This is a genomic window from Arthrobacter sp. RIT-PI-e (assembly GCF_001187915.1).
In the GTDB taxonomy this organism is placed as follows: Bacteria; Actinomycetota; Actinomycetes; order Actinomycetales; family Micrococcaceae; genus Arthrobacter_D.
Map to the genome: position 1 here is coordinate 1 of NZ_LGIU01000058.1, position 55,945 is coordinate 55,945.

Here is a 55,945-nt window from a genome sequence, read left to right on the forward strand (position 1 = left end):
ACACGGCGCCCACCCCCCCGCCGATACTCCGGAGTGAATTTACGTCGTGTCGTGCTCACAGGAACACCTTCCCGCAGAATCCCAAAATCCCGCTACTTCAGGTGTCCACCAACAGAGGTTAACCCCACTAGTGAATCGCTAGTGCGTGGTTCTGTCGCTGTGTGTGCAATGTCGGGTGATCTTCGCGCGCACGATGCGTTGGATCATGACCGGATACCCGTGCAGTAACAGTCCGAGAACCAGTACCTGTACGGCTCCCAGCGGATGATGTGTGACCGCAGCGGTGATCGCCAGGGTCACGGTCGCGGCGGCACCGAGCAGATGCGCGGTCTCGGATTGTTCGGTTCCCCGCAGGAAACGGGCCAACCCCGACCCGCCATCCTCAGATCGACGCATCTGCTTGATCACCCGGTTCCAACCCACGATATCCAGGACGCGGCGGACGACCTCGGCGCCCAGCAGCATGTAGATCCGTGGTTCGAGGTTGTTCACCTGGTAACGAGATCGACCGATATCGACCATGACGGGCCCCGCCAGAAGCGCCATGAGCAGGAAACCACACTTCACGACGACGGCGTAGATGATGTGGTCAGGACCGATGGCGAACCAGCCGGTGATCGCAAGAATGCCCCCGACACCCAAACCCGCCACGACCGATCCGAAGTATCGACCGGAATCTGTCCTCATGAGGAAGAGTCTTTCAACCAACCCTCCGTCCGCCAACCACGCCGACCGTCCCGCAAAGGGATCCTCCGTAGAACACCCGGGAACGGCTTGTACTTTCGTTTCCTTCCGCCTGTGAGTAGCGCGGTGACGTTCAGTCCGACAAGATGCAGTGGGTCCCGTCAACGATCAGCTTCATAGTCGGGTGCTCTGATGTCAGGGTGGACTGGACCACACACAGCGGGTCCGCGTTGATCGATATCGACCCGAGAGGAACACCTTCATAGAACATAGACCGGCCGGTAATCATCCTGTCCGAGGCTATGAGCTCGCCCTCGGGCCCAAGAACACGGACATCAAACAAGGTTCCCTGCGTATCGGGGGTCATAGACCTGACCTCGATCGCAACACTGCCCGTGTCGGCTGAGCAACCGCTCATGAACCCCACAGCCAGCAACACACCCGTGCCACGAACCAAGCGCAGAGTACTCATCCCCCAACTGTTCAGCACCCATCACCCTTTGACTAGAGCTCGTGAACGGATCCTTATACGAGGTGGTGCATCGGGGCCGAGAGTTAGGGTGATGCATGACAACCATTGTTCGCGCACCAGGGAACCTGATCGTTGCGACCATCGGGGAGGTTGATGTCCGCCTCGCAGGAATCGACGTCACGAAAGCTCCCCAGCACGTAGATGTTCCATCCGCTACCCCCTGCGTAGTGGTCTACCTCAGCGCAGCGCGAGGGTACGAGACAGTAAGCCACGACGCGCAGATTGCTCAGACCCGGACCCTCGAGGACCTTGCCACAGAAGCACTGGAAGCCCAGAAAGACGGGCCCCCCAAGCTGAGCAACCTCAGCAGGGTAGGCATCACCATCACGGACGACCAGGGCACCCAGTACGAGCCGTCAGGGTTCCGGATGATCGGCGATGGTATCGGTTGGGATGACATGCGCGTGTACACGCCAGCACCACCATCACATGCCGCCATGCTGCACCTGGACTTCACAGTCGATGGCGACTCCACCAGCAGAAGTTGCGACGTAGACCTAACAACCCGCTGAGGGATCCTCTCTGGACAAGCAGTTGCTGCTCGATCAGTTCGATTGGGAACTACTGGCTTGCCACCCCAGACCTCCAGGTATATCGTTCATCGTTAATAACGCTAAACGATAAGGGTGTGGGCATGAGTGCTTCTTCCGGTAAGTCCTTCCAGCCCAGAGGCGAAGGGATCCCCGTCTCCCGTTCCACCCGCGCGGACCTCGTGGCGACCCTCGGAGTCGCCGTCGTCGCCGCCGCGTACGTCCTTATCGTGCTGGTCTTTCGCCTGATCGAGATCTTCGGCGTCAACGGCGTCACGGTGCCGGTGCAGTTCGCGCCAGTAGAGACCCTGGTGCCCGGTCCGGACTCCGGAGCGCCGGTGATGATCGATGAAGGGCTTGTCGTGGTCACTGATCTCCCGATCGCCACTTTCATCAGCGTGCTCCTGGCCGAGGTGCTCCCTGCCGTCGCGGCGCTGATCGTCATCGGCTGCGCGGTCGTCATCTTCCGACGGCTCTGGCACGGCAACGCATTCGCCCCAGGAACGACCCGCCTGGTGACCATCAGCTCATTCGCGATCCTCGGAGGCTGGGCCGCGTCCATCGTCTTCGGAACCATGGCCTCCAACGGCGCTTTGGCTGTCGCGCTAGGCACTGATGCACCCGATGATGGCAGTTGGCAATTCGCCGTGCACATCGACTGGCTGCCCTTCCTCGCCGCAATGGCGCTCGGCGGGCTCGCGATCCTCACCCGTACCGGGGAGAGACTGCGCACAGATTCCGAGGGCTTGATCTGAGCATGCCGGATACCGAACTAACCGGCGTGCACTGTCGCCTCGACAAGCTCCTCACCGAACGGAACATGACCCTCACCCGATTAAGCGAACTGGTCGGCGTCAGCCTCGTCAACCTCTCCGTCCTCAAGAACGACCGAGCACGAGCGATCCGCTTCTCCACCCTGACCGCCATCTGCCATGCCCTTCACTGCGACATCGGAGAACTCCTCGTCCTAACCCCACCACCTCGAGCACAACCGTAAACAGCACGATCACCGCCACACACTCCCGCAGGGGGCCATTCCGATAGCCGGTCCTCCACTGCGCGAAGAGTGTTCCCTAGGGTTGTCGGATGACTGGTTTGACGCAGAACGTCGTCTCCGACGGTGGCGTAAGCATTTCCTACACCGTCCTCGACGGCGCCGCTCCGGCGGTGGTGATCCTTCACGGCCTCGCCGGGAGCAGCCGGGAGTTCCTTCCGACCGCCCACGCTCTGGCAGGACGGAAAGTCGTCCTCGTGGACCAACGCGGCCACGGATCGAGCACACGAATCCCGGCGGATACCTCACGGAAAGCGTTCGTCGCCGACGTCGTTCGGGTCCTCGAGACCGAGAAGCTCGTGTCCGTGGACCTCGTAGGTCAGTCGATGGGAGCTCACACCGCGATGCTGGTTGCGGCATCACGCCCTGATCTGGTGCGCCGGCTTGTTCTGCTCGAGTGCGACGCCGGGAGCGGGACCGTGGAGGAGGCAGAAGCCATGGGTGAGTACTTCCGGTCATGGAAGGTCCCGTATGCGACGCGGGAGATTGCCCGGGCCGCCCTCGGGGATAGCCCTCTGGCGCAGACATGGGTCGCGGACCTGGAAGGACGCGACGATGGTTTCTGGCCGCGGTTCGATGCTGGCGTGATGGTCCAGACAATCACCCATGTTGGAGAACCTCGGTGGGAGGAATGGGAGAGCATCACCACCCCGACCCTGGTGGTCTACGCCGAGCACGGCATGTTCACCCAGGAGCAGAAGGACCAGTTCACAGAACGCGGCGCGAACGTGACCCGGGTCGATCTCGCCGACGCCTCACACGATGCTCACCTCGACGCCTTCAACCCCTGGATCAGTGCTCTGACCACCTTCATCGACGCATGCTGAGGATCGCTCAGCGTGCAGCAGCGAAGAGGATGAGGTTTGACTGCCCGCCGTCGGCCGTGACGCCATGGATTGTGCTGAAGGTTCCGAAAACACGAAAGCCAAATGCCTCGTGCAGGCGCATCGAAGGAGTGTTGTGCTCATTAGCGAAGTAGTAGGCACGGTCAGTCCGTGACCATATCCACTCCAGGCGCGCTCGGGTCAGTGCTGAGGCAATGCCCTGCCGCCGGCACGAGGGCAGAACCATCACTCCGCCAAGGTAATGACCGGAAGGAGCATCGTTGTCAGGATGTGCGTGGAAATGGGTCTTTGCAGCACCAACGAGCTGACCTTCTAGATCCGCAACCACGACAAGTCGCTCTGACGTCGTCCTGAGCGTATCTAGGTCCCAGACGTCACGGCCGCTGGCCCGGCTGATGTCACCCACGCCGTCAACGTCATCGGGCATTGCCTGACGAATGAGCATTTGTTGATCCTACTGACTAGTGACAACAGTCCCGCTGCCGTCCGCTCAACGATTGGTGTACGGGACGCTGGTGGCGAGGGTACCGATAGCTCCGGCGTCGTTACGATGAGCGCATGAGGGAACTATTGCAGATTCGGGAGGTGAAGCAACTTCTTGAGCCAATGTTCGAGTCGATGCTGACCAGCGAAGAACTACGTTCACTCACATTTCGCATGGTGAAGGTCGTTGACGGTATGCATGGCAGGGGACTTCCCGATAGCGATGTCATCGAACTGAGCCGGGTATGGGTGAGGTGGCAAATCGCCGGCGAAGATGGGGGGTCCGGCAACCTCATCCTCGAAGGCGGCGCCGATTCCCTGGTGCGTTTCGTACAGAGTGATCTTCAAGATTTCATCGCAGAAAGCAGCTTCGGATGGGGAGAGCTTCGGGGACCCCTCAATCCTCCTACTCGTGGCATTCGCCCCTAAACGGGATCGAGAACCGCCCATCACAGTGTGCGGTGATGGCAGAGAGTTATCTGGTGCAATGGACAGATGATTCGACTCGCCCAGGTAGATGACATCGACTCGTTGCCCGGTATCGAACGTGCCGCTGATGCGGTGTTCCGCAGCATGAGCATGGACGCTGTCGTCGAGGGCGAGACCATGTCAATCCCTGACCTGTTCCGGTACCAGGACGCAGGACGAGCATGGGTGGACGTCGATGAGCTCGACAGGCCTGTCGCTTACCTCCTCCTGGACGTCGCCGGTGGTGCCGCGCACATCGAGCAAGTCTCCGTACACCCATCCCATGCAGGTCAAGGAAAGGGCCGGCGACTCATCGAGAAGGCCGCGGAATGGGCGGCACTTCAGGGGTACCTGGTGCTTACGCTGACCACGTTCGCTGATGTTCCCTGGAACGCGCCCTACTACGCCCACCTGGGCTTCGAGATCATCCCACCGGACCAGCTCACCCCTGGCCTGGAAGAGATCCGACACCCTGAAGCCTCGATCGGCTTGGATGCCTGGCCTCGTGTGGCCATGAAGCGCATTCTCAGCGAGTAGCTCGACCACCCGCAAAGTACTAACGACTCATTAGCGGATCCTGCATCGTGCGACAGATTTAGCGGATGACGACTAAGACCAGCCAGGGTTATGCGGCTTCAACGTGCTTGAAGCAACTTCCATAAGGTGAACCAGCTTGGATTTGAGGGTCACGTCGGCACCCATGAAAAGGTGGTCTGTCATGCGGAATCCAAAGGTATCGAACGCCCGAACATCCACAGTGGATCCCTCGGGTGTGTCCCGGGCCTCTAGTGCAAGAGCAACGGGGAGGTTCTTGTACCCGTTCCAAGACTCCCCCCACATCCGATACTTGAAGTTGGATCCACTTCGCACTTCTACGATGCCGGATGACGCATCAGTAGTTACCTTCTCTCCTTCGAAGGCTCCACTCACCGCCGTCAGCACTTCCTCGGACGAAAGCGGCGTATCCCAGTGTGCGCTGATCTGTTGGATCGGTTCGCGCTTCATGTAGCTGTCACCTTTGCACGAATGAGAATGAAGAAAACTTCTGTGATTGCAGATTATCTTTGATCCACCGATAAGGTCGTCAACAGTCTCGGTGTCGGATTTTTCTAAGCGGTACGAGCCCCAACGATCACTCCCGTAAGCCGATCCGCTTTCAAACACCCAGCTAGCCGACGCTATAGGCGACTCCTCGCCCTGAGGCGCCGACCAACGTGGAGTCGTCGGCATCAACACTGACAACCAGAACCCACGGTACTAGGCTCCGGATATGTCAATGCGATCGTTTTTCGGAAAAGACTTCCCCCGCCTCTGGTACGTGGTGTTCGGAGCCCTCCTAGGAACGAATGCGCTGTTCAACCGCTTCTCAGAACCGATGTGGGTGGCACTCAATGTGCTGCTCATCGTCTTCAGTTTCGGTGTCGCCATCGCCAACGCAGTGGGACTCGTCCTACGTCGACGCCGCCGAAAGCACGCGGTCTCTGAAACTCCTGACCAGTAGATATGTCTACACCTAGTGTGCGGGTACCAGCAGCACTATGAGGAACTCAGGACGATAGACGTGTCGGAAAAAGGTTCCCGCAAAAGGATGGACTATCGTGCGTACTCGAAGTGATCCAAAGGAGCTTTTCGACCGGTACTGCCTTTAATCATTCCGATTGAAGATGACGCCTTTTGCGCTTCATTAGGTACTCGGTGAGTATCAAACTGGAAAGCACGATGAAGACCACACCGGGTATGAGTACCGCGGGAGGCGTGAAGTTGTCGGAGGGGTCTCGAGCGACGTTGGCTATGATAACGATGATGACGAGGCCTGGAAGTAAGAACGCGGACCGCAGGACATAGTTGGTCCTTCTCGGTTCTGCCATAAGGTACTCACTCTCTATTAGAGTCTGCATTTTTCGGCTTCGTCCTACCGGGAGCTCACGGGGAAGCCTGCTCAGAGTTGCCGTCGGTAAGGGTGCAGTGCCGACCGTCAACGATGAGGCCCATCGTCGGGTGGTCCGCAGTCAGTTCCGCTTCGACTATGCATCTGGGTTCCGCACTGACAGATACCCACCCCAACGGGACATCTCCGTAAGACAGGGAGTGGCCCGCCCCCATGTCCTGCGACAAGATCACTGCGCCGTCCGGGCCGACAACTCGAATCTCATACTCTCCACCCGAGGTATCGGGCAGAACCGAACGGATCTCAACAGCGACGCTTCCCGGCTCCAGTGCTGGTGCGCAGCCGCTCAGGCTGAGTCCGAGAGCACTCGTCAAGCAGAGAGTGCGTAGCCGAGCGGAGCTATTCACAACCGCGATATTAATCAGCTCCTGATCGGGTCAGCGTGGTTGCCTTTGGTGTTCCACCCTTGCACTCACGTGAAGGACCACGGAAGCCAGAACGCCGTACCCCTCCAGGCGTTACCTAATTGATACGCCGTCACGAGGTCCAGAAGCACCATTTGTTGATCAGCATGTCCAGTCCGGAAGACGATCCCCTTACGTGGCGGCGTACCGATGCATTAACGCTTATGCTTTCTGGCCGTCTTGGCTTTCATAGGTTCATGGTCGAGTGAAAGGGTGGATGACTGGGAGTCGTTCAAGCACCGAGGTGACCTAGAAACTTCTGGTGAGCGGGTACGTGGGGAGGAGCAGCATGCCGGAAATTAATGCGCTAGAGATGGTGACACTGAGTGCATGGGCTCTAGGTGTCGTTGCAGCGCTGTGGTACTTCAGGTTGTTGAGGTCGTTGAAGTCGGCGGTAGTACTCGCTGTGGCCGTGCTTCTTCCGGTTATGGGAACCTTGGGACTGCTGAAGGTTTGGGTCTGCTGCACGAATAGGTGACAGTTTGTAGTCACGCTGCCAGGGCGGCTGGCGTGTTCATGATGGTCTCGAACTCAATAGGCGTCAAACGTCCGAGTCGTACTTGTCGGCGTCGCTGGTGGTAGGTCCGTTCGATCCACGTCACGATCGCGATGCGCAGTTGTTCGCGGGTAGTCCAGGACCGGCGGTCGAGGACATTCTTCTGGAGCAGCGCGAAGAATGATTCCATCGCGGCGTTGTCGCCGCAAGACGCGACTCTACCCATCGATCCGACCATCTGGTGGCGGGTCAGGGCACGCAGGAATTTCTTACTCCGAAATTGCGATCCCCGGTCGCTGTGAATCACGCAGCCGGCGACATCACCGCGACGAGCAACCGCCATCTCCAGCGCGTAGACGGCAAGCGTCGACTTCATCCTCAAGTCGATGCCAGTACCCGACGATCCGATTCGAGAACACGTCCTTGACCGCGCAGACATAGAGCTTCCCTTCTCCTGCTGGAATCCAAGCTGTTTTGTGCTCCGTGATATCCGTCAGCCATAACCGGTTGGGCTTTTCCGCGACGAACTCGTGCCGAACCTTCCCGTCCTCGCCGGTGACCGCGCACAAATCGTCGTGCACCGGCGGGCCTGGTTTCTTCCCGTTCTTCCCGCGTTTCTTCCCGAACGAACTCCCCCAGCCATTGGCCGCGCAAATCCGCCACGCAGTTCGGTCAACCATCACCTCCCCGGCGTCGCGGGCCTCATCGACCAGGAGCCGGTGACCGAACTCAGGGTCGTCGGTGTGAGCGTGGAAAAGTGCGTTCGCACGATAGGCCTCCACCAGCTCGCTGGTCGTGACGGGTGCTGCCAGCCACCGATAGTAGGGCTGGCGTGAGAGCTTCAACACCTAAGCACGTCACCGTCACAGGGATTCCCGAGTCGGCGAGCTCAGTCACGAGCGGGTAGAACCTTTTCCCGGCAGGTTCGCCTCACGACAAATACGCTGCCGCCCGCCGTAGAACCTCGTTCTCCTGCTCCAGCAGCCGGATCCGCTTCCGTGCCTCTCGCAGCTCAGCCGAGTCGATACGGGGTTGGCCGGGCTTGGCGCCTTCATCGATGTCGGCACGGTGAAGCCATTTCTGAAGCGTCATCGGGTGAACACCGAAGTCCTTCGCAATCTGCTCGATGGTCACTCCGGACTCACGATTCCTCGCAACGCGCACCACATCATCACGGAACTCATCTGGGTAGGGCTTGGGCACAGCAACATCCTTCCAGGCCCGCCCCCAGGCAAGCCAGATCAGATGTCACCTATTCGTGCAGCAGACCCGGTGCGCCCGGCACGCTGGATGATGCCGGCGGTGATCGGGTCGCCGTCGTGTCCGGGAATGGTGGCGGTGCGACGTTCGAGTCCGCGTGCGCGGAGATCCTCGTCGAGTTCCTCCTCCGCCAGTTCCAGCTCGCGCATGCGGGGAAGCATCGAGGTGGTGAGGGTGAAGGGCCCGTGTTCCTGCATGCGGGTGAGGAAGGTGGCCAGCTCAGGGTCGAAGGAGGGGCGGGCGAGTGCGTCAGGCATGGGTGGGCTCCTGGGTCGAGATGATGGCGCGCGAGCAGATGGCGCCGAAGCTGACCAGTGCCGTTGCGGCGAGGGTGAGGGTGAGACCGGCGACGGTGATCGCGCCTTCGAACTGCGCGAGGTCGGCCGAGGTCCAGTGGGTGCCGGTGATGCTCCCGGCGGTGAGAGCGGAGAGGATCGTCCCGGCGGCGGCGACGCCGGTCGCAGTTGCGAGCTCGCTGGAGGTGTCCACCAGTGCCGCGCCGATGCTGGTGCGATCGGCCGGGAGTCCGCGAAGCACGTTCGTGCCAGCGACGACTCCGACGACACGCATCCCGGCCGCGACGAGCACGAGCGCGAGGAGTACCCAGACATAGCCGAACCGGCCGAGGAACCCGAACACGGCGAGTCCGGTCACGACGGCCGCCGCGCTGAACCCCGCGGCGCGGTCGAGGCCGACACGGTGGACGAACGGACCGACGAGACGGCCGCTACCCAGAAGCACCACGACCTGGGGAAGCAGGGCGACCGCGGCCAGGGCCGGAGTCCAGCCCCATGCAAGCTGCAGCTGCAGCGTCACCAGATAGGACAGCCCCGCACCCGCCAGCCCGGCGGCGGCCTTGTAGGTCAGGCCACTGGAGACCAGCGGCAGGGTGATGAGGCGCACGTCCACAAGCGGGTGCCGCGCCGAACGCTGACGGAGCACGAAGCCGATTCCCGCAGCGACGGTCATCGCCGTGGCGACCCACGGTGCCGACGGTCGGGGACCGTCACCGACGAAGAGCGTCGGCGTGATCAGCGCGCCTGCGATCGTGGTCGTGCCGAGAAGAGCTCCGACGACGTCGATCGGGTCTCCGTGCAACTCGTCTCGGATGTCGGTCGCGATCCCGGTGCGGATGCCGATGAAAGCGAGCCCCGCGATCGGTACGTTCACGAGCACAAGCACCTGCCAGGGCGCGATCGTGAGCACGAGACCCCCTGCGGTGGGTCCGGCGGTGAGCCCCACGAGTCCCGCGGTGGAGATGACGGTGATCGCGCGTACTCGGAGGTCGTCGGTGTCGAACAGCCTGAAAGCGAGTGCGATGGAACCGGGTGTGGTCATCGCCGCAGCGATCCCCATGACCACCCGGACGGTGATCAGCTGGCCCGCGGTCGTCACGAACAAGGTGGCGAGGCTGGCGGCAGCGAGCAGGATCAATCCGGCGAGCATGATCCGTCGGCGTCCGAACCGGTCGGCGATCGCGCCGAAGAGCAGCATCAGCCCGCCGAACGCGACCGAGTACGCACCCGTCACCCACTGCAGTGCCGCTGTGGTCGTGTCGAGGTCACGGCCGATGGTGGGCAGGGCGATGGTGAGGAGCGAGTTGTCGAGCATCTCGAACAGGAACACCGCGGAGAGGCCGGACAGGGCGACCCATTCATCGCGCAGGCGTCGTGGAGACCCTGCATCCATCGTCGCGTCCGGTGTGACGGATCGGGGGGTGTCGAGCACCATGGGCGCACTCCTTCTCGAGGGAGAAGTGGCGGATCGTTCGATGCCGCGTGTGCGCGCAACCCGGGGACGAGCCCGAATGCTTTTTACCTCAGATACGAGAACAGTACACCCACCACGGCCAGCGACGGCTGAACCGTCGGGTGACCACCGGCTCACCGGTGGAAGCCTCAGGTGCTCGGAGGAGCCCTCTCGCGACAATGCCGTCCATGAAGGCCGGTCAAGGGCAACGTGGGACGTGTGCCGTGAACCATCGGCTCGAGGACGGCATGACCGAAGTCGACCTCGCTGCCGTCGTCACCTCCACCTCGGGAGGGCGCCCGGCTCTCGAGCGCGAGCAGTGATCAGCCACCCCCGACCAGGAGCGTAGGGCAGGTCTCGAACCTCGACATCGGTGAAACCGGCTTCGGTCAATGAGTACTCGAGTGCATCGCGGCTCCGGAAGCGCAGTGTGGACGTGGAGTCGATACGCTCTCTATCGGCCCGAAAGATGGTCGGGGATTCGAACGTGATCAGCTCTCCATCGATTCGCGTGACCTGCACCTAGTCCTCCACCGGCCCCTCACCCTCGACCTCGACGACCTGATGAGTGAGTTCTTTCGTCCACCGCTCCCAGGCCCGATCAGAAGGCGCCCGGCTCTCGAATGCCACATGACCACCGGGGCGCAGACAGGCGCGGACTGCCCGCAGATTGACGAGCCATGCCTCGTCATCGAGAAAGACCTGGGCGACGTTCGCGGTCATCGTGGCCAGGTCGTACTGCTGCCGGTGGACGGCATCGGCGGCCATGTCCGAAGCGGTACCCACGACCCACGTCACGCGGTCCGAGTCGGTCTTGGTTCGGGCGACATCCACGGACGCTCCGGCAGGGTCGACGCCGAGCACGCGTATGCCGCGCTCCGCCGCGAGGCGGGAGCAGAAGGTTCCCGTGCCGCAACCGACGTCCAGAACTGCTGTTGCCCCGAACTTGTCGACGAGGTCCATGTACGTCTCCAGATCGGTACGATCAGGATCAAGGGGGTCATACACGCGGGCAACCCGCGGATGATCGAAAATGGCGTCGGGCATGACCAGACGTTACTCCACCTCGCGAGGCCGGCGAATGCCATGAGGCTCTCGACAGCATCAGCCAGTTCTGGAAGCGGTCGGCGTCCGTCGAGCTCGAGGGCCGCACCCCGTCGAAGCAGCGGTTCGAGGCCGAGGACCTGCTGACGGATCACGGCCTGCTCCGCCTCTGCCGTGCCATGGGGATCGTCGGTACGAATGGATACGCGCTCGACGAGCACTTCCACCGGTGCGCCGAGGAGTACGACGGCCCCGAAACGGTCATGGAAGCGTCCCTGGTTCTCCACAGTTCCGGAGACGACCACGGACGAGTTCGAGGCGAGGTACGCGGCCATGCGCATGTCGTCCCAGGTGCCGTCGGGAAGCACCAGCCGTCATGGTCGGTGTCGAGCGTCCGGTGGCCCCGCCGGGACAGCTCGCCCAGCACCGTCGTCTGCCCCTGCCCGACTTGCCGGTGATCGGGGCTCGAGACATGAGCTCAGCCCGACGACACAACTGCCCGTATGCCGATCCTCCGAGGGCAGCTGGACCGCTGGAGCTTGACCGCACCTCCGGAGGATTGAAAGCGTTGGCGACATGAGATCCCTTCCATCCATCGCCGGTCTGCTCACTGCTCTCATCGTGTACGTCGTCCTCGACGCGTTCACCGATCCATCGACGGGGCTTCACTGGCTTGTCGGCATCGGGGCGGGTCTGCTTGTCTGTGTCGGTCTGGCACTCTGGCTTCGAGACCGCCGAGGACCGGCTCATTCCGACCATGCGAACCGGGGCGCGTAGGCATATCCGCTCGTGCTCGACCCCATGCTGAGCGCAATGGTTGGATAACGTGGGGTATGAACGGATACCGACGACCCGCCCTTCCAGTTCAGACGTATCGTGATGATGCAGGGCAGCCCGTCGACTACGGTCAGCGCTGGGCAGGATCACCACCCGACGACGCCTACTCCAGAACAAGCAACCTCCAACGCTTCGCTTCCCTGCACACGGTCGCCGACTCTCTCATCGAATGGTTGCAGAACACCTTCGACGTCCGCGTCGAAGAGTCCCCAGCCGTCGTGGATGACTTCCTGCAGAGTCCCGGCGACATCATCCGGGCGGTCCGCATCTCACCTCGCGACCCGGCAGCAGCACCTCTGACCTTCGTCCTCACCGACTTCCCGGGAGTGTTCCTCCACGCCGGCGCACTGCGCGACTTCCACTTCCCCTCCTGCGGGTGCGATACCTGCGACGACGACGTCGTGCGGCTGGCGGACGACCTCGAGTGGACGGTGCATGCAGTGGTGAACGGCGGATACTCCGAGCGGTACATCGAAGGAGATACATGGATGGAGAGCAGGCTCGAAGGTCCGGAGGACACCATGCGCTCCGAACAGACTCAGGTAAGCGAACTCCCAGAGGACAAGGTGGCGCTGGCACGTACCGTACTACCCCCTACTGGAAGGTGGTCAGCTTGGCGGTGATCGATCAGGACCCAGTATCCATTCCCTTGCGGATCGGATGATCACCGCTTGGCTGATAGACCTGCTCCGCACGGCTCATCGCGCCACTACCGTATGACGCATGAGGCCGACGACGTCCCGTACAGGCGCATCCCGCACCACCGGGGTGCTCGCCCTCGCCTGTGGTGCGCTTGTGCTCACCTCGTGCACTGGATCCGTGCCGGGCTTCACGAACCGGGCACCCGACGGTGATCCGATCGACGCGGCACGGGCACTACCGGATACACCGGGAGTGGTTCGACAGGGCAATGCCGCTACCTCGTGCGGCGAATTCGTCCTCGGGCAGGGTGAGGAGCTCTTGGCAGAGGCTGTGGCCTGCCTGAGCGCGGCAACCGAGAAAGAGGAAGCCGAGCTCGCCTGGAGTCGCCCCACCACGGAAGGCGACCTGATCGTCTACTTCGCCTACGTCGCGAGCTGGAACCAAGGGGTCGTTCTGTCCATGACCAATGAATTCGACAGCTACGGCGGCGACCACGGATGGGCTTCCCTGTCCTGTCCGGACGCGACGACCGCGACCCGCCCCGAGAGCATCGGTGAATGCAATGAACTCGTCGAAGGATGACTCCCCCCTCGCCTCTCACCCGGACCACGTCACATCGTCCTTCGACCCCCGCACGATCCTGCTGCGAAGCACAAAAATACTCAGAGCAGCCGGTCGAGGATCGCCCTACGACGATCGCGTGACCTACTCCGTGGGAGAAGGTCCCTCGTTCTTGGCAGCATCGTGGGCCCTCAGTCCGTGCTTCACGCCCAGTCGGACGATCAGGTACAGAACGTAAGCAACGATTGCCGGCACCACGACCCACATGGTGAAGAGAACGACGAGAATACCTATTCCATCCACACGCACAATGACCCCCATGATTGATCGAACTCGTCGATCGAGCCTAGCGCCGGAGGCGCTGTCCGAGTAAGCGACCGACGCTGAGGGCAGATACCCGCCGCAGTGTCATCCATGGACCGATCCCTCCGATGCAGCCGTTCCACTCCGCCTGGTGAGAGGGAAGTACTCGCAGGAACGCTGACCGCTCCGCTTTCTCCCCGCTCGTTGCCAGGTGGTGCGTTCGGATCTGCCGAGATCCGGACAGGCGATCGGCCCGGGACTGCTCCACCCGTCGTGAAGGACACGGAAACCCCGTTCGTCCACGACTCCACCGTGGGCATGCTCGATCAGCGGTCTGCGGAGGACAGACGACCTCCCTGCCGGAATCGACCCGTACGCGGCGGTGCAGGCATCATCCGCATCGATGCGTTCACGGGTAGGCTCCTCACATCGCCGGCACGCACGCAGACGGGAAGCCCGACATGATACTGACAGCACTGATCCTGACGGCTCTGGCCATCCTGCTCCACGTGTACATCTTCTGGATGGAGTCCTTGGCCTGGGAAGGCCCTCAGGCGCGCCGCACGTTCGGGCCGGCCAGCGATGCGGACGTGGAGGTCACCAAGGATTTCGCGTTCAACCAGGGCTTCTACAACCTGTTCCTCGCCCTCATCGCCCTGATGGGCCTCGTCCTGTTCGCGACGTTCGACAACGGCATCGGTGCAGCACTGATCCTCGCCGGCGTCGGATCGATGGCCGCGGCGGCACTCGTCCTGTTCGTCTCCGATCCGACCAGACGAGGCGCGGCCGTCAAACAGGGAACCATCCCGCTCGCGGCGATCATCGCGACCCTCGCGGTGGTGCTGTGAACCGGTCTGAAGGACCTCCTCGACAGGACCGGGTTCCTTCTGGGGTGCGTCGATCGGCCGGGACCACGGTCACTTCCGTCCCGAACCGGCCGACACGGGCGTCACCTGGTGCTGCACCAGTGAGGAGGAGCACCGACATCATCCGGCAGGAGTGTGGACGCGTCGCCGTGGGCCGCATTCACCTGGGCCTGCGTCAGGTACAGGGCCCTGGAGAGATCCGCCCCGTGCACACGTGTGTTCCTGAGGTCCGCACCAAGGAGGTCGGTACCTGAGAGGTCAGAGTCCCGGAGATCCGCGGCGATGAGGTAGGCCCCCCGGAGATCCGCCCCGCACAACGACCGGGACCTCAGGTTCCTCCCCATCAGATCCGCTCCGGGAACGAGCGCACCGTCGAGATGATCATCGCCGGTCGCGAAATAGGAGGATCTGACCTCCTCACTGACGCCCAGGAGGACGGACCGGACGCGTGCCTGCAGGTCACCGACGTCGAGCGACAGGACGCTCGCCGTGTCAGCGAGTGCAGCCTCGATGACCGTCCGGAGGTGGTCCGCACGCTGCCCGGTCTCCGGATCGAAGGTCCGGGTACCGGCTTCCACGAGGTACCACAGCATCTCGTGGAGTTGCCGGGCGATCGTGAACACCGGGAACATCTCCCCCGCCGTTGCCGGCTCCTCCCTCCAACTGATCCCGCGGAACAGGTTCCGGGAGACGTGCTGCCCGGCACCGAAGCAGTCGAAGACGGTGCACCCCCGGAAGCCCCGCGGCCGGAGACTGTCGTGGATGGTACAGGAGAAGTCGGAGGCGAGATTCCGGCACGGCGTCCCGGCCGGCTTGTCGACGGCGAAGTCCGCGGTGCGGGAGAAGCCGAGTGCCGTGCAGCAGAGCGCGAAGCAGTTCCCGCAATCAGGTCGCAGGGATTCTCGATCGAGCACCGGTGACGAGGGTGCGTCGGAGTCGTTCGGGGTCGGGTTCAAGGGCTACTGATCCGAGGCTGCGGTCCCCACGAGGCGGAAGCGCTCCAGGACCACCATCGTGCCGTCGTCGACGGTGAAGGTGGTATCACCCAGCGACTGCCGCATGTCCTCGCCGTGCCAGAACCGTTCGTGATCGGCCCGCCACTGCGCCAGCGTCTCGTGTCCTTCGCCCTCGTCGACGGCGTGCTGCAGGGGAACCTGCCGGAGCGGTACCTGGTCCACCGCGACGGTCTCGATCACGGCCACCCGGTTCCCGCACGAATCGACGACCGCCTGGCGCTCCCCCACCACCGGCAGCGGCTCACCTGTGATCGTGTACTCGACGAGCAGGGACGTGGTGCTGGTCTTCCGGCCGGTGAGGACCGCCGCCACGAGCGCGTCGCGCAGCGGGCCGGGGAAGGCGAACTCGGCCTCCGGCAGGGTCCGGGCGGTCACACCATCGCCGTCGTCGTCGGTGTGTACCACCGGAGAACCGGAGGGGCTCATGTCAGCCGTTCCGTGATGTGGACCACGACGTCGTCCCCGACGTCCTTGCCGATCGTCCGACGCAGCTTCGCACTGATGGACAGCATGTGCCCTCCACGACCGGTCGGCAGCAGACCGGCGGTCAGCGGGGCGCCGTCCCCCCCCGCGGTGGCCTTGAGCGCCCCGCCTGTGCCGAAGAGGTCCGCGGAACCGGGGACCTCGACGCAGGACCACGTCTCGCCCTTGACGTCGACCCCGATCGGTGCGGTGAACCGCACGTCCATGGGCCGGGACTCGTGCTCATCATGATCACCTCTCGCCGCAGCTGCGCGTCCTGATCAGCGTGCATCACGATCACCATGCTGTCCATACGCCCTCTCCCCCGGGCGGGAAGCACGGAGGGTGCTGCACCGGTCACAGCACGTCCAGGGCATCCAGCCGGATGTGGATCAGGTCTCCCGTGCGCTTCGCCGAGAGCGCCGCGCGTCGCGCACGGAGCTGACGGGTCACGGATGCGGCGCCACGGTAGGAGAAGAACAGCAGCACCCGATGACTGCCCTGCCCGGCGAGCGCGGGTGGCTCGTCCGTCCGGGACGCCCCACCGGCCACGGCCGCACGCGCCGCGCGTTCGGCGTCGCGGCGCACGTCCGGCGGGACCGGCGCGGGGCCCACCACGCGGACCCCCGACCCGGTGTCGAAGCCGGTGAGGAAGTGGGCGAGCGACTCGCGCGTCCCCGTCAGTACGGCGTACCGGACGGCGGGCGGCAACCCGAGTTCCTGGCGTTCGGCCAGCTCACGCCCGGCCGCACCCGCGGGATCCCACCGCACCAGGTGCCCGACGGCGGCGTCGTCGTCGCCCGTGATGACCACCGCGCCACCGGCCGAGGACGGGCGGGCGAGGACCGCCGCGGAGAACCAGCGCCGCAGGGCGTCCTCCCCGGCGCGCAGGGACTCCCTGCTCAGCAGGGCGTTGCCGTCGAGGAGGATCACCGCCGCGTACCCGCCCGGCGCCACGGGTTCGGCCCCCGGGGTGGCGACGACGACGGCGGGGGTGTCCTTCACCGTATCCACGATGTGCTCGCCCGCCGAGGAGATCACCGGGACACCGGGGAATGCCCTCCCGAGTTCCTCCGCCGTGCGGGTGGCTCCTGCCACGGTGGCCCGCACGCGCGTGCCGCCGCACTCGACACAGGACCAGTGGTGGTCCGGGCGCCCGCACCAGCGGCACGTGGGCGGGGCGTTGCGTCCGGGCTGGGCGAGGGGCCCTGCGCAGACGGGGCACCGCGCCGGGTGGCGGCAGCGCTCACAGGCCAGCGCCGGGGAGAAACCCGTGCGCGCCACCTGCAGCAGGACGGGCCCGCGCCGGAGCCCTGCCTGTGCGGCCGACCACGCCACGTGCGGGATCCGGGCCTGCGCGGCGAGGGGATCGCGCTCCAGCTGGTAGGCGTCCATCGCGTGGACCACCCGGGGCGTGGACCTGCGCACCTCGGAGCGGTCGGCCTGGATGGCGTGGGCCCACCGGGAGTCGACGAGGCGCTGCGCCTCGGTGGAGCGGCTGAAGGAGGAGAGCAGCACCCCGGCACCCTCGTGCTCGGCGCGCAGCAGCAGGACGTCGCGCACGTGCTGGTACGGTGCACGCTGCTCGACGTGCTGGTCGTCGCCGTCGTCCCACAGGCACACGAGTCCCAGCCGGCGCACCGGCGCGTAGGCGGCCGAGCGCGTGCCGATGGCCACACCGGCGGAACCGTGCAGGATCCGCAGGAAGTTGCGGTACCGCGGGGTGGCGCCGTCCTCCCCCGTCAGCCGTGCGACGGCGTCGGCTCCGAGTCTCGCCACGAGCGCGGCCTCGAGGCGGGCGAGGTCGCGCTGGTCGGGGACGACGACGACGGCGCCACGTCCGGACGCGACGGTGGCCACCACGGCGTCGGTGATCTCCTGCGTCCACGCGGTGGGGCCGTAGCCGCCGAGGCTCGTGAGCACGGCCCGGGGCGACTCCCCCGCACGCAGGTGCTCGAGGTAGGCGGAACCGCTGCCGTAGCGCTCGAACGCACCGGAGGGGGTACCGGGATCCTCGCCCGTCCCGGCGGACGGCGAGCCGACGGATCCGCCGCCGGCTGCCGTGTCCGGTACCGGACCGCGCCCGGCTCCGGGGGACGCGTCCGCGAACTCGGCCTCCACCCGGGCCATGCGCGGGGGGATCGCCACGCGGAGCACATCGCTCACCGTCCCCACCGACCGCTCGGCCACCGCGGTCGCGAGGGCGAGGATCTCGGGGGTGAGCACACACTGGGGCGAGACGATCTTCCCCAGCGGCAGGAGCGTGGCCGTGGTGGACGCCTCCTGCACGCGCTCCACGAGGAACCCTGCGTGCTCGCGGCCCGCGAAACGCACCTTGACGCGCACGCCGGGCCGGGCGTCGAGGTCCATCTCCGCGGGGACCGCGTAGTCGAAGAACCGGTCGAGGTGCGGGAGCTGCGCCTCGAGGACCACGCGGGCCACCGGCAGGGATGCCGCCCGATCGGGGTTCCCCTTGGGCAGTTTCGCGGGACCGAAGCCGTGGAGCAGGGACAGCTGCCCCTCGGGAGCGCTCCGCCCGGTGTCACTCATGATGCGACGGTGCCGGCGTGCGGGGCCGGCTCAGGCGTCGAAGTAGCTGCGGAGCTCGTCCACACGATCGGTCCGCTCCCAGGTGAAGCCCTCCTCCTCGCGGCCGAAGTGGCCGTGGGCCGCCGTGCGCTGGTACACGGGGCGCTTGAGGTCCAGGGCGTTGATGATGCCGAGCGGCCGGAGGTCGAAGACCTCGCCGATGGCGGAGCCGATGGCCCGCGGATCCACGGTCTCCGTGCCGAAGGTCTCCACGTACACGCCCACGGGCTGCGCCATGCCGATCGCGTAGGCGATCTGGATCTCCGCCCGGCGGGCCAGCCCGGCGGCCACCACGTTCTTGGCCACCCAGCGCATGGCGTAGGCCGCGGAGCGGTCCACCTTCGAGGGGTCCTTGCCGCTGAACGCTCCCCCGCCGTGGCGGGCCATGCCGCCGTAGGTGTCCACGATGATCTTGCGCCCGGTCAGCCCGGCATCGCCCACGGGTCCGCCGATCACGAAGGCACCGCCCGGGTTGAGGATGTGCCGGACGGCGGACGAGTCGAGCTCCGACTCGGCGAGGACCGGGGTGATCACGTGCTCCACGAGATCCGCCCGGAGCTCCTCCAGTGCGACATCGGCGGCGTGCTGGGAGGAGACCACCACGGAGTCGATGGACACGGGCCGGTCGCCGTCGTAGCCCACGGTCACCTGGGTCTTGCCGTCGGGGCGGAGGTACGGCAGGGTGCCGTCCTTCCGCACCGTGGTGAGGCGCTCCGAGAGCCGGTGCGAGAGCCAGATGGGGGTGGGCATGAGCACGGCCGTCTCGTCGCTGGCGTACCCGAACATGATGCCCTGGTCCCCCGCGCCCTGGGCGTCGTAGGGGTCCACCCCGGTGCCCTCGCGGGTCTCCAGCGAGGTGAAGACGCCCGAGGCGATCTCCGCGGACTGCTGGCCGATGGACACCGAGACGCCGCAGCGGGCACCGTCGAACCCGTTGGCGGAGGAGTCGTAGCCGATCCCGAGGATGGTCTTCCGGACGATGTCCGGGATCTCCACGTATGCCTCGGTGGTCACCTCGCCGGCCACGTGGACCAGTCCGGTGGTGACGAGGGTCTCCACGGCGACCCGGGAATCGGGGTCCTGCTTCAGGAGACCGTCGAGGATGGCGTCGCTGATCTGGTCGCAGATCTTGTCCGGATGACCCTCGGTGACCGATTCCGAGGTGAACAGGCGCAGGGGGGAATCGGTGCTGGGAGAATTCACGTGTTCACTCTACTGGTTCCGGGAGACAGTCCTCCCTGACCCCCGGATGCGCAGCTGCGTCAGGCGGGGAGCAGCGTGGCGACGTGGGCGACGACGGCGTCGGCCACCGCTCGCTTGCTGCCACCGGCCGGGACCGGCTCGCCACCCGCTGGGTCGAGGATGAGCACCTCGTTGGTGTCCTGCCCGAACACGAGCCCGGTGCCCACCACGTTCAGCACCAGGAAGTCGCACCCCTTGCGCTCGAGCTTGGCCCGCGCATGCGTCAGGGGATCGGCCGTGGCGTCCCCGGTCTCGGCCGCGAAGCCGGCGATCACCAGCGGCTCGGAACGGCCCTCCTCCACCATGCCCTGCCGCGCGAGGACGGCCTCGCGGAGCACGTCGGGGTTGCGCACCAGCGTGATGACCGGGTCCGCGCCGTCGTCGGTCTTCTTGATCTTGGTGTCCATCAGCTCCGCCGGCCGGAAATCGGCCACGGCCGCCGCCATGATCAGCACGTCCGTGCCGGGCAGGGCCTCCAGCACCGCGTCACGCAGCTCGAGCGCCGTCTCCACGCGGACCACCTCGCACCCCCGCGGGGCGGGGACCTCGGCGTGGGCGAGCACCAGGGTGACCTCGGCACCCTCGGCGAGGGCGGCCTCGGCGAGGGCCATGCCCTGCTTGCCGGAGGAGCGGTTCCCGAGGAAACGCACGGGGTCCAGCGGTTCACGCGTGCCACCGGCGGAGATGGTGACGCGCTTGCCGCGCAGGGCACCGTCACCTCCATGGGTGGCACGGGCGACGGCGGCCAGTGCGGCGTCGAAGATGTCTGCGGGCTCGGGGAGCCGGCCCGGTCCGCTGTCCGCGCCGGTGAGCCGCCCGGACGCCGGGTCCATGACGGTCACACCGCGCGAGCGCAGGGTCTCCACGTTGGCCCTCGTGGCGGCATGTTGCCACATCTCGGTGTGCATGGCGGGGGCCATGAACACCGGGCCGCGGGCCATGAGCAGGGTGCCGGTGAGGAGGTCGTCCGCGAGGCCCGCGGCGGCGCGTGCCAGGACGTCGGCGGTGGCCGGCGCCACCATGATGAGATCGGCCTCGTGCCCCAGCCGGACGTGGTTCACGCGGTCGACGTCGTCCCATACGCTGTTGCTCACCGGGTTGCCGGAGAGGGCCTCCCAGGTCGCCGTGCCCACGAAGCGGGTGGCGGCGTCGGTGGGGATCACCGTGACGTCGTGACCGGCTTCCGTGAAAAGACGGAGGAGGGATGCCACCTTGTAGGCGGCGATCCCTCCTCCGACCCCGAGTACTACGCGCACCGGTGATCCGTCTCCACGGAGACTACTCGGACTCGTCCATCGGCGAGGAGACGAGCATGCCCTCGTCGATCTCGCGCAGGGCGATCGAGAGGGGCTTCTCGTTGAGCCTGGTGTCCACGAGCGGTCCCACGTACTCGAAGAGACCCTCGTGCAGCTGCGAGTAGTACGCGTTGATCTGGCGTGCGCGCTTGGCGCCGTAGATCACGAGGGCGTACTTCGAGTCCGAGGCCTCCAGCAGGGAGTCGATCGGCGGGTTGATGATGCCTTCGGGCTGAGTTGACACAGATTCTCCAAATATTAGGCGGGACCGCCAGGAAGCGCGGTTCTCAGCGCTGCAGGGGGCGCAGTCCCATCAGTGATACGAGCTCGTCTGCCGCATGCTCCACGGTGTCGTTGACGACGGTGTGGTTGAATTCCGGCTCGGCGGCGAGTTCCAGTTTAGCGGTTTCCAGGCGCTGCTGCTGTTCCTCGGGGGTTTCGGTGCCGCGCCCCACGAGCCGGCGCACCATCTCGTCCCAGGTGGGCGGGGCGAGGAACACGAAATTGGCCTCCGGCATCGTCTCCTTGACCTGGCGTGCGCCCTGCAGATCGATCTCGAGGAGCACGCTGCGGCCCTCGTCCATGGCCGCCTGCACGGTGCGGCGCAGGGTGCCGTACCGGTTGCGGCCGTGGACCACCGCCCACTCCAGCAGCTCGCCGTCCGCCACGAGCCGGTCGAACTCCTCGGGGGAGACGAAGTAGTAGTGCACCCCGTCGACCTCACCGGGACGGGGCGGGCGCGTGGTGGCCGAGACGGAGAGCCACACCATGGGGTAGTTGTCCCGGATGTAGGTGGAGACGGTTCCCTTGCCGACGGCGGGGGGGCCGGCGAGGACGGTCAGCCGTGGCTGGGACACTGATGCTTCCTTACTCGCTGGCCGGGCCAGCATGATGGTCTTCGAGGTGACGGATCAGCGCCTTGCGCTGGTGGATGCCGAGTCCGCGGACGCGGCGCGTGGCGGCGATGCCCACGGCGGTCATGATGCCGGCCGCACGGGCCTCCCCGACGCCGGGGAGGGCCTTGAGGAGGTCCAGGACCTTCAGGCGGCCCACGGCGTCGTCGCCGGCGGAGTTCTCGATCACCTCCGCCCCCGAGAGCTTACCGGTCTTCAGCCGCGCCTTCAGGTCCGCCCGGACCGCCCGCGCCGCCGTCGCCTTGGTGCGCGCCCGGGCGCGCTCGGCGTCGGTCAAGGGCTTCAGGCTCACGCGTACTCCCTGCGCTGGGCGGTGCCCCGGGGGTCACCGCCCGTCGTGTCGATGGGTGGGGGATCGGATCCGAACCTACCGGGGGTGTGCGGCGGAAATCAATGTGCCACCGCTGTCATGCGAGTTCGTCGCGCGCGTGCTCGGCCGCCGCCCGGAGCTCGGCGGACGCAGGACCGGCGGCGAGCACCGCCCTGCTCGACGTCGGGAGCACCAGGGGCAGCGCGCCGCCGAACGTGGAGTGGAGCTCCCGGGCACCCGCGCCCTGCGCACCGACGCCGGGGGCGAGGATCGGGCCGTTCAGCCCGGCGAGATCGAGCCCGAGCCGCTCGGGGGCGTCCCCGACGGTGGCCCCGACCACGAGCCCCACGGAGCCCGGCCCGGCACCGGTGTTCTCCGCGGCCGCCGCGTGCGCGATGGACCGCGCCACCGACTGCTCGCCCCCGACGTGCTGGACCGAGCGCCCCTCCGGGTTGGAGGTGAGCGCGAGGACGAAGACCCCGCGTCCCGTCGCGGCCGCGAGGTCGAGCGCGGGCCGGAGGGACTCGAACCCGAGGTACGGGCTGAGGGTCACGGCGTCGGCGGCGAGTGGCCTCCCCTCCCCCAGCCACGCCTCGGCGTAGGCCTGCAGGGTGGAGCCGATGTCCCCGCGCTTGGCGTCCGCGATGGTCAGCACCCCGGCCTCCGCCGCCCGGGCCAGCACGCTCTCGAGGACGGCGAGCCCCCGGGACCCGTGCCGCTCGTACAGGGCCACCTGAGGCTTGACCGCGGCGCACACCGGCCCGACGGCGTCGAGCACCGTCGAGGAGAACCGCTCCAGCCCCGCGGGGGTGTCCTCGAGCCCCCAGGCGGCGAGGAGACCCGGGTGCGGGTCGATCCCCACGCAGAGGCTCCCCTTCGCCTCCCGCGCAGCGGCGAGCCGCTCCCCGAAGGACGCGCGGGGAGGACCGTCAGGAGGCATCGCGGGCCTCGACGGACGCCCGGAGCGCGGCGGCGTGCTCCTGCAGACTGGTCACCGACCACTCGTAGGAGCGCATGGCCTCGATGGCCTGCACGGCCGCCCCCACCTCGGGGATGGTGGTGATGACGGGCAGCCCGTAGGACGTGGCGGCGGCGCGGATCTCGTAGCCGTCCCCGCGCGCCTGGCCGCCGGAGGGGGTGTTGATGATCATGTCGATCCCGCCGTCGGTGATGAGGTCGACGACGGTCCCCTGCCCCTCGCCGGCGCCCTCGGCCACCTTCCGGACGGTGGTGGCCTGGATGCCGTTGCGGCGCAGCACGTCCGCCGTGCCCCCCGTGGAGACGATCTCGAAGCCGAGGTCCACCAGGCGCTTGACCGGCATGATGATGGAGCGCTTGTCCCGGTTGGCCACGGAGACGAACACCTTGCCCTCGACGGGCAGGGCCGCGTTGGCGGCGGCCTGGCTCTTGGCGAAGGCGGTGTCGAAGTACTTGTCGATCCCCATGACCTCCCCCGTGGAGCGCATCTCCGGGCCCAGCAGCGAGTCCACGACGTCGCCCGCCGGGGTGCGGAAGCGGCTGAAGGGCAGCACGGCCTCCTTCACGGACACCGGGGCGTCCAGCGGGAGGGACCCGCCGTCGCCGGTCGCGGGCAGCATGCCCTGCTCCCGCAGCTGCGCCACGGTGACCCCGGTGCCGATCAGGGCGGCGCCCTTGGCGAGCTGCACGCCCGTGGCCTTCGAGACGAACGGCACGGTGCGCGAGGCCCGCGGGTTCGCCTCGAGCACGTAGAGCACGTCCGAGGCCAGGGCGAACTGGATGTTGATCAGCCCGCGCACGCCCACTCCCTCGGCGATCGCCAGGGTGGCCTCGCGGACGCGCTGCAGCACGTCCGCGCCGAGCGTGATGGGCGGCAGCACGCACGCGGAGTCGCCGGAGTGGATCCCGGCCTCCTCGATGTGCTCCATGATGCCGCCGAGGTACATCTCGGTGCCGTCGTAGAGGGCGTCCACGTCGATCTCGATGGCGTCCTCGAGGAACCTGTCGATCAGCACCGGGTGCGCCTCGGTGATCTCGGTGGCGTTGGTGATGTAGCGGGCGAGGTTCGGCTCGTCGTACACGATCTCCATGCCGCGCCCACCGAGCACGTAGGACGGGCGGACCAGCACCGGGTAGCCGATCTCGTCGGCGATCTTCCTCGCGTCCTCGAAGGACACCGCGGTGCCGTTCTTCGGGGCGATGAGCTCAGCCGTGTCGAGCACGCGGCTGAAGGCCCCGCGGTGCTCGGCGAGGTCGATGGCCTCCGGCGAGGTGCCGAGGATGGGGATGCCGGCGTCGGCGAGCTCCTGGGCGAGCTTCAGCGGGGTCTGCCCGCCGAGCTGCACGAACACGCCGAGCACGCCACCGGTGCGCTGCTCGGCCGCGATGACCTCGAGGACGTCCTCGAGGGTCAGCGGCTCGAAGTAGAGGCGCGTGGAGACGTCGTAGTCCGTGGACACGGTCTCGGGGTTGCAGTTGACCATGACGGTCTCGTGGCCCGCCTGCCGCAGCGCCATGGTGGCGTGCACGCAGGAGTAGTCGAACTCGATGCCCTGCCCGATCCGGTTGGGGCCGGAGCCGAGGATGATGACGGACGGCTTCTCGTGCTGCGCCACCTCGTCCTCCTCGTCGTAGGAGGAGTAGTGGTAGGGCGTGTACGCGGCGAACTCCGCGGCGCAGGTGTCCACGGTCTTGAACACCGGGCGGATCCCCAGGGCATGGCGCACCCCGCGCACCACGGCGTCGGGGGTGGACGTCAGCGCCCCGATCTGCTCGTCGGAGAAGCCGTGGCGCTTGGCGAGCCGCAGCACGTCCTCGGTCAGATCCGGGGCGGTCCGCACCTGACCGGCCACCTCGTTGAGGAGCACGAGCTGGTCCAGGAACCACGGATCGATGCCGGTGGCCTCGTACAGGCGCTCCACGGAGGCCCCACCGAGGAGGGCACGCTGCACCTGGGAGAGGCGCTCGGTGGTGGGCCGCTTCGCCGCCTCCACCAGGGCGTCCACCTCGTCGGCCGGCACGGGTGCGTAGGAGAGCTGGGAGCCCTTCTGCTCGAGCGAGCGCAGCGCCTTCTGGAGCGCCTCGGTGAAGTTGCGGCCCATGGCCATGGCCTCGCCCACGGACTTCATGGTGGTGGTCAGCGTGGGGTCCGCGGCCGGGAACTTCTCGAACGCGAACCGCGGCACCTTGACCACCACGTAGTCCAGCGTCGGCTCGAAGGACGCCGGGGTCTTCAGCGTGATGTCGTTCGGGATCTCGTCGAGCGTGTAGCCGAGGGAGAGCTTCGTGGCGATCTTCGCGATGGCGAAGCCGGTGGCCTTCGAGGCGAGCGCCGAGGAGCGGGAGACGCGGGGGTTCATCTCGATCACCACCACGCGGCCCGTGTCCGGCTCCACGGCGAACTGGATGTTGCACCCGCCGGTGTCCACGCCCACCTCGCGGATGACGGCGATGGAGATGTCCCGGAGGCGCTGGTACTCGCGGTCGGTGAGGGTGAGCGCGGGGGCCACGGTGATGGAGTCGCCGGTGTGCACGCCCACGGGGTCGACGTTCTCGATGGAGCAGACCACCACCACGTTGTCGTTCTTGTCCCGCATCATCTCGAGCTCGTACTCCTTCCACCCGAGGATGCTCTCCTCGAGGAGCACCTCGCTGGTGGGGCTGTACTGCAGGCCCTGGCCCACGATGCGGCGGAGATCGGACTCGGTGTACGCGAGGCCGGAGCCGAGCCCGCCCATGGTGAAGGACGGGCGGACCACCATGGGGTAGCCGAGGTCCTCGGCGGCGGCGAGCGCCTCGTCGAGGGTGTGGATGATGCTGGAGCGGGCGGACTCCGCGCCGCAGCGCTCCACCACGCCCTTGAACTTCTCGCGGTCCTCGCCGAGCTCGATCGCGGCGATGTTCGCGCCGATGAGTTCGACGCCGAACTTCTCGAGCACACCGTTCTTGTCCAGGGCGATCGCCGTGTTGAGCGCGGTCTGCCCGCCGAGGGTGGGGAGCAGGGCGTCGGGGCGCTCCTTCTCGATGATCTTCGCGACGACGTCGGGGGTGATCGGCTCCACGTAGGTGGCGTCCGCGAACTCCGGGTCGGTCATGATGGTGGCCGGGTTCGAGTTCACGAGGATGACCCGCAGGCCCTCCTCGCGGAGCACGCGCAGGGCCTGGGTGCCGGAGTAGTCGAATTCGGCGGCCTGCCCGATGACGATCGGGCCGGAGCCGATGACCAGGACGCTCGTGAGGTCGGTTCTGCGGGGCATCAGTTCTCTTCCTGCGTTTCGTTGCCGGTCTGTTCGGTGCTCTGGGATGTCGTGCCGTGGCGGGGCTGCGTACCGGTCACCTTCGAACCGTGCGTGCCGAGTTCCGCCGCGGCGGCCTCGGCGAGGGCGTCCGCCTCGGACGCGGCGTCCAGGGCCGAGGCGAGCGCCGCGTCCCCCGAGCCGGGGTGCTGCTGTTCCGCCTGCATCAGGGCGATGAAGCGGTCGAAGAGGTACGCGGAGTCGTGCGGGCCGGCGGCGGCCTCGGGGTGGTACTGGACCGAGAACGCGGGCAGGTCCAGGCACGCCAGGCCCTCGACGACGTCGTCATTCAGGCTGACGTGGCTCACCTCCACGCGGCCGTAGGAACCGGCGGGCGCCTGGACGGGACCATCCAGCGGGGCGTCGACGGCGAACCCGTGGTTCTGCGAGGTGATCTCCACCTTGCCGGTGCGGCGGTCCAGGACCGGCTGGTTGATGCCGCGGTGCCCGTAGCGCAGCTTGTAGGTGCCGAAGCCGAGCGCCCGGCCGAGGATCTGGTTGCCGAAGCAGATGCCGAAGAAGGGCATGCGCGCATCCAGCACCCGGCGGAGCAGCTCCACCTGGGCGTCCGCGGTGGAGGGGTCACCCGGGCCGTTGGACATGAACACACCGTCGGGCTGCACGGCCGCGACGTCCCCGAAGGTGGCGCCGGCGGGCAGCACCACGGTGCGGACGCCGCGCTGCGCGAAGTGCTTGGGCGTCATGGCCTTGATGCCGAGGTCCAGAGCCGCGATGGTGGCCACCGTCTCCCCGGTCCAGCCGTGGTCCGCGGGCTCGACGACGTACGCGGCGTCGACGCTGACCTCCTCGGCGAGCCTGGCACCGGCCATGGAGGGCTGGGCGAGGACCTTCTCCACCAGCTGGGCGTCGGTCAGGGCCGCGTCCGGTCCGGAGAAGATCCCGGCGCGCATGGCGCCGCGCTCGCGGAGGTGGCGGGTGACGGCGCGCGTGTCCACGCCCTCGATGCCCACCACACCCTGCTCGCGCAGCTGCTCATCCAGGCTCTGCTCGGAGCGCCAGTTGGAGGGGCGGCGGGCGGCGTCACGGATGATGTAGCCGGCCACCCAGATGCGGCGGGACTCGGCGTCGTCGGCGTTCACACCGGTGTTGCCGATGTGCGGGGCGGTCTGGACCACGAGCTGCCGGGCGTAGGAGGGATCCGTGATGGTCTCCTGGTACCCGGTCATCCCGGTGGCGAAGACCGCCTCGCCGAGCGTGGTGCCCTCGGCACCGTAGACGCTGCCGCGGAAGGTGCGGCCGTCCTCGAGGACGAGCACCGCGGGTGCTTTCGAGTGGACTGTGCTCACAGTTCTTCCCTGCCTTCGGGGTTCGGTGGAGTGCGCTGGTCTGGGATGTGTCGGTCCGGGGTACGCGGGTCCGGGATGTCGGGGACGAGGGCCGCGACGGCGGCGACGAGCTGGGTCTTGGCGGAGGCGTGGCGGGTGCGGAAACCGGTGTCGACACGCTCCGTGCCGAGGTTCCAGGTGAGGATCACCAGGCCCTCCTTCTCCACGAACTTGCCCGTCATCCCGCCGGCGAGCTGCACGGCGACGAGGTCATCGCGCGGCACGAACACCGTGCGTGCCCCGGTCCGGTCGATCAGCACGCCCTCCGGGTGGACGGCCGCCACCGCGTTGCCGCGGATCCCGAGGCCGTGGACGGCGATGCGGTCCAGCCAGTCCCCCGCCGTGGTGGTGGCGACGTACTGCCCGTCGGCCTCGTACTGGACCCGGCCGAGGTCCGCCGGTACCTCGGGCGGCGCGGGGACGCCGCCCTGCCGACGGAGCCTGTTGCGCCAGCCGAGACCCATCAGGGCCACGACCGCGATGCTGAGGAGGACGGCGAAGAGCACCCAGCCTAGATGCTCCACGAGCCGGCCTCCCTGTCCGGGGAGGACACCGGTGCACGGCGCGGTGTGGCGAGGACGCCGTCGAGCACCGTGGGGTGCCCTCCGAGGAAGGTGGCCCGCACGCTGCCCGGCAGCTCGAGTCCGCGGAACGGGGTGTTGCGCCCCTTGGTGGCCATGGTCCCCGGGTCCACGGTCCAGCGGGCGGCGGGGTCCACGAGCACCAGGTTCGCCGGTTCGCCGGCCGCCAGTGGCCTGCCCTGATGCGCCAGGCGCCCGATCCGCGCCGGGGTCACCGAGGTCACCCGGGCGAAGCCCTCCCAGTCGAGCAGGCCCGTCTCCACCATGGTGTGCTGCACCACGGACAGCGCAGTCTCGAGGCCGGTCATCCCCATGGCGGCCTGCGCCCACTCGCACTCCTTGTGCTCGCTGGGGTGCGGTGCGTGGTCGGTGCCGACGACGTCGATGGTGCCCTCCGCGAGGGCCTCACGGAGGGCGTGGACGTCGTCGGAGGTGCGCAGGGGCGGGTTCACCTTGTACACGGGGTCGTAGCTGCGGACCAGTTCGTCGGTGAGCAGCAGGTGGTGCGGGGTGACCTCGGCAGTGACGTCGATGCCGCGGGCCTTGGCCCAGCGGATGATCTCCACCGACCCCGCCGTGGACACGTGGCAGACGTGGAGCCGTGAGCCCACGTGCTGGGCGAGCAGCACGTCGCGGGCGATGATGCTCTCCTCCGCGACGGCGGGCCACCCGGTGAGCCCGAGGACCGCCGAGACCTCACCCTCGTTCATCTGCGCACCCTCGGTGAGCCGCGGTTCCTGCGCGTGCTGCGCCACCACGCCGTCGAAGGCCTTGACGTACTCCAGGGCGCGGCGCATCAGCACGGGGTCGTGCACGCAGATGCCGTCGTCGGAGAACACGCGCACGCGCGCCGGCGACTCCGCCATGGCACCCAGCTCGGCCAGGCGCTGCCCGCCGAGTCCCACCGTCACGGCGCCCACCGGGCGGACTTCCACCCAGCCCGCGGCCAGGCCCAGGCGGTACACCTGCTCCACCACGCCGGCGGTGTCCGCCACGGGGGAGCTGTTCGCCATGGCGTGCACCGCGGTGAAGCCCCCGAGCGCCGCGGCACGGGACCCGGTCTCCACGGTCTCGGCGTCCTCGCGGCCGGGCTCCCGGAGGTGGGTGTGCAGGTCCACGAGACCGGGCAGCAGGATCAGACCCGTCGCGTCCACGACGACGGCGGAGGACGACGCCTCCGCGGCGGCCGTGTCGCCGACGGCCGCGATGCTGCCGCTACGGATCAGGAGGTCGCGGACCGGACCGCCGAGGAGCGCGGCGCCGCGGATCAGGTACTGGGGGGTGTCACTGGTCACGGGTACGGCCTTCCGGCGAAAGATCGGTTGCTCGGGGGGTGGACGTTCGGGGGTCGGGGGCTGGCACGTCGTCCTCCGCGTCGTCGTCCTGCTGGTCCCCGGAGAGCAGCAGGTACAGGGCCGCCATGCGCACGGACACGCCGTTGCGGACCTGCGCGAGGACGGTGGAGCGGGAGGAGTCCGCGGCGGAGGAGGAGATCTCGAGGCCCCGGTTCATGGGGCCGGGGGGCATGATCACGGTGTCCTTCAGCCCCAGGGTGTCCAGCCGTGCCAGACGGGCGTCGTCGAACCCCCAGCGCCGGGCGTACTCGCGCGTGGAGGGGAAGAACGCCGCGTGCATGCGTTCCGCCTGGAGCCTGAGCATCATCACGGCGTCCGGCCGCCGGGCGAGGGCGTCGTCGAGGTCGTAGTAGACGGTGCAGGGCCAGGAGTGCACGCCGACGGGCAGGAGGGTGGGCGGCCCCGCGAGCAGCACCTCCGCCCCCAGCGTGGTCAGCAGCCAAACGTTGGACCGCGCCACCCTCGAGTGCAGCACGTCCCCCACGATGAGGATCCGCATCCCGGCCAGCGTGGAGCCCGTGGAGGGCTCACCCCCCAGCCGGGCACGGTGGCGCCGGAGCGTGAAGGCGTCCAGCAGGGCCTGGGTGGGATGCTCGTGCGTGCCGTCGCCGGCGTTGACCACGGCGGCGTCGATCCACCCGGAGGCCGCCAGCCGTGCCGGGGCCCCGGAGGAGGGGTGACGGATCACCACGGCGTCCGCGCTCATGGCCTCGAGCGTCTGCGCGGTGTCCTTCAGCGACTCGCCCTTGGACACGGAGGAACCCTTGGCGGAGAAGTTGATGACGTCGGCGGACAATCGTTTCGCCGCGGCCTCGAAGGAGATCCGGGTACGGGTGGAGTCCTCGAAGAACAGGTTCACCACGGTGCGCCCACGCAGCGCCGGGAGCTTCTTGATCTCCCGCTCCCCCACGGCGGCCATCTCCTCCGCCACGTCCAGCAGCCGCAGGGCACGGGGGACGGAGAGGTCCTGCGTGCTCAGCAGGTGCCTCACGTGCGGTCCTCGATGACGACCTCGTTCACCGCAGAACCACCGATCAGGTCGATCTCGGCGAGGTGCACGCGCACCCGCTCGCGGGACGACGTCGGCAGGTTCTTGCCCACGTGGTCGGCGCGGATGGGGAGTTCGCGGTGGCCGCGGTCCACGAGGACCGCCAGGCGGACCGAGCGGGGGCGGCCGAGGTCGGCGAGGGCGTCGAGCGCCGCACGGATGGTGCGTCCGGAGTAGAGGACGTCGTCCACCAGGACCACCACCTTGTCGTCGATCCCCGAGGGCGGCAGCTGCGTGGCCAGGGGTGAGCGCGTGGGGTTGCGGCGGAGGTCGTCGCGGTACAGGGGGACGTCGAGCTGACCCGTGACGAGGGCGGGGTCCACGGCCGGGTCCACGGCGGCGATCTTCTGCGCCCGGCGCTGCGCGAGGGGGAACCCGCGCCGGGGGATGCCGAGGAGCACGAGATCCTGCGAGCCCTTGTTCGCCTCGAGGATCTCGTGGGCGATGCGCGTGAGTGCGCGGTCGATGTCGGCGGCTGCGAGGACGACGCGCTTGGTGACACCGGATTCCGAAGCAGGCACGGTCATGACACGCTTCCTCCTTCCCCGCCTCACTGGACGGCATTTAAAGGCTGGTTGCGAGCACAAAACTACCACAGCGTCACCGGCACCCTAGGGTTGCCCCATGGAGACGAACTCCCCGCACCCGGCCCGCCGGGGCCTCCCGGGCCCGCAGGGCCGACCCCCGGGCGGGCTCCCGGGCGGGCTCCCGGGGCACCCCCGGCGCGACTGGTGGAGCGACAGCACCGAACGGGTGCGCCTGCCCGCCCCCGAGCACGCAGGGGCGCCGGTGCAGCCGATCCGCATCCGGCCGGCACGACGACGCCGGGTGCTCGATGCGCTGCTGCTCGTCCTCGCGGCCCTCGTGGTGGCCGGCGTCCTCCTGCTGCTCTCGGCGTCCCTCGGCCCGTCGGCGCTGCTGCTGTGCGGCTTCCTGGCCCTCGTGCCCCTCGGGATCTGCCTGCTGGGGCTCCGCTGGATCGATCGCTGGGACCCCGAACCGCGCAGTGCGCTGCTCTTCGCCTTCCTCTGGGGTGCAGGGGCCTCCGTGGTGGTCACCCTGGCCCTCGGCAGCTACGTGGTGCAGCTCCTCGGCTCCGCCCTGACCACCGCGCCGCCCGAACTCCTCGGGCCGGTGCTCCAGGCCCCGCTCGTGGAGGAGTTCGCCAAGGGGCTCGGAGTACTGATCCTCGTGTACACGCGGCGCAGCCACTTCGACGGGCCGGTGGACGGGATCGTGTACGCGGGCACGGTGGCCGCCGGGTTCGCCTTCACCGAGAACATCCTCTACTTCGGTGCCGCCGTGCTGGAGCCGGGCGCGGCCGGCTCGCTGGTGGGGGTGTTCATCCTGCGCGGTCTCTTCTCGCCGTTCGCGCACGTGATGTTCACGGCGGTGCTGGGCTTCGCCCTCGGCGCAGCGCTCGTCCGCGGGGGCGGCAACCTCCGGATCCTCCGGGCGTTCGTCCTCGGTCTGCTGCCGGCCATCGGCGGCCACATGCTGTGGAACGGGGGCACCCTGGTCCTGTTCGACGACTTCTTCCTGTTCTACCTCGTGGTGCAGGTGCCGCTCTTCGGTGCCGCCGTGCTCGCCGTCGTCCTCCTCCGCGCCTCGGAGCGCCGGCTCACGGAGGCGCGGCTCGCCGACTACGCCCGTACCGGATGGTTCACGGCCGGGGAGGTGCGGATGCTCGCCACGGCCCCGGGCCGCGCACAGGCGCTCGCCTGGGCACGGCGTGCAGGGGCGGAGGAGGACATGCGGGAGTTCATCCGCACGGGGACGCGCATCGCCCACACGCGCCAGCGCATGCTGAGCGGGCGACGCGACGCCGACTACGCCGCGGTGGAACGCGAGCTCCTGGAGCAGGCGGAGCTGCGCCGTGCCGGCATCATCCGGCGTGCGTCCTGAGACCACGCCACCGTACGAAGCAGAACGCCCCCGTCCGTCCCGGTTACGGGGACGGACGGGGGCGTTCGAAAAGCGGGTCCTAGGCCAGCAGGGTGGGCTTGAGCTGCTGCAGCCGGCCGAGGAGACCGTTGACGAACTTCGGCGACTCGTCCGTGGAGAGCATCTTCGCGAGCTCCACGGCCTCGCTGACGGCCACGCCGTCCGGAACGTCGTCGTTGTACAGGAGCTCCCAGCTGCCGATCCGCAGGATCATGAGGTCCACCACCGGCATGCGGTCCAGCGTCCAGCCCTGCGAGTAGGTGCTCAGGTACTCGTCGATCTGCTCCTGGCGTTCCAGCACGCCCTCCACCACGTCCACGGTGTAGTCGGCGATCACCATGTCCGTCTTCTCGCGGCGGGCGCGGATCACCTCGAGTGCCGGCATCCCGCGCTGCGTGGACTCGAAGAGGATGTCCAGCGCGCGACGACGTGCCTTGCTGCGTGCGCTCACTCGTTGACGCGTCCGAGGTAGTCACCGGTCCGGGTGTCCACCTTGACCTTCGTGCCGGTCCCCAGGAACAGCGGGACCTGGATCTCGTGGCCGGTCTCCACGGTGGCGGGCTTGGTGCCTCCGGTGGAGCGGTCACCCTGCAGGCCGGGCTCGGTGTAGGTGATCTCGAGCGTCACGGACGGCGGGAGCTCCACGTAGAGGGCCGTACCCTCGTGCATGGCGATGGTGGCCAGCTGGCTCTCCAGCATGAAGTTCGCGGCGTTCCCCACGGTCTTGCCCGGCACCGTGATCTGGTCGTAGTCCGAGGTGTCCATGAACACGAAGTCCTCGCCGTCCTTGTACAGGTACTGGTAGTCGCGGCGGTCCACGGTGGCCGTCTCGATCTTCAGACCCGCGTTGAACGTCTTGTCCACCACCTTGCCGGAGAGGATGTTGCGCAGCTTGGTGCGGACGAACGCGCCACCCTTGCCGGGCTTGACGTGCTGGAACTCGAGGACGTTCCAGAGATTGCCCTCGAGCTTCAGCACAGTGCCGTTCTTGATGTCGTTCGTGGTCGCCACAGATTCACTTTCGTCGGTTTCGCGGATGTCCCGCGGATGTCGGTGCCGCGGATGGAGGGCCGGCCGGGGCCGAGCGGGCGCGCCGCAGCGCGCCGGAAGTCCAGGGGACAGTGTACCCTGCGGAGCCCGTGGCCCTCCCGCCCGCCGGCTTGACGCCCCGTGCTGTTCCGGCGCGGTCCGGTATGCACCGGCCCGGAGCGCCGCTAGGAGGCGATCTCCTGGTAGGCGGCGAACAGGAGCGAGGTGTCGGGGACCTCGAGCATCCCGGGGCGTCCCACGCCGTCGAGCACCACGAAGCGCAGCAGGTCACCGCGGGACTTCTTGTCGCGGCGCATGCCGTCGAGCAGGGACGCCCAGCGGTCCCGGCGGTAGGTGACGGGCAGGCCCAGGCCCTCGAGGACGGTGCGGTGACGATCCGCGTCGGCGTCGCTGAGCCGCCCCACCATGCGGGAGAGCTCGGCGGCGAAGACCAGGCCCACGGAGACGGCGGCGCCGTGCCGCCACGAGTACCGCTCGGCGAGCTCGATGGCGTGGCCGAGCGTGTGCCCGTAGTTCAGGAACTCCCTCCGGCCGGACTCCCGCAGGTCCTCGGACACGATCTCCGTCTTGACCCGGACGGCCCGTTCCACGAGCTCGCGGAGCACGGGCGAAGCCGGGTCCCGGACGGCGTCCGGGTGCTGCTCGATCAGCTCGAGGATCACCGGATCGGCAATGAAGCCGCACTTGACCACCTCCGCCAGCCCGGTGACGAGCTCGTTCTGCGGCAGCGTGGCGAGCGCGTCGAGATCCACCAGCACGGCGGCGGGCGGGTGGAAGGCACCCACGAGGTTCTTGCCCTCGGAGGTGTTGATGCCGGTCTTGCCCCCCACGGCGGCGTCCACCATGCCGAGCAGACTGGTGGGGAGGTGGACCACCCTGACCCCGCGGAGCCAGGTCGCCGCCACGAATCCGCCGACGTCGGTCACGGCTCCCCCGCCCACGGTGACCACGGCGTCGGAGCGGGTGAAGTCGTTCTGCCCGAGCACCTGCCAGCAGAAGGCCGCCACCTGGATGTGCTTGCCCTCCTCGGCGTCGGGGATCTCGGCCGTGACGGCGGTGAAGCCGGCCTCAGCGAGTTCCTCCCGCACGGTGTCGCCGGTGGCACGCAGCGCCCTCGGGTGGATCACCAGGACGCGGCGCACGCGCTCGCCGAGGATCGCGGGCAGCCGGTCCAGGAGCCCGCGCCCCACCAGCACGTCGTAGGTCTCCGCGGGGGTGCTCCCGGTCACCGGGATGATCGTGGCGTCGTCAGTGGTCATGGGGTGTTCTCCCGCTCTCCTCGTTCGTGTGTGGGTGCTGCGGTTGCTCCGGCCGGTGGGCCCGCGGGTTGCTGCGCGGAGCGGATCGCGCGGAGGACGGCGTCCACCACCGCCCGCGCGGACAGATCGCGGGTGTCGATCACCTCCGTGGCCACCGCCTCGTAGAGCGGCCGCCGCTCGTCGTAGATCTCCTGCCACCGCTCCCCCGGGTTCCCGGCGAGCAGCGGTCGTGTCGTGTCCCCGCTGATCCGGGGACGCACCGTCGCGAGATCCGTCTCGAGGTACACCACCGTGGTGCGGGTCAACCGGTCCCGGGTCCCGGCGTCGAGCACGGCGCCCCCGCCGAGTGCCACCACCACGTCGTCGTTCTCCAGCGCCGCCGCGATGACGTCCGCCTCGAGGACGCGGAAGGCCTGCTCGCCGCGCTCGGCGAAGATCGCGGCGACCGGGCCGTGCCGCTCCACGATCTCCCGGTCCGAGTCGATGAAACGCAGTCCCGTGCGGTGTGCGAGCATCCGGCCGACGGCGGACTTCCCCGAGGCCATCGGGCCGATCAGGACGAGCGGTCGGGTGGGACCCATCAGGCTCCGGCGGAGTCCAGGAACTCCGGGATGCTCTCGAGGTAGGTGCGCATGTTGCGGGCGGTCTCCGCGAGGGAGTCGCCCCCGAACTTCTCCGTGACGGCCTCGGCGAGCACCAGGGCGGTCATCGCCTCGGCGACCACCCCGGCGGCCGGGACGGCGCAGACGTCCGAGCGCTGGTGGTGCGCGCGGGCGGCCCCGCCCGTGCTGACGTCCACCGTCCGCAGGGCGCGTGGCACGGTGGCGATGGGCTTCATGGCCGCCCGTACCCGCAGGGCCTCGCCGATGCTCATGCCGCCCTCGATCCCGCCGGCACGGTTGCTGGTCCGGATCACCTTGCCGTCGGCGTTCCGGACGATCTCGTCGTGGGCGGCGGTCCCGCGACGGGCCGCCGTACGGAAGCCGTCGCCCACCTCCACGCCCTTGATGGCCTGGATGCCCATGAGCGCGGCCGCGAGGCGGGAGTCGAGGCGGCGGTCCCAGTGGACGTAGCTGCCGAGTCCGGGCGGGAGGCCGTAGGCCACCACCTCCACCACACCCCCGAGGGTCTCGCCCTCCTTGTGCGCGGCGTCCACCTCGGCCACCATGGCCTCCGAGGTGCTCCGGTGGAAGCACCGCAGCGGATCGGTGTCGAGGGCGATCACGTCGTCGGGGGTGGGCAGGGGTGCGTCCTCCGGCACGGAGACGGAGGCGATGGACACCGTGTGGCTCACCAGGCGGATGCCGAGGCCTCCGAGGAACTTCGCGGCGACCGTGCCGAGGGCCACCCGGGTGGCGGTCTCCCGGGCGCTGGCCCGCTCCAGGACCGGACGCGCCTCGTCGAAGCCGTACTTCTGCATCCCGGTGAAGTCCGCGTGCCCGGGCCGGGGTCGGGTCAGCGGGGCGTTGCGGGCCGAGGCCGCCAGCTCCGCGGCGTCCTCGTCGCCGAGCGGATCGGCGGACATGATCTTCTCCCACTTGGGCCACTCGGTGTTCGCCACCTCGACGGCCACCGGACCGCCCTGCGTGATCCCGTGCCGCACGCCGCCGAGGATCCGCACCTGGTCCTGCTCGAACTTCATCCGTGCGCCCCGCCCGTAGCCGAGGCGGCGGCGGGCCAGGGCGTCCTGGATGTCGGTGCTCGTGATGTGCACACCCGCGGGCATCCCCTCGATGATCCCGACCACGGCGGGGCCGCGCGATTCTCCCGCCGTCACCCACCGCAACATGATTCCCATCCTGCCATGCAGCGCCCCTGCCCTCAGCGTCGGGAAGCGCCCACGGCGTCACACATGACCTCGAACACCCGGTGGCGCTCCTGCGGCACGTCGGGGAAGAACAGCCGGACCTGCTCCACGGCCTGGTGGAGGAGCATGTCGAGTCCCGGCACGATCACGCCCCCGCGCCGCTCCCAGACCTCGGCGAGCGCGCTGGGCCACGGGTCGTACGCGACGTCGAGGAGCGTCCCGGCGGGGAGCGTGCCGCGGGCCGACGCGAGCTCGGCGGCGAGCGGGTCGGCGGCACGCGGCGGGAGGGTGGAGACCACGACGTCGGCGGAACCGAGGACCCGGGCCGCGGTGTCCCACCCGAGGACCTCCACGGTGACGCCGAGCGCGGCTCCGACGGCGACGAGCCCGTCCACGGAGGCGGGGCGCCGCCCCACCAGGGGCACCGGGCGGGCGCCGGGGCGGGGGGGGCCGGCCCCCGCGGCGGGCGCCGGCCCCCCGCCGCCGCGCACCGCCGGCCGCCGGGGTGTCCCGACACCGGCCGAGGCGAGTGCCTCGGCCACACCGATCACATCCGTGTTGTGGCCCACGACCCTCCGGGTGGGCCCATGGCCGTGCGCCACGAGGGTGTTCACCGCGCCGAGCGCGGTGGCCGGTTCGGTGGTGGAGTCCGCCGAGCGTGCCGCCCGTGCCTTCAGCGGCATGGTCACCGACAGACCCCTCCAGGACTCATCCGTGCGGACCCGGACCAGGAGGTCGTCGAAGGACCCCTCGTCCGTCTCGAGTGCCGTGTAGGAGCAGTCGATGCCGAGGTCACGGTAGGCGGCCGCGTGCAGTGCGGGTGACTTCGAGTGCCCGATCGGGAATCCGACGACGGCCGCCCGGAGGGCGTGCACGCCACCGGCCGGACCGGCGCCTAGTCGCACCGCCCCGGGTTCTGACCGCACCAGGCGTCGTACTCCGCGACGTAGCCGAGGTGCTCGGCGTAGGTCTCGGAGAACTTGGTCTCCTTGGTGTCCAGGTTCACGGTCACCCAGAAGTAGAAGGGGACGTCCGCCGGCCTGACCGTGGCGTCGATGGCCTCGTCGCTCGGGGACCCGATCGGGCCCTCGGGGAGGCCGGGGTTCGCGAAGGTGTTGTACGGGTTGGAGGTGTCCGCCTTCTCCTCCGGGGTGAGCTGGTAGGTCCGCTTCCCCAGCCCGTATGCCACCGTGGCGTCGGACTGCAGGAGCCCGTTCGTCTCGGTGTTGCCCGGGGTGAGCCTGTTGTCGATGGACCCTGCGACGGTCGCGTAGTCACCCTCGCCGGCCTCGGCCTGCACGATGCTCGCGATGGTGAGTATCCGGTACTGCTCGGCCGGGTCGGTGATGCCGTCCTGGACGAGGCGGTCCTGGGTAGCGGTGATCATCTCGGTGATCATCTCGGGGGCGGTGGCGTCGACGTCGAAGCGGTACTCCCCCGGGTGGAGGTACCCCTCCAGGGAGAGCGCCTGGGCGGGCAGACCGAACTGGGTGGGGTCCGCGGCCAGGGCCTCGAACTCGGCGACCGGGATGCCGGTGGACTCGCTGAGGATGCCGAAGACCTCGTTCTGCCGGAGGTCGCGTGCCACTGCCGCGTAGGAGACGAGGGTGGGGTCGTCGCCGAGCAGCGCCTCGGCGGCGTCGGCGGAGGACATCTGGAGTCGCATCTCGTACTCGCCGGGCTGCACCTCGCGGCCCCCGGCGATCGAGGTGAGCGCACTCACGAAGGTCCCGGAATCCGCCACGATGTCCGCGGCCTGCAGCCCGTTCGCGATGGCGAGGGGGCCGGCTCCCGAGTCGACGGTGAAGACGGTCTCGTCACCGCCGGGACCGGCGTAGTCGGTGACGGTGTCGAACCCGAGCATGTCGCGCAGCATGAGTGCCACCCCGTAGACGGTTCCGGCGAAGATGCCGAGCACGACGAGCATGACCACGGTGCGGCGCAGCCTCTTGCGCCGCTTGGCCTTGGAGCGCGGCTTCTTGGCGCCGTGCGCGCCCTGGTCCTGGGTGGCGAAGAAGTCCTCCACCGGCTCGGGGTGCTCGTAGTCGTCCGCGAAGTACTCGTGCCCGTCGTCGAGGTGCTCGTCGGCGTGTCGGCCGGCATCCTGGGATGCAGCGGAATGGGGGGTACGGTTGTTCACGACTCCGGGTTCCTTCTGCTGGACTGGGACTGCTCGATGACTGGCTCCTCGTTCGGGCTCGGCGACAGGTTCGGTGCCTGCTCCGCCGTACGTCCCGGTACCGGATCCCCCACGTCCCGTATCCGCGATCGCTGCATGTCGATGGCGTGCTGGAGTATTTCGACAGCCGCCACCTGATCCACCACCATACGATGCTTCCGGCTGTCGAGACCAGCCAGATGGAGTGAGCGGTGGGCGGAGACGGTGCTCAGGCGCTCGTCCACGAGGTGCACGGGGAGCTCCAGCGACACCCGCGCGAGCTCGTCGAGGATGCGGTCGGCGTAGCTGCGGGCCATCTCCGCGGACGCCCCCTCCTGCCCGTCGAGCTTCCGCGGCAGACCCACGAAGATCTGCACGGCTCCCCGCTCGAGGGCCTCGCGGACCAGGATCCGCACATCGCTGTTCTTCCGCCGATCACGCTTCAGGGTCCGGATGGGGGTGGCGAGCATCCCGTCGCGGTCGCAGCCGGCCAGTCCCACGCGCACCTCGCCGACGTCGACGCCGAGCTTCGGGCCGACCGGGTAAGGAGTCCCGGCCGGTCCTGCGGCATCGGATGCCACCACGTGCGTCAGCGCTCGGCCACGGCGGTGCGGATCGCGGCCAGGGCATCGGGGATGCGGACCGCCTCGGCCCCGCCGCCCTGCGCGACGTCGTCCTTCCCGCCACCGCCCCCGCCGAGGATCTTCGCGGCGGTGCGCACCAGGGCCCCGGCCTTGACGCCCGCACCCCGCGCGGCCTCGTTCGTGGCCACGAGCACGAGCGGGCGGCCCTGCGACACGCCGGTCGCCGCCACGACGGCGGCTTCGGAGCCCAGGCGCCCGCGCAGGTCCAGCACGAGCGTCCGGAGGTCGTCGGCGGCGCCGATCTCCCCGGCGTCGTGCGCGATCAGGCGCACGCCGTCCACGTCCACGGCCGTGTCCACGAGCGACGCCGCGGCCACGGCGAGCTGCTCCTTCCGCAGCCGGTCCAGTTCCCTCTCCGCCGCCTTGAGCTTGCCGAGCGTGGCCGAGAGCCGTTCCGGCAGCTGGGCGGAGGGCACCTTCAGCATGTCGGAGAGCTCGGAGACGAGGGCGCGTTCGGCCGCGAGGTGCCGGAACGCGTCGAGACCCACCAGCGCCTCCACACGCCGGTTGCCCGAACCGACGGACTGCTCGCCGAGGAGCGTCAGGCTCCCGATCAGCGACGTCGAGGAGACGTGCGTGCCACCGCAGAGCTCACGGGAGAACTCCGCGTTCATCTCCACCACGCGCACGGTGTCGCCGTAGGCCTCTCCGAACAGTGCCGTGGCTCCGAGCGCCTTGGCGTCGGCGAGGGACATGATCCTGGTCTCCACCTCGTAGTTGTTGCGGATCGCGATGTTGGAGACCTCCTCGATCTCCGAGCGGGCGCCCGCGCTGATGCCCTCGCCCCAGGCGAAGTCGAAGCGCAGGTAGCCGGCCTTGTTGAACGATCCGCGCTGCAGTGCCTCGGGGCCGAGGATCTCGTGGAGGGCCGCGTGGACGATGTGCGTGCCAGAGTGGGCCTGCTCGCCCGCGTGGCGGCGCTGGCGGTCGACGGCGGCGGTGACTCCCGCGCCCTGCGACACCTCGCCCTCACGCACCACGGCCCGGTGCACGCTCAGGCCCTTGACGGGCTGCTGCACGTCCAGCACCTCCACCACGAAGCCGTTGCCGGTGATCAGGCCGACGTCGGCGGCCTGCCCTCCGGACTCGGCGTAGAACGGCGTCCGGTCCAGGACCAGCTCCACCTCGTCGCCCTGCAGCGCCGCCGGGACGGACTGCCCCGTGACCATCAGGCCGATGATCGTGGCCCCGGAGGTGAGTTCGTCGTACCCGGTGAACAGGGTGCGGCCGCGGCCGAGCAGCTCGGTGAACACGGTGAGGTCCGCGTGACCGGCCTTCTTCCCGCGGGCGTCGGCCTGGGCCCTCTGACGCTGCTCGAGCATCAGCGACCGGAAGCCCTCGGCGTCGACGGCGAGGCCCGCCTCCTCCGCCATCTCCAGGGTCAGGTCGATGGGGAACCCGTAGGTGTCGTGCAGGGCGAAGGCGTCCTCGCCCGAGAGCGGGCGCTGCCCGGCGAGGGACTCCTTCACCGCCTCCTCGAGGCGCGCCGTGCCCGAGGCGATGGTCCGCAGGAAGGCCTTCTCCTCCGCGTAGGCGATGCGGCTGATGCGCTCGAAGTCGTTCTCCACCTCCGGGTACACGCCCTTCATGGCGTCGCGGGAGGCGGGCAGGAGTTCCGGCAGGCAGGCCTTCTCCACCCCGAGGAGGCGCATGGCACGCACGGCGCGGCGGATGAGGCGCCGCAGCACGTAGCCGCGGCCCTCGTTCGACGGGCTCACCCCGTCCGCGATGAGCATCAGGGAGGAGCGGATGTGGTCGGCCACCACGCGGAGCCGGACGTCGTCGGTGTGGTGCGGGTCGGCGGGCGACTCGGAGCTGGTGTAGGCCTTCCCGCTGAGGGCGGCCGCGCGGTCGAGCACGGGCCGCACCTGGTCCGTCTCGTACATGTTCTCCACGCCCTGCAGGATCATGGCCAGGCGCTCCAGGCCGAGGCCCGTGTCGATGTTCTTCTTCGGCAGCTCGCCCAGGATCTCGAAGTCGTCCTTGCCCGTGCCCTCGCCGCGCTGGTACTGCATGAACACGAGGTTCCAGATCTCCACGTAGCGGGTGTCGTCGGCCTCCGGACCACCGTCCACGCCGTACTGCGGGCCGCGGTCGTAGAAGATCTCCGAGCAGGGTCCGGCCGGACCGGGCTGGCCCGTGGACCAGTAGTTGTCCTTCTTCCCCATCTTCTGGATCCGCTCGGCGGGCACCCCGATGCCGTCGCGCCAGATCCCGAGTGCTTCCTCGTCCTCGTGGTACACCGTGACCCAGAGCTTCGACGCCGGGAGACCGAAGCCGCCCTCGTCCACGTCCTTGGTGAGCAGCTCCCAGGCGAACCGGATGGCCCCGGCCTTGAAGTAGTCACCGAAGGAGAAGTTGCCGCACATCTGGAAGAACGTGCCGTGGCGGGCGGTCTTGCCGACCTCCTCGATGTCCCCGGTGCGGATGCACTTCTGCACACTCGTCGCGCGGCTGTACGGGGCCTCCTCGCGTGCTGTGAGGTACGGGATGAAGGGCACCATGCCCGCCACCGTGAACAGGAGCGAGGGGTCCGTGGAGACCAGCGACGCCGAGGGCACCACCGTGTGCCCGTTCTTCTCGAAGTAGCTCAGCCAGCGGGCGGCGATCTCGTGGGACTTCATGGGGGGATCCTTCGACGGGGGAGCCGGGCAGGGGGCCGGCGGGGCGCATCGGGAGTGCGGGGACGCGTCCCGGGACGACGCACTGCCGCCGATGGACACCTCCGCGAGGGCGGTGGTGTCCATCGGCGGGGCAGGGGGCCGCGGCGGGGTCGCCGCGGGGGGGGGGGGGGCGGGCCGGGGGCCCCGGTCGCCGTGGCCGTGGGCGCCTGGACGCCGAGGGCCGCCCGGAGGGCGTCCTCGCGCTCGGTCATCGCGGAGCGCAGGGCGTCGGCGAAGTCGGCGATGCTGTCACTGATCTGACCCACGGCCCGGTTCATGCCCTCGGGGCCGAGGGTCGACTTCGCCTGGGAGACCTTGCGGACGGCGACGACGCCGATGGTGACCCCGGCTGCCAGCCAGAAGACTCTTCTGATCATTGTTCTCTCCGGTTCTCTGAAGGGACTAGCGGCTGCGACGCCGGCGCACGGGTGCTCTCCGGCCGGCGAGGGCGGAGCGGACACCGTAGCTGAAGGCGGACACCTTGATGAGCGGCGACCCGATGGTGGCCGCGACCAGCGAGGACAGCGCGGAGATGTTCGCGGAGGCGTCGGAGACGTTGGAGGTGATGCCGTCCACGGTCCTCAGCTGCTGGTGCGTGGTGCTCACGGTGCTCGTGACCTCCTCGATCAGCGGCGTGGTCTCCTCGGTGACGGTGCGGATGGCCTTGCGCAGCTCGTCGAACACGCGTCCGAGCTTCCAGATCGGTACGGCCAGCAGCAGCACCAGGATGGCGAACACGCCGGCAGCTATCAGGCCCGCAATATCTCCACCTGACATGGGCGGTCTCCTTTACGCAGGGGTGTGCCGTCTCTTGTGGACGGGCACGGGAATTCTTGCTCTTAGTACCTTACAGAACGAAGAGCCCGCGGCGGGCGCCGCGGGCTCTTCGTGCATGCTTCTCGTACTGCGTCCGGATGACCCGGGGGTGATCAGCGTGCGTAGTACTCCACCACGAGCTGCTCCTCGCAGGTCACGGGGACCTCGGAGCGCTTCGGGCGGCGCACCAGGCGGGCCTGGAGCTTCTCGAGCTGGACGTCCAGGTAGCCGGGAACGGCGGGGAGGACGTCGCGGTGGGCACCGGCGGCGGCGACCTGCAGCGGGACCATGGTCTCGCTGCGGCTGTGCACGTGGATGAGCTGGCCCTCGGACACGCGGTAGGACGGGCGGTCCACGCGGGCGCCGTCCACCATGATGTGGCGGTGGACGATCAGCTGGCGGGCCTGCGCGCTGGTGCGGGCGAAGCCCGCACGGAGCACGAGTGCGTCCAGACGCATCTCGAGCAGCTCGATCAGGTTCTCACCGGTCAGGCCTGCGGTGCGGCGGGCCTCCTCGAAGACGCGGGCCATCTGCGCCTCGCGGATGTTGTACTGGGCGCGCAGGCGCTGCTTCTCGCGCAGACGGACGGCGTAGTCGCTGTCCTGCTTGCGACGCGCACGGCCGTGCTGGCCCGGCGCGTAGGGCCGACGCTCGAGGTACTTCTCTGCCTTGGGGGTCAGGGCGATGCCGAGGGCCCGCGAGATGCGGACCTTCCGGCGGGCACGTGTGTTGTTAGCCACGTCTACCTTCCGATCATTTTCGCGGCGAAGAGACGGACGTCGCCACGAGGGGTGCATCCGTACTTCCTGGTGTCGCTGGCCTCCATGTGCGGAGAGCCGGGATTGGCCGCTTCCCGGTACTACAGTCCGTCGCGACCCTGGCCCTTCGTCCGGCACCGAGCAGCAAGGATCCCGCTGCGGAGGTGGTGGACGGCCGGCTGGTACACGACGACTTGCCAGTCAGCGTCCCATGCTAGCAGTCGGGCAACGCTGCGCCGAACCGTAACGGGAGCGGCCCCGGAGGGACGTCGTCGGTGCCCGGTCCGCCGCCGGCACCGCCTAGGAGCCGCGGATGATCCGGCGCAACCGGGCCAGGCGCCCCGCGATGTCCCGTTCCGCGCCGCGGTCCGTGGGCTCGTAGTAGTCGCGTCCCACGAGGTCGTCCGGTGCGTACTGCTGGGACGCGATCCCGTGCGGCTCCTCGTGCGAGTAGACGTACCCCCTGCCGTGCCCCAGCTGGGACGCCCCCGGGTAGTGCGCGTCCCGCAGGTGGGCGGGGATCCCCTGCCCACGCCCCGCCCGGACGTCCGCGACGGCGGCGTTGATGCCGTTGTACGCGGCGTTGGACTTCGGGGCGGTGGCGATGTGCACCACCGCCTCGGCCAGGATGATCCTCGCCTCCGGCATCCCCACGAGCTGCACCGCCTGGGCCGCGGCGACGGCGGTCTGCAGGGCCGTGGGGTCCGCCATGCCCACGTCCTCCGAGGCGCTGATCATGAGCCTGCGGGCGATGAAGCGGGGATCCTCCCCCGCCTCGAGCATCTTCGCCACGTAGTGGAGGGCGGCGTCCACGTCGGAGCCGCGGAGGGACTTGATGAACGCGCTGGCGACGTCGTAGTGCTGGTCGCCCGCGCGGTCGTAGCGCAGCGCGGCGACGTCCACGGCCTTCTCCGCGTGCTCGAGCGTCACCGCGACGGGTGCGTCACGCGGAGCGGCATCGCCGTCCGGCCCCTCGTCATCGTCCTCCTCCGTCCCCTCCGACCCCGTGGGGGGCCCGGCGGCAGGGCGTTCCGAGTGCGCGACGGCGGCGGCCGCCTCCAGCGCGGTCAGTCCGCGGCGTGCGTCCCCCGCGGCGAGCCGCACCAGGTGCTCGGGCGCCTCCGGGGTGAGCCGGACCGAGCCGGCCAGCCCGCGCTCGTCGTCGACCGCGCGTTCCAGCAGGCCGCGGATGTCGTCCTCCTCGAGCGGCCGGAGGGTCTGCAGGAGCGAGCGCGAGAGCAGGGGGGAGACCACGGAGAAGGACGGGTTCTCCGTGGTGGCCGCGATCAGCACCACCCAGCCGTTCTCCACGCCGGGCAGCAGGGCGTCCTGCTGGGCCTTGTTGAAGCGGTGGATCTCGTCGAGGAACAGGACCGTGGTCCGCCGGTACAGGTCGCGCGAGGTCAGGGCCTCGTCCATGACGCGGCGCACGTCCTTGACGCCGGCCGTGATCGCGGAGAGCTCCACGAACGTGCGGCCCTGCCCGCGCGCCACCACGTGCGCGAGGGTGGTCTTCCCCGTTCCCGGCGGACCCCAGAGGATCACGGACGACGGCGCGGCGTGGCCGCCGGCGTCCGTCTCCCCGGCGAGGGTGCGCAGGGGTGCGCCGCGGCCCAGGAGGTGCTGCTGGCCCACCACCTCGTCGAGGGTGCGCGGCCGCATCCGGACGGCCAGCGGGCTCCGCGGGCGTCCCGTACCGGGAGCGGCGCCGGGGACCCGCGCGGCGGGCGCCTCCTCGGCGTCGTCGTCCGCGGAGCTGAAGAGATCGTTCACCCCGCCAAGGTTACTGTGGGGTCCGGGGCCCTGCGGGACATCGCATCACCGCGGGACCCCGGAGCGGACCATCAGCACGCAGGGGCAGGACCCCGACACCGACCCGGGAGGGGACAGCATGCCATCCAGCCGGGCGGTGCTCGTGGGGACGAACCGCCTGGAGGGCTGGCTGTCCCGATTCGCCGATCGCAACGGCGGCTACGCGGTGGCGGGCGGCGGCGATCCCGGTGCACGGGACGGCGGGCTACCCGCGGGTTCCGTCCGGATCGAGGGCGGCAACGGGTGCGTCGCGGTACTCTCGCCTCCCCTTCCCCCCGCTGCCCCCACGTCCGCCGACACCTCGCCCCTGCAGGCGCTGCTCACCGGCGTGGACACCTCCGTGGTGGTGGGGCTGCTGCTCATCCGGCGGGGCGGCTACTCGGTGGGGGCCGCCCGCGCCGGGGGGATCCTGCCCTCGAAGACCGGCCCCCGCTACGTGCAGGGGCGGACGGCGGCCGGCGGGGGGTCCCCGCAGCGCTTCGCCCGGCGTCGGGCCAACCAGGCCGACGCCCTCGTGGAGGAGACCGCGCTGCGCGCCGCGGCGCTGTTCGACGCGCACCCTCCCGCCTGCCTCCAGCTGGGCGGGGATCGGACCCTGGCCGCGGCCGCACTCGCCGAACCGGTCCTCGCCCGGTACACGGGTCTCCCGCGACCTGCGTTCCTCACCGTGCCGGACCCGCGTCTCGCGGTGCTCCAGGACGCCGCGCGGTCCGCCCTGTCCGTCAGGATCACGGTCACCGACCCACCGGCCTGACGCAGACGGGTCCGCTCAGGCGCGAGGGAGCGCGGCGTGCCGCAGCGCCGTGATGGCGGCGGCGGCGTCGTCCGCGCCGTAGACCGAGGAACCGGCCACGAAGACGGACGCACCGGCGTCGGCGGCGCGGAGGATGGTCTCCTCGGTGATGCCGCCGTCCACCTGGATGACCAGGGGCAGCCCCGCCCCGCGGATCGCGGCGGCGGCCCGCCGGATCTTCGGGAGCGTCAGGTCCAGGAACGACTGACCGCCGAAGCCGGGCTCCACCGTCATGATCAGCAGCATGTCCAGTTCACCGAGCAGGTCGAGGTAGGGCTCCACCGGGGTGGCGGGGCGCAGCGCCATGGCGGCGCGTGCACCCGCGGCCCGGATCTCCCGTGCCAGCTTCACCGGTGCGGCCGCGGCCTCCGCGTGGAACGTCACGGACGCCGCTCCGGCCTCCGCGTACTGCGGCGCCCAGCGGTCGGCGTCCTCGATCATGAGGTGCACGTCGAGCGGGAGCGGGCTGACCTGCTGCAGGCGCTGCACGATCGGCAGCCCGAGGGTGAGGTTCGGCACGAAGTGGTTGTCCATGACATCCACGTGCACGGCGTCGGCCGAACCGATGCGCTGCAGCTCCGCCTCCAGGTTGGCGAAGTCCGCGGAGAGGATGCTGGGGTTGATGCGCGGGTGCGTCACGATGATGCCTTTCCTGGCCCGGGTGGTGTCCCCGGCGCGGTGGAGCCGTACGGGTCGGTACCGCGGATGCTCATGCCGCCGGCACCCGCCCTTCGGGGGCCTTCCTGATGAGCGCCAGGTACATGGCGCCCGGGCCGGGGACGTGCGGCCAGAGCTGCGCGCCGGTGCCGCCCCCCGCCCCGGGGGGCCCGCCGGTACTCACGGCGTCCAGGGCCGCACCGGCGTCGAGGCGCTCGAAGCCCTCGCGCCGGCGCAGGCAGTCGTCCACCACGGCGTCGGTCTCGGCGTGGTGGGGCGAGCAGGTCACGTACGCGACCACTCCCCCGGGGGCGACGGCGTCCAGGGCGGCGGTGAGGAGGTCGCGCTGCAGCGGTGCGAGGCCCGCGAGGTCCGCCGGCTGCCGGCGCCAGCGTGATTCCGGGCGGCGACGCAGCGCACCGAGTCCGGTGCAGGGCGCGTCCACGAGGACACGGTGGAACTGCCCGGACCGTTCCGCACCGAGGTCGCGGCCGTCGCCCCCGAGCACGGTCCAGCTGCTCGCCGGCAACGGGCGCAGTGCCTGCCGCACCAGCTGGGCGCGGTGCGGCACGGGCTCGTTGGCCGTCACGTGCACACCCCTCCCCTGTCCCAGCGCCGCCAGCAGGGCGGTCTTCCCGCCCGGTCCCGCGCACAGGTCCAACCACTGTTCAGGACCCTCGACGGCGCCGTCGGCGAGCTCGACGCCGGCCAGGGCACGGGCCACGAGCTGGGAGCCGGTGTCCTGCACCCGCAGGGTCCCGGCGGAGATGCCGGGCAGGCGGCTGACGTCGCCGCCCGAGTAGGACGCGGAATCCGGTGCCAGCAGGCCCGGTTCGGCGCCTTCCGCGAGGGCGTCGTCCAGGGTCCCGATGCCCGGCAGCGCCACGAGGTGCACCGAGGGCGCGGCGTTGTCGGCCGCGAGCAGGGCGTCGATCTCCGCGACGTCCCGGCCGTGCGCCACGAGGGACTGCCGGAGCGCCCGGACGATCCACTCCGGGTGGCTGTGGGTCAGCGCGGCGATCGCGGTGGCGTCGGTCAGCCCCGACACGATCTCGGCGATCCAGCCGTCCAGGTCCCGGGCCGTGACCTTGCGAAGCACGGCGTTCACGAGCGACGACGGCCCGGCACCGACGACGGCGCGGACCAGACCCACGGTCTGGTCGAGGGCTGCGTGCGCCGGGACGCGCATCGCGAGGATCTGGTGGGCGCCGATCCGCAGGGCGTCCAGCACCGCCGGGTCCAGTTGGTCGAGGGGCCGGTCCACGCAGCGTGCCAGCACGGCGTCGTACGTCCCCTGACCCCGCAGCGCCCCGTAGGTCAGCTCGGTGGCGAAGCCGGCGTCCCGGCGGTCCAGCCGGTGCTTCCGGATGCTCGCCGGCAGCACGAGGTTCGCGTAGGCGTCCTCCGCGGCGACGGCCCGCAGCACCTCGAAGGCCACCAGGCGTGCGGGGTCGGCGCGCCTGGTGCGCTGCGACGGCGCGGCCTCGGAGAACCGTCGCTCTCCCCCGCGGTTGCGCTCGCGCCCCTGCTCGTTGCGACGCCGGGCGGATCCGCCCTTGCCGCTGCCGCCCGGGCGTCGGCCTCCGCCCGGTGCCCCCGAACCGCGGGCGTCCTGCCCCCCCGCCCCGCTGCTCGTCCCGTCTCTCTCCGTCACTCGAACACCAGCTCTCCGCGCGTCGCCGCGCCTCGTGCCCAGTCCAGGGCGCACATCGTCTTCTTGCCTGCGGGCTGCAGTGTGCCGAGGACCACCGGGGTGGAACCCGTCCCCACCCGGACCTCCCGGTCCACGAGGTGCACCACGCCGGGCCCCGGACGGTCCAGGGGCATCCCGTCGTCCGCATGCTCCGGGGCGCCGCCGTCGAGCGGGGTGACCGGGCCGAGTTTCACCCGCTGCCCGGCGAGCGTGGTCCACGCCCCGGGCTCGGGGGTCACCGCGTTGATGCGCCGCCGCACCCCTGCGGCCGGCTGCGCCCAGTCGACGCGGGCGTCGTCGATGGTCAGCTTCGGTGCCGCACTCGGCTCGCCCGTCTGCGGCGTGGCGGTGACCCGGCCGGCGCCCCGGTCCCCCCGGGGCCGCACGAGCCGTCCCGCGCCGCTGGAGGACAACCGCGCGAGCCCCCCGCCGCTGGTGGCTGCGGGGTCGGGCGTCTCGGTCATCACCCCGAGCCCCGGCCCCGTGTCCAGGCCCTCCTCGAGGAGGAACGTGGTGGCCCCGGTGACGCTGTCGCCCGCCAGCACCGCGTGCTGCACGGGGGCTGCGCCGCGCCACTGCGGCAGGACGGAGAAGTGCAGGTTGATCCACCCGTGCTCGGGTACGGCGAGTGCTGCGGGCGGCACGATCCCCCCGTATGCCACGATCGCGGCGGCGTCGAGGTGCAGCATCGTCAGCTGCTCGATCAGCTCCGGCGTGAACCGGTTGGCCTTCAGCCCCGGGAGCCCGAGGTCCTTCGCCGCCGCTGCCACCGGGCTCGGGGTGAGGATTTTCCTGCGCCCGAGCGGTGCGTCCACCCGGCTCAGCACGGCGGCGACGTCGAACCCGGCGTCCGCGAGCGCGCGGAGCGACGGCACGGCCACCTCGGGCGTCCCGGCGAAGAGGATCCTCATCGTGCACCCCCGCCGAACGTGCCGGATCGGGCGCCGCCGGTCCGGCGGGTCGCGTCCTGCGCGGCCCCGGTCTGCGCGATGAAGCTCGAGCCGAGCGAGCGGGAGCGCTGCACGGCGGTGCGGCTGGCCACCCGGCTGTACTCCGTGCTGCGGATGGCCCGTAGCGCGTTCCTGCGGTCCTCCCCCTCGAGGCGCTCGAGGTACAGCATCCCGCGGAGGTGGTCGGTCTCGTGCTGGAGGGCGCGCGCCAGCATGCCGGTCCCCTCCACCACCACGGTCTCCCCGGCGGCGTCCCGTCCCGTGACGCGGGCCCAGTCGGCACGGGCCACGTAGCTGCCGAGCCCGGGGACGGACAGGCAGCCCTCGACGTCGGACTCCGCCTGCAACGGCCCGTCGGTCTCGAGGACCGGGTTGACCACGTGGCCCTCTGCGCCGTCCACGCGGTAGGTGAAGACCTGCAGGCCGATCCCCACCTGGGGTGCGGCGAGCCCGGCACCCTGGACATCGATCATGGTCTCGGTCATGTCCGCGACGAGCCGGGCCAGGTCGGGGCCGAACTCGGTGACCTCCGCCGCCGGTGTGCGGAGGATCGGATCGCCGATCATGCGGATACTCAGGACGGCCATCTGTGCTCTGTTCCTCGCTTCGGTACGCGGTACGCCCGCGATCGGGCTGGTGCCGCGGGGCCCCCGCCAATGGTAGTGCTGTGCGTCGCCGCCGCCGTAGCCGGGCGGTGGCCGCGCCTGCGCACCGGGTCAGGCGGCAGGAGCCGGCGGTGGCCCGATCGGCAGGAGCGCCCTCCCGGCCTCCTCGGCCTGCAGCCCGGCCTCCCAGGCACGCCGCAGGGCGCAGAAGCGGAACCAGTGGTCCTTGAGCACCTCGGGGTTGGCCCGCATGGCCCGCACCTCCGTCTGCCCCACCGCCACGCCGAGCAGCAGTGGCTGGTCACCGTGGGCCCAGGGCTGCCAGGTGCCGCTTGCCGCGTCCACGAGGGACTCCTCCGCCTTCATGCCCGCCACGAGCTGCATGACCACCTTGTCGTCCAGCGCCTTCACGAAACCGTCGCGGTCGGTGTTCTTGGTCTTGTAGTCGATCAGGCAGGTACGCCCCCCGATCGTGGCCACGAGGTCCAGTGTCCCCGCGTAGCCCAGCGTGGCGTTCCAGACCGTGATCTCGGGTTCCACGGGCCGCACGTCGTACAGCTCCCACCACTCGTCGAAGCGCTCCGCGAAGGCCACCTCGCCGTGCTGCTCCAGGTCCGTGCGGGCGGCGTCCACCTCCTCCTCGCGCCCCAGGACACGCAGGGCCACCTGCTCGCAGTAGTGGTGGACGCGCGTGCCACGCTCGGCGGCGTCGTTCCGGTACCGTTCCGCGGCAGCTGCCGCCTCCTTGACCGCGGAGCGCATCTCGGCGGGCTTGCCGAGCGCCGCGGGCAGACGCGGGTCCCGGGACAGGGCGGTGGCCGCCATGTGCCCGAACCACCCTCCGAGGGAGCTCGGCAGCTGGGAGATCACGGTGGTGATGGACGGTACGGACGGCTGGTCCGCGGTGGAACGGGAGTACATCCTGCCGTGGGGCGTGGCGTGGGCCAGGAGCGGGGCGGTCATGTCCCCAGTCTGTCAGCAGGCGCCCACAACCGGAGGACACGGATGCTCCGCGCTGATTGGACGCGGCCGGGAACGTCCTATAGAGTCTTCTCTCGTTGGAAAACGAAGAAACACCGCCGAAAGCACAGGCTTGAACGCGGATTTCCGGTCCTTTTCCCTCTGCGGACGTAGCTCAGCTGGCTAGAGCACCACCTTGCCAAGGTGGATGTCGCGGGTTCGAATCCCGTCGTCCGCTCGCAAGTCACTGCAAGGCCGGATCTTGTCCGGTGGCCGGGTCCCCCGGTCTCGGTGGGGTGGCCGAGAGGCGAGGCAGCGGCCTGCAAAGCCGTATACGCGGGTTCGAATCCCGTCCCCACCTCGTTGCAGGACGAGCACCATGAGAATGGGCGATTGGCGCAGCGGTAGCGCGCTTCCCTGACACGGAAGAGGTCACTGGTTCGATCCCAGTATCGCCCACGAAGGCGCCCCCACGGGGGCGCTTTTTTGCGGACGTAGCTCAGCTGGCTAGAGCACCACCTTGCCAAGGTGGATGTCGCGGGTTCGAATCCCGTCGTCCGCTCTCAGGCCGGTCTTCGGCCGATGCCCGGTCCTGGCGAGGACCGGGCATTTCTTGTCTCCGCCCGCACGGGGGTCCGGTCCCGGCCGTGTCGGCGTCCGCCACGAACGGCCCCCTTCCGTTCCCGGCACGATGACCCCGGTCCGTCCCGGTGCGCCCCTCCTGAATCGGGCCTATGCTGACGGGAGCGGAAACGGATGGCGTTTCCAGGACCGGAAGGAGGTATCCGTGGGTTTGTTGGACGGGCTCAAGGGTAAGGCCGGCTCTCTCGCAGGGAAGGCCACCAGCTTGATCGGCGAGAACTCCGACAAGGTGAAGGACGGCATCGGGAAGGCCGGCGACTTCGTCGACGGCAGGACCCAGGGCAAGTACTCACGCCACATCGACGGGATGCAGTCGAAGGCTTCCGAGATGGTCGATTCGCTGGACAAGAAGGACGGCAAGGGCTCCGACGGCCCGACCCCGCCGCCGGCCGGCTGACACCGGCCCGACGACGAGGAGGCGCCGGTCCTGCTGTGAGGCGGCACCGGCGCCTCCTGCTCTCCTCGGCGGGATCCCTGCGACCTACGCGGTGGTTTCGCTCCCCTGCCGCGCCAGGGCCGTGAGCCTTGACACCGCGCGGTAGTACTTCTTCATGTACCCGCCGTTCATCATCTCCTCGGTGAACAGGTGGTCGAACGTGGTCCCGCTGGCCATGATCGGGACGTCGCGGTCGTACAGGCGGTCCGCCAGCACCACGAAGCGCAGCGCCACCGACTGCTCGGTGATCGTCTCCACCCCGTGCCAGGCCACGGCGTCGACGCCGTCCAGCAGCTGCCGGTACCTGCTGGGGTGCACGTCGCCGAGATGACGCACCAGGTCCAGGAACCGGTCCTCGGCCAGCACCCCGCCGGAGTAGGCGGCGATCCGCTCCTGCAGCGCGGCGTCGTCGAGAGCGGCGGGCGCCTCGGGCAGCCCCCGGTGCCGGAAGTCCTCGCCGTCGATCCTGGACACCTCGAACTGGTCCGCGAGGACCTGGATCTCGCGCTGGAAGTCCTGCGCGGCGAACCTGCCGTCGCCGAGCGAACCGGGCAGCGTGTTCGACGTCGCGGCGAGCTTCACCCCGGCATCGGCGAGTTCACGCATGAGGCGCGACATCAGCACGGTGTCGCCGGGATCGTCGAGCTCGAACTCGTCGATGCACACCAGGCTGTACCCGCTGAGGGCCTCCACGGTCTTCCGGAACGTCAGGGCCCCCACGAGGTTGGTGTACTCGACGAACGTCCCGAAGGCCTTCTGCCCCGAGGACGCGTGCCACAGCGACGCCAGGAGGTGGGTCTTGCCCACACCGAACCCGCCGTCGAGGTAGATGCCCGCGGGGGCGTCCGACTTCTTGGCACCACCGAAGAACCTGCGGAACCCCGAGGGTTCCGGCCGGTCCACCGAGGTGGCGAACTCGCGGAGCTTCGTCACGGCGGCGGCCTGCGAGGGCTGCTGCGGATCCGGCCGGTAGGAGTCGAAGGACACCTCACCGAAGCGCGGCGACGGGTAGAACCCTCCCAGCAGTTCGTCGACGGAGACCTTGGGTGAACGCTCGATGAGGTGTTCGATGGCTGGCACGGATCCGGACCGCTTTCTCTCTGCGAGGGTGTCAGCCGCCCGCGTCCCACGGGTGGCGGCTCTGCAACGCAACAGTACGGCAACGCCGCCCGGTGCCCTCCGCCGCGTCCGCGCTCCTACCGCGAACCCGGGCGCCGGAAGCATTCCGCACACCGCGTGGTTAGGCTGGATGGAACCCCGTGCACCCTCGAAGGTGCAGCACGCTACCCGAAAGGCCGCAATGACCCTGGGACCAGACACGCAGGACAAGTTCTCCGAGTACGCCCACCCCGAGCGGCTCGTCTCCACCGGGTGGTTGTCCGAGCACCTCGGAACCGACGGACTGGTGGTCGTGGAGTCCGACGAGGACGTCCTGCTGTACGAGACGGGGCACGTCCCCGGCTCGGTGAAGATCGACTGGCACACCGAGCTCAACGACGAGGTCACCCGTGACTACGTGGACGGCGAGGGTTTCGCCCGGCTCATGGCGAGCAAGGGGATCTCGCGGGACTCCACCGTGGTGATCTACGGCGACAAGAGCAACTGGTGGGCCGCCTACGCCCTCTGGGTGTTCACCCTCTTCGGGCACGAGGACGTCCGGCTCCTCGACGGCGGCCGTGACCTCTGGGTGGCCGAGGGCCGGGACCTCACCACCGACAAGCCCGAGGTCACCGCGACCGACTACCCCGTGGTGGAGCGCGACGACGCCCCGATCCGTGCCTACCTCGGCGACGTGCTCGAGCACCTGGGCAAGCCGCTCATCGACGTCCGCTCGGGTGACGAGTACACCGGTGCCCGCACCACCATGCCCGCCTACCCCGAGGAGGGTGCACTGCGTGGCGGCCACATCCCCACCGCGGCGTCGGTCCCGTGGGCCCGTGCCGCTGCGGAGGACGGCACATTCCGCACGCGGGCGGAGCTGGACGCCGTCTACCGGGACGAGGCCGGGCTGAAGGACGGCGACGACGTCGTGGCCTACTGCCGGATCGGCGAGCGCTCCAGCCACACCTGGTTCGTGCTCAGGCACCTGCTCGGCTTCGAGAACGTGCGCAACTACGACGGCTCCTGGACCGAGTGGGGCAACGCCGTGCGCGTGCCGATCGTCCGCGGTACCGAGCCGGGCGAGGCCCCCGCGGGGGCACGCCGGTGAGCGCGGGCCCCGTCCCCGCCAAGCTCGCCGAGATCATCGACGACTTCCAGGACCTCTCCGAACCGGACCGGCTGCAGCTGCTGCTCGACTTCTCCCGCGGGTTGCCCGAGCTCCCCGAGCGGTACACGGCCCACCCGGAACTGCTGGAGCAGGTCGTCGAGTGCCAGAGCCCGCTGTTCCTGACCATGGAGATCGGGGACGCCCCGGAGCACCGCGTGCACCTGTTCTTCTCCGCCCCGCCGGAGGCGCCGACCACACGCGGGTTCGCCGGGGTGCTCCTCGAGGGGCTCGACGGACTGACCGCCGAGGAGGTCCTCTCGGTACCCGACGACGTCCCGGACCGGTTGGGCCTCACCCGCGCGATCACCCCGCTGCGGATGCGCGGCATGACCGCGATGCTGGGACGGGTGAAGCGGAAGATCAGGGAAGCCCGCTGACCTCCTGGTCGGGCATCCTCCCGCCGGGAAGGGTGCGACCGAACAGGATCCTCCCCAGCCACTGCTCCACCACGGACTCCCAGCGCTCCGGGTCCACGTTCCACTCCTTCGTGTGCCGGGCGCGGTGGAAGCGCTCGAGCGTGACGAAGGACGGGTTCTTCGCGGCGAGCGCGGCGGACGGGCCGATGGGGACGAACTCGTCGTCCTCGCTGTGGAGGACCAGCGTGGGCAGCGTGAGCTGCTCGGCCCGCGCGATCCAGTCCATGCTCCGCAGGTCCAGGGGGGCGGCCAGGCCGGTGATCCGGCGTGCACGCGAGCTGGCGAGCAGGTACTGACCCAGCCTGCCCACGGAGGCCGGGATGCGGTTCAGCTGCGCGTGGTGGGCGAGCACCTCGATCCAGTTGACCACCGGGCCGTCGAGCACCAGGGCGGTGATACGACGGCGGTGCCGCGAGAGGTCCGCGGTGCGCAGCACGATCGCGCCGCCCATCGACCAGCCGAACAGGACCACCTC

58 protein-coding genes, 4 tRNA genes and 1 pseudogene (1 of these 63 cut by a window edge) are annotated in these 55,945 nt (G+C 69.3%); 19 read left to right on the top strand and 44 right to left on the bottom strand.

Annotated features, from left to right (window positions below):
- Positions 1–138: 138 nt before the first annotated feature.
- Together AC792_RS07950 and AC792_RS07955 are read right to left on the bottom strand one after the other, a co-directional pair.
- The gene (locus AC792_RS07950) at positions 139–687 is read right to left on the bottom strand and encodes a hypothetical protein (RefSeq protein ID WP_152916089.1); all 549 of its coding nucleotides are present in this window, start codon (positions 685–687) and stop codon (positions 139–141) included.
- Between the two features lie 130 nt (positions 688–817).
- Positions 818–1,156, bottom strand: a complete 339-nt coding sequence (locus tag AC792_RS07955) for a hypothetical protein (protein WP_152916090.1) — start codon at positions 1,154–1,156, stop codon at positions 818–820.
- A gap of 95 nt (positions 1,157–1,251) precedes the next feature.
- Here AC792_RS07955 and AC792_RS07960 point away from each other — a divergent pair, with 95 nt between their 5' ends.
- The 4 genes from AC792_RS07960 (at position 1,252) to AC792_RS07970 (ending at position 3,627) form a co-directional block, all read left to right on the top strand.
- Positions 1,252–1,728: a hypothetical protein gene (locus tag AC792_RS07960; RefSeq protein ID WP_152916091.1), complete on the top strand. Its 477-nt coding sequence runs from the start codon at positions 1,252–1,254 to the stop codon at positions 1,726–1,728.
- A gap of 116 nt (positions 1,729–1,844) precedes the next feature.
- Positions 1,845–2,501, top strand: coding sequence for a hypothetical protein (locus AC792_RS07965; RefSeq protein WP_160317623.1), 657 nt, complete (start codon positions 1,845–1,847; stop codon positions 2,499–2,501).
- Between the two features lie 2 nt (positions 2,502–2,503).
- The gene (locus tag AC792_RS16370) at positions 2,504–2,743 is read left to right on the top strand and encodes a helix-turn-helix domain-containing protein (protein WP_082177578.1); all 240 of its coding nucleotides are present in this window, start codon (positions 2,504–2,506) and stop codon (positions 2,741–2,743) included.
- An 89-nt stretch (positions 2,744–2,832) separates the two neighbouring features.
- Positions 2,833–3,627 (top strand): alpha/beta fold hydrolase, encoded by a 795-nt coding sequence (locus AC792_RS07970; protein WP_049830023.1) that lies wholly within the window; start codon positions 2,833–2,835, stop codon positions 3,625–3,627.
- 7 nt (positions 3,628–3,634) lie between these two features.
- Here AC792_RS07970 and AC792_RS16375 read toward each other — a convergent pair whose 3' ends face one another.
- On the bottom strand, positions 3,635–4,090 hold the full coding sequence (locus AC792_RS16375) for a GNAT family N-acetyltransferase (protein ID WP_082177579.1): 456 nt from the start codon (positions 4,088–4,090) through the stop codon (positions 3,635–3,637).
- Between the two features lie 113 nt (positions 4,091–4,203).
- Between AC792_RS16375 and AC792_RS16935 the strand changes: the two genes are divergently transcribed.
- Complete coding sequence (locus AC792_RS16935) at positions 4,204–4,557, top strand: hypothetical protein (protein ID WP_152916093.1); 354 nt, start codon at positions 4,204–4,206, stop codon at positions 4,555–4,557.
- A 66-nt stretch (positions 4,558–4,623) separates the two neighbouring features.
- The gene (locus AC792_RS07980; protein ID WP_049830025.1) at positions 4,624–5,133 is read left to right on the top strand and encodes a GNAT family N-acetyltransferase; all 510 of its coding nucleotides are present in this window, start codon (positions 4,624–4,626) and stop codon (positions 5,131–5,133) included.
- A gap of 72 nt (positions 5,134–5,205) precedes the next feature.
- Here AC792_RS07980 and AC792_RS16940 read toward each other — a convergent pair whose 3' ends face one another.
- Positions 5,206–5,601, bottom strand: a complete 396-nt coding sequence (locus AC792_RS16940) for a hypothetical protein (RefSeq protein ID WP_152916094.1) — start codon at positions 5,599–5,601, stop codon at positions 5,206–5,208.
- 265 nt (positions 5,602–5,866) lie between these two features.
- Between AC792_RS16940 and AC792_RS16945 the strand changes: the two genes are divergently transcribed.
- Positions 5,867–6,097 carry a hypothetical protein gene (locus tag AC792_RS16945; RefSeq protein WP_152916095.1) on the top strand — a complete coding sequence of 77 codons (231 nt, stop codon included), beginning with the start codon at positions 5,867–5,869 and terminating at the stop codon, positions 6,095–6,097.
- Positions 6,098–7,436: 1,339 nt separating this feature from the next.
- Here AC792_RS16945 and AC792_RS07990 read toward each other — a convergent pair.
- The 4 genes and pseudogenes from AC792_RS07990 to AC792_RS08010 form a co-directional block, all read right to left on the bottom strand.
- Positions 7,437–8,647, bottom strand: a pseudogene (locus AC792_RS07990) (IS3 family transposase).
- Between the two features lie 38 nt (positions 8,648–8,685).
- Complete coding sequence (locus AC792_RS08000; RefSeq protein WP_049830027.1) at positions 8,686–8,961, bottom strand: hypothetical protein; 276 nt, start codon at positions 8,959–8,961, stop codon at positions 8,686–8,688.
- A complete protein-coding gene (locus AC792_RS08005) occupies positions 8,954–10,435 on the bottom strand; it encodes an MFS transporter (RefSeq protein WP_235436498.1) in 1,482 nt (493 codons plus the stop codon). Before AC792_RS08005 ends, AC792_RS08000 begins: the two co-directional genes overlap by 8 nt.
- Before the next feature lie 540 nt (positions 10,436–10,975).
- On the bottom strand, positions 10,976–11,500 hold the full coding sequence (locus tag AC792_RS08010) for a class I SAM-dependent methyltransferase (RefSeq protein ID WP_235436501.1): 525 nt from the start codon (positions 11,498–11,500) through the stop codon (positions 10,976–10,978).
- 830 nt (positions 11,501–12,330) lie between these two features.
- Between AC792_RS08010 and AC792_RS08015 the strand changes: the two genes are divergently transcribed.
- The 3 genes from AC792_RS08015 (at position 12,331) to AC792_RS08025 (ending at position 14,688) form a co-directional block, all read left to right on the top strand.
- On the top strand, positions 12,331–12,957 hold the full coding sequence (locus AC792_RS08015) for a DUF6226 family protein (protein ID WP_152916096.1): 627 nt from the start codon (positions 12,331–12,333) through the stop codon (positions 12,955–12,957).
- A 196-nt stretch (positions 12,958–13,153) separates the two neighbouring features.
- Positions 13,154–13,558: a hypothetical protein gene (locus tag AC792_RS08020; RefSeq protein WP_152916097.1), complete on the top strand. Its 405-nt coding sequence runs from the start codon at positions 13,154–13,156 to the stop codon at positions 13,556–13,558.
- 743 nt (positions 13,559–14,301) lie between these two features.
- Positions 14,302–14,688 (top strand): DUF1304 domain-containing protein, encoded by a 387-nt coding sequence (locus tag AC792_RS08025; protein WP_049830030.1) that lies wholly within the window; start codon positions 14,302–14,304, stop codon positions 14,686–14,688.
- Between the two features lie 101 nt (positions 14,689–14,789).
- Here the strand turns inward: AC792_RS08025 and AC792_RS08030 are convergent, their stop codons facing one another.
- The 16 genes from AC792_RS08030 to pyrR all read right to left on the bottom strand — a co-directional run bounded on the left by AC792_RS08030 (position 14,790) and on the right by pyrR (position 31,665).
- Complete coding sequence (locus AC792_RS08030) at positions 14,790–15,662, bottom strand: pentapeptide repeat-containing protein (protein WP_049830031.1); 873 nt, start codon at positions 15,660–15,662, stop codon at positions 14,790–14,792.
- A 3-nt stretch (positions 15,663–15,665) separates the two neighbouring features.
- Complete coding sequence (locus AC792_RS08035) at positions 15,666–16,127, bottom strand: ASCH domain-containing protein (RefSeq protein ID WP_235436504.1); 462 nt, start codon at positions 16,125–16,127, stop codon at positions 15,666–15,668.
- Between the two features lie 17 nt (positions 16,128–16,144).
- A complete protein-coding gene (locus AC792_RS08040) occupies positions 16,145–16,411 on the bottom strand; it encodes a DUF1905 domain-containing protein (RefSeq protein WP_049830032.1) in 267 nt (88 codons plus the stop codon).
- A gap of 130 nt (positions 16,412–16,541) precedes the next feature.
- Positions 16,542–18,734: a primosomal protein N' gene (locus AC792_RS08045; protein WP_049830033.1), complete on the bottom strand. Its 2,193-nt coding sequence runs from the start codon at positions 18,732–18,734 to the stop codon at positions 16,542–16,544.
- A gap of 30 nt (positions 18,735–18,764) precedes the next feature.
- Complete coding sequence (gene metK, locus AC792_RS08050) at positions 18,765–19,976, bottom strand: methionine adenosyltransferase (protein ID WP_049830034.1); 1,212 nt, start codon at positions 19,974–19,976, stop codon at positions 18,765–18,767.
- 59 nt (positions 19,977–20,035) lie between these two features.
- A complete protein-coding gene (gene coaBC / locus AC792_RS08055; protein WP_049830035.1) occupies positions 20,036–21,271 on the bottom strand; it encodes a bifunctional phosphopantothenoylcysteine decarboxylase/phosphopantothenate--cysteine ligase CoaBC in 1,236 nt (411 codons plus the stop codon).
- 22 nt (positions 21,272–21,293) lie between these two features.
- On the bottom strand, positions 21,294–21,554 hold the full coding sequence (gene rpoZ, locus AC792_RS08060; protein ID WP_049830036.1) for a DNA-directed RNA polymerase subunit omega: 261 nt from the start codon (positions 21,552–21,554) through the stop codon (positions 21,294–21,296).
- A gap of 43 nt (positions 21,555–21,597) precedes the next feature.
- On the bottom strand, positions 21,598–22,167 hold the full coding sequence (gmk, locus tag AC792_RS08065) for a guanylate kinase (protein ID WP_235436506.1): 570 nt from the start codon (positions 22,165–22,167) through the stop codon (positions 21,598–21,600).
- 10 nt (positions 22,168–22,177) lie between these two features.
- Positions 22,178–22,516, bottom strand: coding sequence for an integration host factor, actinobacterial type (mihF, locus tag AC792_RS08070; protein WP_049830038.1), 339 nt, complete (start codon positions 22,514–22,516; stop codon positions 22,178–22,180).
- Positions 22,517–22,631: 115 nt separating this feature from the next.
- Positions 22,632–23,474, bottom strand: coding sequence for an orotidine-5'-phosphate decarboxylase (gene pyrF, locus AC792_RS08075; protein ID WP_049830039.1), 843 nt, complete (start codon positions 23,472–23,474; stop codon positions 22,632–22,634).
- Positions 23,464–26,769, bottom strand: a complete 3,306-nt coding sequence (gene carB, locus AC792_RS08080; protein WP_049830040.1) for a carbamoyl-phosphate synthase large subunit — start codon at positions 26,767–26,769, stop codon at positions 23,464–23,466. The genes pyrF and carB overlap by 11 nt, the downstream gene beginning before the upstream one ends.
- Positions 26,769–28,115 (bottom strand): glutamine-hydrolyzing carbamoyl-phosphate synthase small subunit, encoded by a 1,347-nt coding sequence (carA, locus tag AC792_RS08085; RefSeq protein WP_082177581.1) that lies wholly within the window; start codon positions 28,113–28,115, stop codon positions 26,769–26,771. Before carA ends, carB begins: the two co-directional genes overlap by 1 nt.
- Positions 28,112–28,618, bottom strand: a complete 507-nt coding sequence (locus AC792_RS08090) for a PH-like domain-containing protein (RefSeq protein ID WP_235436541.1) — start codon at positions 28,616–28,618, stop codon at positions 28,112–28,114. The genes carA and AC792_RS08090 overlap by 4 nt, the downstream gene beginning before the upstream one ends.
- 47 nt (positions 28,619–28,665) lie before the next feature.
- On the bottom strand, positions 28,666–30,030 hold the full coding sequence (locus AC792_RS08095) for a dihydroorotase (RefSeq protein WP_049830041.1): 1,365 nt from the start codon (positions 30,028–30,030) through the stop codon (positions 28,666–28,668).
- The gene (locus AC792_RS08100) at positions 30,020–31,081 is read right to left on the bottom strand and encodes an aspartate carbamoyltransferase catalytic subunit (RefSeq protein WP_082177582.1); all 1,062 of its coding nucleotides are present in this window, start codon (positions 31,079–31,081) and stop codon (positions 30,020–30,022) included. The genes AC792_RS08095 and AC792_RS08100 overlap by 11 nt, the downstream gene beginning before the upstream one ends.
- Complete coding sequence (pyrR, locus tag AC792_RS08105; protein ID WP_049830042.1) at positions 31,078–31,665, bottom strand: bifunctional pyr operon transcriptional regulator/uracil phosphoribosyltransferase PyrR; 588 nt, start codon at positions 31,663–31,665, stop codon at positions 31,078–31,080. The genes AC792_RS08100 and pyrR overlap by 4 nt, the downstream gene beginning before the upstream one ends.
- A gap of 97 nt (positions 31,666–31,762) precedes the next feature.
- Here pyrR and AC792_RS08110 point away from each other — a divergent pair, with 97 nt between their 5' ends.
- A complete protein-coding gene (locus AC792_RS08110) occupies positions 31,763–33,043 on the top strand; it encodes a PrsW family intramembrane metalloprotease (RefSeq protein WP_049830043.1) in 1,281 nt (426 codons plus the stop codon).
- Positions 33,044–33,122: 79 nt separating this feature from the next.
- Here the strand turns inward: AC792_RS08110 and nusB are convergent, their stop codons facing one another.
- The 13 genes from nusB to AC792_RS08170 form a co-directional block, all read right to left on the bottom strand.
- On the bottom strand, positions 33,123–33,533 hold the full coding sequence (nusB, locus tag AC792_RS08115; protein ID WP_049830044.1) for a transcription antitermination factor NusB: 411 nt from the start codon (positions 33,531–33,533) through the stop codon (positions 33,123–33,125).
- The gene (gene efp / locus AC792_RS08120) at positions 33,530–34,093 is read right to left on the bottom strand and encodes an elongation factor P (protein ID WP_049830045.1); all 564 of its coding nucleotides are present in this window, start codon (positions 34,091–34,093) and stop codon (positions 33,530–33,532) included. Before efp ends, nusB begins: the two co-directional genes overlap by 4 nt.
- Before the next feature lie 203 nt (positions 34,094–34,296).
- Positions 34,297–35,391 (bottom strand): 3-dehydroquinate synthase, encoded by a 1,095-nt coding sequence (gene aroB, locus AC792_RS08125; protein ID WP_049830046.1) that lies wholly within the window; start codon positions 35,389–35,391, stop codon positions 34,297–34,299.
- Positions 35,388–35,972, bottom strand: a complete 585-nt coding sequence (locus tag AC792_RS08130; RefSeq protein WP_082177583.1) for a shikimate kinase — start codon at positions 35,970–35,972, stop codon at positions 35,388–35,390. The genes aroB and AC792_RS08130 overlap by 4 nt, the downstream gene beginning before the upstream one ends.
- A complete protein-coding gene (aroC, locus tag AC792_RS08135; protein WP_049830047.1) occupies positions 35,972–37,180 on the bottom strand; it encodes a chorismate synthase in 1,209 nt (402 codons plus the stop codon). The genes AC792_RS08130 and aroC overlap by 1 nt, the downstream gene beginning before the upstream one ends.
- A gap of 32 nt (positions 37,181–37,212) precedes the next feature.
- Positions 37,213–38,073, bottom strand: coding sequence for a shikimate dehydrogenase family protein (locus AC792_RS08140; RefSeq protein WP_082177589.1), 861 nt, complete (start codon positions 38,071–38,073; stop codon positions 37,213–37,215).
- Positions 38,074–38,093: 20 nt separating this feature from the next.
- On the bottom strand, positions 38,094–39,338 hold the full coding sequence (locus tag AC792_RS08145) for an endolytic transglycosylase MltG (protein WP_049830049.1): 1,245 nt from the start codon (positions 39,336–39,338) through the stop codon (positions 38,094–38,096).
- Positions 39,335–39,940: a Holliday junction resolvase RuvX gene (gene ruvX, locus AC792_RS08150; protein ID WP_235436515.1), complete on the bottom strand. Its 606-nt coding sequence runs from the start codon at positions 39,938–39,940 to the stop codon at positions 39,335–39,337. Before ruvX ends, AC792_RS08145 begins: the two co-directional genes overlap by 4 nt.
- A 5-nt stretch (positions 39,941–39,945) precedes the next feature.
- Positions 39,946–42,624 carry an alanine--tRNA ligase gene (alaS, locus tag AC792_RS08155; RefSeq protein WP_049830050.1) on the bottom strand — a complete coding sequence of 893 codons (2,679 nt, stop codon included), beginning with the start codon at positions 42,622–42,624 and terminating at the stop codon, positions 39,946–39,948.
- Positions 42,621–43,040 (bottom strand): hypothetical protein, encoded by a 420-nt coding sequence (locus tag AC792_RS18015; protein WP_326947918.1) that lies wholly within the window; start codon positions 43,038–43,040, stop codon positions 42,621–42,623. The genes alaS and AC792_RS18015 overlap by 4 nt, the downstream gene beginning before the upstream one ends.
- A gap of 25 nt (positions 43,041–43,065) precedes the next feature.
- The gene (locus AC792_RS08160) at positions 43,066–43,440 is read right to left on the bottom strand and encodes a DUF948 domain-containing protein (protein WP_049830051.1); all 375 of its coding nucleotides are present in this window, start codon (positions 43,438–43,440) and stop codon (positions 43,066–43,068) included.
- Between the two features lie 152 nt (positions 43,441–43,592).
- Positions 43,593–44,219 (bottom strand): 30S ribosomal protein S4, encoded by a 627-nt coding sequence (gene rpsD / locus AC792_RS08165; protein ID WP_049830052.1) that lies wholly within the window; start codon positions 44,217–44,219, stop codon positions 43,593–43,595.
- Between the two features lie 318 nt (positions 44,220–44,537).
- Positions 44,538–46,010, bottom strand: coding sequence for a replication-associated recombination protein A (locus AC792_RS08170; protein WP_049830053.1), 1,473 nt, complete (start codon positions 46,008–46,010; stop codon positions 44,538–44,540).
- A gap of 118 nt (positions 46,011–46,128) precedes the next feature.
- On the opposite strand from AC792_RS08170, the gene AC792_RS08175 reads away from it, so the two are divergent.
- A complete protein-coding gene (locus AC792_RS08175; protein ID WP_049830054.1) occupies positions 46,129–46,803 on the top strand; it encodes an acVLRF1 family peptidyl-tRNA hydrolase in 675 nt (224 codons plus the stop codon).
- 15 nt (positions 46,804–46,818) lie between these two features.
- On the opposite strand, the gene rpe is transcribed toward AC792_RS08175, so the two are convergent.
- The 5 genes from rpe to AC792_RS08200 form a co-directional block, all read right to left on the bottom strand.
- Positions 46,819–47,481, bottom strand: coding sequence for a ribulose-phosphate 3-epimerase (gene rpe / locus AC792_RS08180; RefSeq protein ID WP_049830055.1), 663 nt, complete (start codon positions 47,479–47,481; stop codon positions 46,819–46,821).
- Positions 47,482–47,551: 70 nt separating this feature from the next.
- Entirely contained in the window at positions 47,552–49,153 is a 1,602-nt protein-coding gene (locus tag AC792_RS08185; protein ID WP_049830056.1) for an RsmB/NOP family class I SAM-dependent RNA methyltransferase, read from the bottom strand.
- A complete protein-coding gene (locus tag AC792_RS08190) occupies positions 49,150–50,103 on the bottom strand; it encodes a methionyl-tRNA formyltransferase (RefSeq protein ID WP_049830057.1) in 954 nt (317 codons plus the stop codon). Before AC792_RS08190 ends, AC792_RS08185 begins: the two co-directional genes overlap by 4 nt.
- A complete protein-coding gene (gene def, locus AC792_RS08195) occupies positions 50,100–50,729 on the bottom strand; it encodes a peptide deformylase (protein WP_049830058.1) in 630 nt (209 codons plus the stop codon). The genes AC792_RS08190 and def overlap by 4 nt, the downstream gene beginning before the upstream one ends.
- A gap of 129 nt (positions 50,730–50,858) precedes the next feature.
- Positions 50,859–51,710: a cytochrome gene (locus tag AC792_RS08200; RefSeq protein WP_049830059.1), complete on the bottom strand. Its 852-nt coding sequence runs from the start codon at positions 51,708–51,710 to the stop codon at positions 50,859–50,861.
- Positions 51,711–51,871: 161 nt separating this feature from the next.
- On the opposite strand from AC792_RS08200, the gene AC792_RS08205 reads away from it, so the two are divergent.
- From AC792_RS08205 to AC792_RS08225, 5 genes are all read left to right on the top strand, one after another.
- Positions 51,872–51,945 (top strand) — tRNA-Gly (locus AC792_RS08205).
- A 52-nt stretch (positions 51,946–51,997) separates the two neighbouring features.
- Positions 51,998–52,068: transfer RNA gene (locus tag AC792_RS08210), tRNA-Cys, on the top strand.
- Positions 52,069–52,094: 26 nt separating this feature from the next.
- Positions 52,095–52,166, top strand: a tRNA-Val gene (locus AC792_RS08215).
- A gap of 29 nt (positions 52,167–52,195) precedes the next feature.
- A tRNA-Gly gene (locus AC792_RS08220) sits at positions 52,196–52,269 on the top strand.
- A gap of 225 nt (positions 52,270–52,494) precedes the next feature.
- Positions 52,495–52,746: an antitoxin gene (locus AC792_RS08225; RefSeq protein ID WP_049830060.1), complete on the top strand. Its 252-nt coding sequence runs from the start codon at positions 52,495–52,497 to the stop codon at positions 52,744–52,746.
- 84 nt (positions 52,747–52,830) lie between these two features.
- On the opposite strand, the gene zapE is transcribed toward AC792_RS08225, so the two are convergent.
- Positions 52,831–53,865 (bottom strand): cell division protein ZapE, encoded by a 1,035-nt coding sequence (zapE, locus tag AC792_RS08230; protein WP_049830061.1) that lies wholly within the window; start codon positions 53,863–53,865, stop codon positions 52,831–52,833.
- 220 nt (positions 53,866–54,085) lie between these two features.
- Between zapE and AC792_RS08235 the strand changes: the two genes are divergently transcribed.
- Positions 54,086–54,994 (top strand): sulfurtransferase, encoded by a 909-nt coding sequence (locus tag AC792_RS08235; protein WP_049830062.1) that lies wholly within the window; start codon positions 54,086–54,088, stop codon positions 54,992–54,994.
- Positions 54,991–55,431: a SufE family protein gene (locus tag AC792_RS08240; protein ID WP_049830063.1), complete on the top strand. Its 441-nt coding sequence runs from the start codon at positions 54,991–54,993 to the stop codon at positions 55,429–55,431. The genes AC792_RS08235 and AC792_RS08240 overlap by 4 nt, the downstream gene beginning before the upstream one ends.
- Here AC792_RS08240 and AC792_RS08245 read toward each other — a convergent pair.
- Positions 55,415–55,945 carry the 3' end of an alpha/beta hydrolase family protein gene (locus AC792_RS08245; protein WP_049830064.1) on the bottom strand. 738 nt of this gene lie beyond the right edge of the window, so 531 of the gene's 1,269 nt are visible here — the last part of the coding sequence; the start codon falls outside the window, past its right edge — the gene reads right to left on this strand; the stop codon is at positions 55,415–55,417. The two genes, AC792_RS08240 and AC792_RS08245, sit on opposite strands and share 17 nt — an antisense overlap.

What these genes read in the sequence shown, in the direction of transcription:
- AC792_RS07950 (WP_152916089.1), bottom strand. Translation starts at nt 687, where the DNA reads ATGAGGACAGATTCCGGTCGATACTTCGGATCGGTCGTGGCGGGTTTG.
- AC792_RS07955 (WP_152916090.1), bottom strand. Translation starts at nt 1,156, where the DNA reads ATGAGTACTCTGCGCTTGGTTCGTGGCACGGGTGTGTTGCTGGCTGTG.
- AC792_RS07960 (WP_152916091.1), top strand. Translation starts at nt 1,252, where the DNA reads ATGACAACCATTGTTCGCGCACCAGGGAACCTGATCGTTGCGACCATC.
- AC792_RS16370 (WP_082177578.1), top strand. Translation starts at nt 2,504, where the DNA reads ATGCCGGATACCGAACTAACCGGCGTGCACTGTCGCCTCGACAAGCTC.
- AC792_RS07970 (WP_049830023.1), top strand. Translation starts at nt 2,833, where the DNA reads ATGACTGGTTTGACGCAGAACGTCGTCTCCGACGGTGGCGTAAGCATT.
- AC792_RS16375 (WP_082177579.1), bottom strand. Translation starts at nt 4,090, where the DNA reads ATGCTCATTCGTCAGGCAATGCCCGATGACGTTGACGGCGTGGGTGAC.
- AC792_RS16935 (WP_152916093.1), top strand. Translation starts at nt 4,204, where the DNA reads ATGAGGGAACTATTGCAGATTCGGGAGGTGAAGCAACTTCTTGAGCCA.
- AC792_RS07980 (WP_049830025.1), top strand. Translation starts at nt 4,624, where the DNA reads ATGATTCGACTCGCCCAGGTAGATGACATCGACTCGTTGCCCGGTATC.
- AC792_RS16940 (WP_152916094.1), bottom strand. Translation starts at nt 5,601, where the DNA reads ATGAAGCGCGAACCGATCCAACAGATCAGCGCACACTGGGATACGCCG.
- AC792_RS16945 (WP_152916095.1), top strand. Translation starts at nt 5,867, where the DNA reads ATGTCAATGCGATCGTTTTTCGGAAAAGACTTCCCCCGCCTCTGGTAC.
- AC792_RS08000 (WP_049830027.1), bottom strand. Translation starts at nt 8,961, where the DNA reads ATGCCTGACGCACTCGCCCGCCCCTCCTTCGACCCTGAGCTGGCCACC.
- AC792_RS08005 (WP_235436498.1), bottom strand. Translation starts at nt 10,435, where the DNA reads ATGGTGCTCGACACCCCCCGATCCGTCACACCGGACGCGACGATGGAT.
- AC792_RS08010 (WP_235436501.1), bottom strand. Translation starts at nt 11,500, where the DNA reads ATGCCCGACGCCATTTTCGATCATCCGCGGGTTGCCCGCGTGTATGAC.
- AC792_RS08015 (WP_152916096.1), top strand. Translation starts at nt 12,331, where the DNA reads ATGAACGGATACCGACGACCCGCCCTTCCAGTTCAGACGTATCGTGAT.
- AC792_RS08025 (WP_049830030.1), top strand. Translation starts at nt 14,302, where the DNA reads ATGATACTGACAGCACTGATCCTGACGGCTCTGGCCATCCTGCTCCAC.
- AC792_RS08040 (WP_049830032.1), bottom strand. Translation starts at nt 16,411, where the DNA reads ATGGACGTGCGGTTCACCGCACCGATCGGGGTCGACGTCAAGGGCGAG.
- AC792_RS08045 (WP_049830033.1), bottom strand. Translation starts at nt 18,734, where the DNA reads ATGAGTGACACCGGGCGGAGCGCTCCCGAGGGGCAGCTGTCCCTGCTC.
- pyrF (WP_049830039.1), bottom strand. Translation starts at nt 23,474, where the DNA reads ATGCCTCCTGACGGTCCTCCCCGCGCGTCCTTCGGGGAGCGGCTCGCC.
- carB (WP_049830040.1), bottom strand. Translation starts at nt 26,769, where the DNA reads ATGCCCCGCAGAACCGACCTCACGAGCGTCCTGGTCATCGGCTCCGGC.
- AC792_RS08090 (WP_235436541.1), bottom strand. Translation starts at nt 28,618, where the DNA reads ATGGGTCTCGGCTGGCGCAACAGGCTCCGTCGGCAGGGCGGCGTCCCC.
- pyrR (WP_049830042.1), bottom strand. Translation starts at nt 31,665, where the DNA reads ATGACCGTGCCTGCTTCGGAATCCGGTGTCACCAAGCGCGTCGTCCTC.
- AC792_RS08110 (WP_049830043.1), top strand. Translation starts at nt 31,763, where the DNA reads ATGGAGACGAACTCCCCGCACCCGGCCCGCCGGGGCCTCCCGGGCCCG.
- aroB (WP_049830046.1), bottom strand. Translation starts at nt 35,391, where the DNA reads ATGACCACTGACGACGCCACGATCATCCCGGTGACCGGGAGCACCCCC.
- AC792_RS08130 (WP_082177583.1), bottom strand. Translation starts at nt 35,972, where the DNA reads ATGGGTCCCACCCGACCGCTCGTCCTGATCGGCCCGATGGCCTCGGGG.
- aroC (WP_049830047.1), bottom strand. Translation starts at nt 37,180, where the DNA reads ATGTTGCGGTGGGTGACGGCGGGAGAATCGCGCGGCCCCGCCGTGGTC.
- alaS (WP_049830050.1), bottom strand. Translation starts at nt 42,624, where the DNA reads ATGAAGTCCCACGAGATCGCCGCCCGCTGGCTGAGCTACTTCGAGAAG.
- AC792_RS18015 (WP_326947918.1), bottom strand. Translation starts at nt 43,040, where the DNA reads ATGATCAGAAGAGTCTTCTGGCTGGCAGCCGGGGTCACCATCGGCGTC.
- AC792_RS08160 (WP_049830051.1), bottom strand. Translation starts at nt 43,440, where the DNA reads ATGTCAGGTGGAGATATTGCGGGCCTGATAGCTGCCGGCGTGTTCGCC.
- AC792_RS08175 (WP_049830054.1), top strand. Translation starts at nt 46,129, where the DNA reads ATGCCATCCAGCCGGGCGGTGCTCGTGGGGACGAACCGCCTGGAGGGC.
- AC792_RS08190 (WP_049830057.1), bottom strand. Translation starts at nt 50,103, where the DNA reads ATGAGGATCCTCTTCGCCGGGACGCCCGAGGTGGCCGTGCCGTCGCTC.
- def (WP_049830058.1), bottom strand. Translation starts at nt 50,729, where the DNA reads ATGGCCGTCCTGAGTATCCGCATGATCGGCGATCCGATCCTCCGCACA.
- AC792_RS08200 (WP_049830059.1), bottom strand. Translation starts at nt 51,710, where the DNA reads ATGACCGCCCCGCTCCTGGCCCACGCCACGCCCCACGGCAGGATGTAC.
- AC792_RS08235 (WP_049830062.1), top strand. Translation starts at nt 54,086, where the DNA reads ATGACCCTGGGACCAGACACGCAGGACAAGTTCTCCGAGTACGCCCAC.